Annotated in this window: 52 protein-coding genes, 1 tRNA gene, 2 pseudogenes and 1 riboswitch (1 of these 56 running past the window's edge); of the genes and pseudogenes, 23 read left to right on the top strand and 32 right to left on the bottom strand. The window is 62.9% G+C overall.

All coding sequences use genetic code 11. The features are described from left to right. Window positions 1–109: 109 nt before the first annotated feature. Window positions 110–295, top strand: coding sequence for a hypothetical protein (locus NKI66_RS07280; RefSeq protein WP_127258513.1), 186 nt, complete (start codon window positions 110–112; stop codon window positions 293–295). Between the two features lie 233 nt (window positions 296–528). Continuing rightward, entirely contained in the window at window positions 529–1476 is a 948-nt protein-coding gene (locus NKI66_RS07275) for an alpha/beta hydrolase (RefSeq protein WP_128304386.1), read from the top strand. 27 nt (window positions 1477–1503) lie between these two features. Here NKI66_RS07275 and NKI66_RS07270 read toward each other — a convergent pair whose 3' ends face one another. Then, window positions 1504–2403 carry a LysR substrate-binding domain-containing protein gene (locus tag NKI66_RS07270; RefSeq protein ID WP_127291815.1) on the bottom strand — a complete coding sequence of 300 codons (900 nt, stop codon included), beginning with the start codon at window positions 2401–2403 and terminating at the stop codon, window positions 1504–1506. Window positions 2404–2621: 218 nt separating this feature from the next. Between NKI66_RS07270 and NKI66_RS07265 the strand changes: the two genes are divergently transcribed. The 3 genes from NKI66_RS07265 to NKI66_RS07255 all read left to right on the top strand — a co-directional run bounded on the left by NKI66_RS07265 (window position 2622) and on the right by NKI66_RS07255 (window position 4564). After that, on the top strand, window positions 2622–2807 hold the full coding sequence (locus NKI66_RS07265; protein ID WP_013531162.1) for a hypothetical protein: 186 nt from the start codon (window positions 2622–2624) through the stop codon (window positions 2805–2807). 338 nt (window positions 2808–3145) lie between these two features. After that, window positions 3146–3280 (top strand): hypothetical protein, encoded by a 135-nt coding sequence (locus NKI66_RS07260; RefSeq protein ID WP_023812324.1) that lies wholly within the window; start codon window positions 3146–3148, stop codon window positions 3278–3280. Window positions 3281–3625: 345 nt separating this feature from the next. After that, the gene (locus tag NKI66_RS07255; RefSeq protein WP_348625597.1) at window positions 3626–4564 is read left to right on the top strand and encodes a GlxA family transcriptional regulator; all 939 of its coding nucleotides are present in this window, start codon (window positions 3626–3628) and stop codon (window positions 4562–4564) included. Between the two features lie 76 nt (window positions 4565–4640). On the opposite strand, the gene NKI66_RS07250 is transcribed toward NKI66_RS07255, so the two are convergent. The 12 genes from NKI66_RS07250 to NKI66_RS07195 all read right to left on the bottom strand — a co-directional run bounded on the left by NKI66_RS07250 (window position 4641) and on the right by NKI66_RS07195 (window position 19814). After that, the gene (locus NKI66_RS07250; protein ID WP_023812325.1) at window positions 4641–4982 is read right to left on the bottom strand and encodes a peptidase inhibitor family I36 protein; all 342 of its coding nucleotides are present in this window, start codon (window positions 4980–4982) and stop codon (window positions 4641–4643) included. A 166-nt stretch (window positions 4983–5148) separates the two neighbouring features. Then, window positions 5149–5997 (bottom strand): DUF1194 domain-containing protein, encoded by an 849-nt coding sequence (locus tag NKI66_RS07245; RefSeq protein WP_023812326.1) that lies wholly within the window; start codon window positions 5995–5997, stop codon window positions 5149–5151. An 84-nt stretch (window positions 5998–6081) separates the two neighbouring features. Beyond that, the gene (locus NKI66_RS07240) at window positions 6082–8643 is read right to left on the bottom strand and encodes a GcvT family protein (RefSeq protein WP_023812327.1); all 2562 of its coding nucleotides are present in this window, start codon (window positions 8641–8643) and stop codon (window positions 6082–6084) included. 154 nt (window positions 8644–8797) lie between these two features. Beyond that, entirely contained in the window at window positions 8798–9556 is a 759-nt protein-coding gene (locus NKI66_RS07235; protein WP_023812328.1) for an FkbM family methyltransferase, read from the bottom strand. Further along, window positions 9553–10785 (bottom strand): glycosyltransferase 87 family protein, encoded by a 1233-nt coding sequence (locus tag NKI66_RS07230; protein ID WP_023812329.1) that lies wholly within the window; start codon window positions 10783–10785, stop codon window positions 9553–9555. The genes NKI66_RS07235 and NKI66_RS07230 overlap by 4 nt, the downstream gene beginning before the upstream one ends. Before the next feature lie 21 nt (window positions 10786–10806). Next, window positions 10807–12237 carry an aspartate aminotransferase family protein gene (locus NKI66_RS07225; protein ID WP_245273256.1) on the bottom strand — a complete coding sequence of 477 codons (1431 nt, stop codon included), beginning with the start codon at window positions 12235–12237 and terminating at the stop codon, window positions 10807–10809. 104 nt (window positions 12238–12341) lie between these two features. Continuing rightward, the gene (locus NKI66_RS07220) at window positions 12342–13349 is read right to left on the bottom strand and encodes an NAD-dependent epimerase/dehydratase family protein (protein ID WP_128304388.1); all 1008 of its coding nucleotides are present in this window, start codon (window positions 13347–13349) and stop codon (window positions 12342–12344) included. Further along, on the bottom strand, window positions 13346–13795 hold the full coding sequence (locus NKI66_RS07215) for an EamA family transporter (protein ID WP_023812332.1): 450 nt from the start codon (window positions 13793–13795) through the stop codon (window positions 13346–13348). Before NKI66_RS07215 ends, NKI66_RS07220 begins: the two co-directional genes overlap by 4 nt. Window positions 13796–13918: 123 nt before the next feature. Beyond that, the gene (locus NKI66_RS07210) at window positions 13919–15271 is read right to left on the bottom strand and encodes an FAD-binding oxidoreductase (protein WP_352751326.1); all 1353 of its coding nucleotides are present in this window, start codon (window positions 15269–15271) and stop codon (window positions 13919–13921) included. 2 nt (window positions 15272–15273) lie between these two features. Beyond that, complete coding sequence (locus NKI66_RS07205; protein ID WP_023812334.1) at window positions 15274–16707, bottom strand: UbiA family prenyltransferase; 1434 nt, start codon at window positions 16705–16707, stop codon at window positions 15274–15276. Between the two features lie 202 nt (window positions 16708–16909). Continuing rightward, complete coding sequence (locus NKI66_RS07200; RefSeq protein WP_023812335.1) at window positions 16910–17173, bottom strand: hypothetical protein; 264 nt, start codon at window positions 17171–17173, stop codon at window positions 16910–16912. A gap of 154 nt (window positions 17174–17327) precedes the next feature. After that, on the bottom strand, window positions 17328–19814 hold the full coding sequence (locus NKI66_RS07195) for a mechanosensitive ion channel family protein (RefSeq protein WP_023812336.1): 2487 nt from the start codon (window positions 19812–19814) through the stop codon (window positions 17328–17330). A 256-nt stretch (window positions 19815–20070) separates the two neighbouring features. On the opposite strand from NKI66_RS07195, the gene NKI66_RS07190 reads away from it, so the two are divergent. From NKI66_RS07190 to NKI66_RS07170, 5 genes are all read left to right on the top strand, one after another. Further along, the gene (locus tag NKI66_RS07190; RefSeq protein WP_023812337.1) at window positions 20071–21330 is read left to right on the top strand and encodes a sarcosine oxidase subunit beta; all 1260 of its coding nucleotides are present in this window, start codon (window positions 20071–20073) and stop codon (window positions 21328–21330) included. A 17-nt stretch (window positions 21331–21347) separates the two neighbouring features. After that, window positions 21348–21662 carry a sarcosine oxidase subunit delta gene (locus NKI66_RS07185; protein WP_023812338.1) on the top strand — a complete coding sequence of 105 codons (315 nt, stop codon included), beginning with the start codon at window positions 21348–21350 and terminating at the stop codon, window positions 21660–21662. Further along, on the top strand, window positions 21659–24667 hold the full coding sequence (locus NKI66_RS07180) for a sarcosine oxidase subunit alpha (RefSeq protein ID WP_023812339.1): 3009 nt from the start codon (window positions 21659–21661) through the stop codon (window positions 24665–24667). The genes NKI66_RS07185 and NKI66_RS07180 overlap by 4 nt, the downstream gene beginning before the upstream one ends. After that, window positions 24660–25262 carry a sarcosine oxidase subunit gamma gene (locus NKI66_RS07175; protein ID WP_023812340.1) on the top strand — a complete coding sequence of 201 codons (603 nt, stop codon included), beginning with the start codon at window positions 24660–24662 and terminating at the stop codon, window positions 25260–25262. Before NKI66_RS07180 ends, NKI66_RS07175 begins: the two co-directional genes overlap by 8 nt. 168 nt (window positions 25263–25430) lie before the next feature. Further along, complete coding sequence (locus NKI66_RS07170; RefSeq protein WP_023812342.1) at window positions 25431–26873, top strand: MFS transporter; 1443 nt, start codon at window positions 25431–25433, stop codon at window positions 26871–26873. Between the two features lie 11 nt (window positions 26874–26884). Here the strand turns inward: NKI66_RS07170 and NKI66_RS07165 are convergent, their stop codons facing one another. Beyond that, complete coding sequence (locus NKI66_RS07165) at window positions 26885–27589, bottom strand: nitroreductase (RefSeq protein WP_023812343.1); 705 nt, start codon at window positions 27587–27589, stop codon at window positions 26885–26887. Between the two features lie 180 nt (window positions 27590–27769). Between NKI66_RS07165 and NKI66_RS07160 the strand changes: the two genes are divergently transcribed. The 5 genes from NKI66_RS07160 to NKI66_RS07140 are packed head-to-tail and all read left to right on the top strand — an operon-like array spanning window position 27770 to window position 35354. After that, a complete protein-coding gene (locus NKI66_RS07160) occupies window positions 27770–28357 on the top strand; it encodes a helix-turn-helix domain-containing protein (protein ID WP_502895354.1) in 588 nt (195 codons plus the stop codon). 20 nt (window positions 28358–28377) lie between these two features. Then, window positions 28378–30831, top strand: coding sequence for a GcvT family protein (locus NKI66_RS07155; protein ID WP_352751324.1), 2454 nt, complete (start codon window positions 28378–28380; stop codon window positions 30829–30831). After that, the gene (locus NKI66_RS07150; RefSeq protein WP_023812346.1) at window positions 30828–31733 is read left to right on the top strand and encodes a homocysteine S-methyltransferase family protein; all 906 of its coding nucleotides are present in this window, start codon (window positions 30828–30830) and stop codon (window positions 31731–31733) included. The genes NKI66_RS07155 and NKI66_RS07150 overlap by 4 nt, the downstream gene beginning before the upstream one ends. Next, window positions 31726–32907, top strand: coding sequence for a pyridoxal phosphate-dependent aminotransferase (locus NKI66_RS07145; protein WP_023812347.1), 1182 nt, complete (start codon window positions 31726–31728; stop codon window positions 32905–32907). The genes NKI66_RS07150 and NKI66_RS07145 overlap by 8 nt, the downstream gene beginning before the upstream one ends. After that, window positions 32904–35354 carry a GcvT family protein gene (locus NKI66_RS07140; RefSeq protein WP_023812348.1) on the top strand — a complete coding sequence of 817 codons (2451 nt, stop codon included), beginning with the start codon at window positions 32904–32906 and terminating at the stop codon, window positions 35352–35354. Before NKI66_RS07145 ends, NKI66_RS07140 begins: the two co-directional genes overlap by 4 nt. Before the next feature lie 101 nt (window positions 35355–35455). Here NKI66_RS07140 and NKI66_RS07135 read toward each other — a convergent pair whose 3' ends face one another. The 7 genes from NKI66_RS07135 to NKI66_RS07105 all read right to left on the bottom strand — a co-directional run bounded on the left by NKI66_RS07135 (window position 35456) and on the right by NKI66_RS07105 (window position 42218). Then, window positions 35456–36043 (bottom strand): NAD(P)H-dependent oxidoreductase, encoded by a 588-nt coding sequence (locus tag NKI66_RS07135; RefSeq protein WP_023812349.1) that lies wholly within the window; start codon window positions 36041–36043, stop codon window positions 35456–35458. Continuing rightward, window positions 36043–36624 carry an NAD(P)H-dependent oxidoreductase gene (locus NKI66_RS07130; RefSeq protein WP_023812350.1) on the bottom strand — a complete coding sequence of 194 codons (582 nt, stop codon included), beginning with the start codon at window positions 36622–36624 and terminating at the stop codon, window positions 36043–36045. The genes NKI66_RS07135 and NKI66_RS07130 overlap by 1 nt, the downstream gene beginning before the upstream one ends. Window positions 36625–36829: 205 nt before the next feature. Continuing rightward, window positions 36830–38233 (bottom strand): FAD-binding oxidoreductase, encoded by a 1404-nt coding sequence (locus tag NKI66_RS07125; RefSeq protein ID WP_031213523.1) that lies wholly within the window; start codon window positions 38231–38233, stop codon window positions 36830–36832. Then, on the bottom strand, window positions 38233–39531 hold the full coding sequence (locus NKI66_RS07120) for a cytosine deaminase (protein ID WP_023812352.1): 1299 nt from the start codon (window positions 39529–39531) through the stop codon (window positions 38233–38235). The genes NKI66_RS07125 and NKI66_RS07120 overlap by 1 nt, the downstream gene beginning before the upstream one ends. 4 nt (window positions 39532–39535) lie before the next feature. Beyond that, entirely contained in the window at window positions 39536–40387 is an 852-nt protein-coding gene (locus NKI66_RS07115) for an ABC transporter permease (protein WP_023812353.1), read from the bottom strand. Beyond that, on the bottom strand, window positions 40374–41201 hold the full coding sequence (locus NKI66_RS07110; protein WP_023812354.1) for an ABC transporter ATP-binding protein: 828 nt from the start codon (window positions 41199–41201) through the stop codon (window positions 40374–40376). Before NKI66_RS07110 ends, NKI66_RS07115 begins: the two co-directional genes overlap by 14 nt. A 12-nt stretch (window positions 41202–41213) precedes the next feature. Beyond that, window positions 41214–42218 carry an ABC transporter substrate-binding protein gene (locus tag NKI66_RS07105; protein WP_352720094.1) on the bottom strand — a complete coding sequence of 335 codons (1005 nt, stop codon included), beginning with the start codon at window positions 42216–42218 and terminating at the stop codon, window positions 41214–41216. A gap of 265 nt (window positions 42219–42483) precedes the next feature. Between NKI66_RS07105 and NKI66_RS07100 the strand changes: the two genes are divergently transcribed. The 4 genes and pseudogenes from NKI66_RS07100 to NKI66_RS07085 form a co-directional block, all read left to right on the top strand. Next, on the top strand, window positions 42484–42867 hold the full coding sequence (locus NKI66_RS07100; RefSeq protein WP_023812356.1) for a RidA family protein: 384 nt from the start codon (window positions 42484–42486) through the stop codon (window positions 42865–42867). A 54-nt stretch (window positions 42868–42921) separates the two neighbouring features. Further along, window positions 42922–43725 carry a creatininase family protein gene (locus NKI66_RS07095; protein ID WP_023812357.1) on the top strand — a complete coding sequence of 268 codons (804 nt, stop codon included), beginning with the start codon at window positions 42922–42924 and terminating at the stop codon, window positions 43723–43725. A 169-nt stretch (window positions 43726–43894) separates the two neighbouring features. Further along, on the top strand, window positions 43895–44149 hold the full coding sequence (locus tag NKI66_RS07090) for a type II toxin-antitoxin system ParD family antitoxin (RefSeq protein WP_023812358.1): 255 nt from the start codon (window positions 43895–43897) through the stop codon (window positions 44147–44149). After that, window positions 44149–44433, top strand: a pseudogene (locus NKI66_RS07085) (type II toxin-antitoxin system RelE/ParE family toxin); the annotation flags it as partial. The gene NKI66_RS07090 and the pseudogene NKI66_RS07085, both read left to right, overlap by 1 nt. Before the next feature lie 34 nt (window positions 44434–44467). On the opposite strand, the gene NKI66_RS07080 reads toward NKI66_RS07085, so the two are convergent. Further along, a complete protein-coding gene (locus NKI66_RS07080; protein ID WP_023812360.1) occupies window positions 44468–44977 on the bottom strand; it encodes a tyrosine phosphatase family protein in 510 nt (169 codons plus the stop codon). Further along, window positions 44974–46023 (bottom strand): threonine-phosphate decarboxylase CobD, encoded by a 1050-nt coding sequence (cobD, locus tag NKI66_RS07075; RefSeq protein WP_023812361.1) that lies wholly within the window; start codon window positions 46021–46023, stop codon window positions 44974–44976. The genes NKI66_RS07080 and cobD overlap by 4 nt, the downstream gene beginning before the upstream one ends. Here cobD and cbiB point away from each other — a divergent pair. Further along, complete coding sequence (gene cbiB, locus NKI66_RS07070) at window positions 46022–46990, top strand: adenosylcobinamide-phosphate synthase CbiB (RefSeq protein ID WP_023812362.1); 969 nt, start codon at window positions 46022–46024, stop codon at window positions 46988–46990. The genes cobD and cbiB overlap by 2 nt on opposite strands. 271 nt (window positions 46991–47261) lie before the next feature. Here cbiB and cobO read toward each other — a convergent pair whose 3' ends face one another. From cobO to NKI66_RS07045, 5 genes and pseudogenes are all read right to left on the bottom strand, one after another. After that, entirely contained in the window at window positions 47262–47876 is a 615-nt protein-coding gene (gene cobO, locus NKI66_RS07065) for a cob(I)yrinic acid a,c-diamide adenosyltransferase (RefSeq protein WP_023812363.1), read from the bottom strand. 1 nt (window position 47877) lies between these two features. Beyond that, the gene (gene cobU / locus NKI66_RS07060; RefSeq protein ID WP_023812364.1) at window positions 47878–48393 is read right to left on the bottom strand and encodes a bifunctional adenosylcobinamide kinase/adenosylcobinamide-phosphate guanylyltransferase; all 516 of its coding nucleotides are present in this window, start codon (window positions 48391–48393) and stop codon (window positions 47878–47880) included. Continuing rightward, a complete protein-coding gene (locus NKI66_RS07055) occupies window positions 48386–49180 on the bottom strand; it encodes a CbtA family protein (protein WP_023812365.1) in 795 nt (264 codons plus the stop codon). Before NKI66_RS07055 ends, cobU begins: the two co-directional genes overlap by 8 nt. A gap of 15 nt (window positions 49181–49195) precedes the next feature. After that, window positions 49196–49375 (bottom strand): CbtB domain-containing protein, encoded by a 180-nt coding sequence (locus NKI66_RS07050; protein ID WP_013531117.1) that lies wholly within the window; start codon window positions 49373–49375, stop codon window positions 49196–49198. A gap of 36 nt (window positions 49376–49411) precedes the next feature. Next, window positions 49412–49608, bottom strand: a riboswitch (cobalamin riboswitch). 65 nt (window positions 49609–49673) lie between these two features. Beyond that, window positions 49674–50871, bottom strand: a pseudogene (locus tag NKI66_RS07045) (MFS transporter). A 223-nt stretch (window positions 50872–51094) separates the two neighbouring features. Here NKI66_RS07045 and NKI66_RS07040 point away from each other — a divergent pair. Both NKI66_RS07040 and NKI66_RS07035 read left to right on the top strand, forming a co-directional pair. Beyond that, window positions 51095–52093 carry a heparan-alpha-glucosaminide N-acetyltransferase gene (locus NKI66_RS07040; protein ID WP_023812366.1) on the top strand — a complete coding sequence of 333 codons (999 nt, stop codon included), beginning with the start codon at window positions 51095–51097 and terminating at the stop codon, window positions 52091–52093. Continuing rightward, window positions 52090–52566: a methyltransferase family protein gene (locus tag NKI66_RS07035; RefSeq protein WP_023812367.1), complete on the top strand. Its 477-nt coding sequence runs from the start codon at window positions 52090–52092 to the stop codon at window positions 52564–52566. The genes NKI66_RS07040 and NKI66_RS07035 overlap by 4 nt, the downstream gene beginning before the upstream one ends. Window positions 52567–52818: 252 nt before the next feature. On the opposite strand, the gene NKI66_RS07030 is transcribed toward NKI66_RS07035, so the two are convergent. The 3 genes from NKI66_RS07030 to NKI66_RS07020 form a co-directional block, all read right to left on the bottom strand. Next, window positions 52819–53205, bottom strand: a complete 387-nt coding sequence (locus NKI66_RS07030; RefSeq protein WP_027034793.1) for a MerR family transcriptional regulator — start codon at window positions 53203–53205, stop codon at window positions 52819–52821. Window positions 53206–53362: 157 nt separating this feature from the next. Beyond that, complete coding sequence (gene mgtE / locus NKI66_RS07025) at window positions 53363–54781, bottom strand: magnesium transporter (protein ID WP_352439837.1); 1419 nt, start codon at window positions 54779–54781, stop codon at window positions 53363–53365. Between the two features lie 191 nt (window positions 54782–54972). Continuing rightward, a tRNA-Leu gene (locus NKI66_RS07020) sits at window positions 54973–55057 on the bottom strand. Between the two features lie 235 nt (window positions 55058–55292). Here NKI66_RS07020 and lipB point away from each other — a divergent pair. After that, entirely contained in the window at window positions 55293–56036 is a 744-nt protein-coding gene (gene lipB / locus NKI66_RS07015) for a lipoyl(octanoyl) transferase LipB (protein ID WP_352751321.1), read from the top strand. A gap of 72 nt (window positions 56037–56108) precedes the next feature. On the opposite strand, the gene NKI66_RS07010 is transcribed toward lipB, so the two are convergent. Next, a protein-coding gene (locus NKI66_RS07010; RefSeq protein WP_352439835.1) for a site-2 protease family protein crosses the window boundary here: on the bottom strand, window positions 56109–56639 show its 3' portion. It continues 720 nt past the right edge of the window; 531 of the gene's 1251 nt are visible here — the last part of the coding sequence; the start codon falls outside the window, past its right edge; the stop codon is at window positions 56109–56111.

The following is a 56639-nucleotide window of genomic DNA, read 5'->3' as shown; positions in this document are numbered from 1 at the left end:
ACGCTGTTTTCGTGAAATTCGCCAGATACATGGCAGGCGCATTCAACCGGCATCGAATGGCAGGCTGGAGATATCTTTCAGCCGTCGCAACGCTCCAGAGGAGACAACGATGTCAATGCTCGAAAGCCTCGGCCGCTATGGCACGGCCATCAAGAATGCTCACGACCGCAGCAAGGCGCGGCGCTTGTTGAACAGCCTGCCGCCTGAGATTCAGAAGGACATCGGCTGGCCGGTGTCGCCGCGATCCAGCGAAAAGGCAGCACTCATCAACACCATCTGGAGCGCCGCGCGCTGATGACCTTCGCCGACAAATGCAAATTGCTCGGCATGCGCCGGGGATCTCGCATGTCCCCGGCGACCACCAGCAACCGGCTGCGTGCCGCACTTTTGCCGCGCCGCTGAGCATCGCGGCGCGGATCACACCAGCGTGTAGATACGGCGCGAATCTTGACATTTTCGGCCACGGCACGATCTTCGAAGATAGTGGGGGTTCTCTTAGTCGGCTTTGGCCGAAGTTCGCGTATCCGCATGCCAAGTTTGAAAAGCCATGTCGTGTCTTTTGTCCTGCGGCACAGCCGCAAGCAGGCATTTGCCAGTCCGGAAAATCTGCAGCGCTGGATCGCGGCCGCGCGCAAGACCGAGAACCACCGGCCGCCCGCCTCGCTGCACCAGCGTCTCGACATCGAGATGCATACGGTCGATGGCTTCCCCGTCTACGAAATCGCACCCAGGACCGGCGAGCAGAAGCGGATTCTCTACTTGCACGGTGGTGCATATGTCTTTGAAATCACACCCTATCATTGGCACCTAATCGCCGAGATGGCGGATCGGCTGGGCTACGGGATCACGGTGCCGATCTATCCAATCGCTCCCGAACACGATTTCCATGCCATGTTCGGAATGGTTGGCGATGTCTACCGGCAGATGCTCGCCGAGACGGAAGCCGAAGACATCGTCTTCATGGGCGATTCCGCCGGCGGCAATATGGCTGTGGTGCTGACCATGATGGCCGCCGAAGAAGGACTGCCCCTGCCGTCGCGGCATGTGCTCATTTCGCCGGGTCTCGACGTGTCGCTCACCAATCCCGCAGTGTTCGAGGCGGAACGCAACGACCCTTGGCTGGGCATAGCTGGCGGACGAGAGGCAATTCGCCTGTACAGTGCCGGCATCGATCCCAGCGATTGGCACATCAGCCCGGTCTATGGAGATTTGTCCGTGCTGCCAAGAACGCTGCTTTTGACCGGCTCGCGCGATCTTTTGACTCCCGACAATCTGATCTTCGCCGAAAAAGCCCGCGCAGCCGGCGTTGAAATCGATCTTGTCTATGAGGAAGGCATGTTCCACGTCTGGCCGCTGATCGACATGCCGGAAGCCCGGCGCGCCCGCGAGCGCATCGTCGCCTTTCTCGGGGAGAGCCGGATCGTGCACGATACGAGAGTAAGGCATGAACAGCGCCCCGCCGAAGCGGCGGAGTAGCTCTATACTATCGTCCTTGCCAGCCGGTCAGAACTTGCCGGTTTCCCGGAAGACTTCGAAAGTCGCGCGGATGTGGTCGGCAACGGCCTTGACCGGGGCACTGGCATCCGGCGCCACCACCATTGCCAGATTGTAGGTCCCGATGTCGGGCATGCCGTCCTTCGGGCAGAGTTCGACCATGTCATTGCCGAGGAACGACTTCGGCAATGGCGCCACGGCGAGATCGGACATGATCGCGGCGCGCTGGCCGGCCGTGTGCGCGCTCATATAGGCGATGCGGTAGTTGCGGCCCTCGCGGCCAAGCGCGTCGAGCGCCCCGGCACGCCAGGCGCAGCCCTCTTCCCACAGCGATACCGGCAAGGGCTCGCGCAGATGCGCACAGCCGCCCTTGGCACCGGCCCAGACGATCGGCTCGGTCAGCAGCACCTCGGCGCCGAGCGCGCTGGTCTTGTAGGAATTGGTCAACAGCGTGATGTCGAGCGCCCGGTCGTCCATGCGCCGGCGCAGATTGCTGCTCTGGTCTATGGTGACGTCGACGGCGATCGACGGATGCGACTGCGCGAAACGCTTCAGCACATGCGGCAGCACGCGCTCACCGTAATCGTCCGGCGAGCCAAGCCGCACCACACCGACAATGTCGGGAATGATGAACTTCGACACCACCTCGCGATTAATGGACAGCAGCCGGCGGGCATAGCCGAGCAGCATCTCGCCGTCCGTGGTCAGCGACACCGAGCGAGCGTCGCGCGCGAACACGGAGCGGCCGAGAATGTCCTCGAGCTTCTTGATCTGCATGGAAACGGCCGACGGCGTGCGGAACACGGCATTGGCGGCGGTGGTGAAGCTGCCGGTCTCGGCAATCGCCACGAACGTGCGCAAAACATCGAGATCGAGCAGTGGCAGCGGATGATTGAGCGGGGCGTTCATGGCAACCGACCTTCAATTTTTCTGATACAAAACATCATTCCATTTCGTTTGATTGAACATCAGAATGGGTGGATAGTCAACTCCATCGAAGCAGTAGCTGCCCCAAGCAGCCATGAAACGACCTCGACACAGACCTGCATTCGACACGAAATGAAGTTGAAACAAACCCGCAGTAGCCAACTCGCTGTCTGGCACTAGCCAACCCAAAGGAGAAAGAGATGTCTATCCTGTCGTCCCTTGGTCGCATCGCGACCGAATTCAGCGCGGCACGCGCGCGCTATCAGACCGAGCGCGCTATCCGCTCCCTGCCGATCGAACTGCAGAAGGACATCGGCTGGCCTGAAGCTTCCGACACCAAGACCGGTACTCGCAATGGCATCGGATCCTGGGCTGGAGCAAAGTAGATCGTGTGTACCATGTGCTGAAGGCCTGCCGCGCAGCCCGCCCGGCAGGCCTTCTCTGTTTTACTTGTATTCAACTGAGCTTTGGAGCCATGTCGCCGGCGCATGACGCATATGAGAAAGCCGCATAGCGGCTCCTGTTTCCAATTAATGCCTTGTAAATAATCGTAAATTTTGGGCACCTTGCTCAAATCTGTCGCAATCGATGTCGCATTTCATATCAAGCGCTTCGCTTTTGCGATTTAGTTTCTACTTACACAAGCCTATATCAGCGCCAGCAAACGAGCTGCCCCACTCCATCAAGCGAAGGCGACCCGTCTAAGCAACAAATGGAGATGATTATGAAGCTTTTTGCACGCCTCTTTGCCCGCCGCGAAATGAACCTGACCACCGCTCTCGAGCGTCAGCGTCTTGCCAACACCATGCCCGGCCAGACCGGCGCCATGAATGCGGCGCGCCTCGGCTTCATCGCCTGAAGATTTCTAGAGGCAGCGCATCCCTGCCGCTGCTTTAAAATTGCAACGCCGCCTGGCTCCAGCCAGAGCGGCGTTTTGTTCTGTGCGCAGGCCGTACGTTGCCCGTCCCTTGAACAGTTCGTGCCACTTCCAGGGCTCGCTGCACGCCGATTGCCCATTTGCGACCCATGTCGCAAATTTAATCTTGTCGTAGCGGCGTAGCCGATTGACAGACATGGTTTTTCCTGATGTCGCTATGCTATTCGCGACATCCTGTTCGCGCCATGGCTGTGTGAGGTTCCCTTGAACGCGGTAAAGCATCCGATCAAGCGATCGTTTGTATTCTTCCTTATTCCCGATTTCACCATGATCGCTTTTGCGACCGCGCTCGACCCGCTGCGCTCGGCCAATCGCATGCTCGGCTACGAGGCCTATCGCTGGCGCCTCGCCAGCATCGACGGCAAGCCGGTGCGCGCCTCGAACGGGGTCGAATGCGCGGTCAACACCTCGCTCGAGGATGAGCGCAAGAAGATGGCAGGTCCCGACCGGCCGAACATGGCCATCGTCTGCAGCGGCATCAACGTCGAGCGCTACCAGAACAAGTCCGCCTTCGCCTGGCTGCGCGAGGAATACAATCGCGGCGTCGCCGTCGGCGGCCTGTGCACCGGCGCGCATATCCTCGCCGCCGCCGGCCTGTTGTCCAACAAGCGCTGCGCCATCCACTGGGAGAACCTGCCGGGCTTTTCAGAGGCGTTTCCGAAGGCCAATGTCTTTGCCGACCTCTTCGAGATCGACCAGAATATCTACACCTGCGCCGGCGGCACTGCCGCGCTCGACATGATGCTGAAGCTGATCGGCGACGACTTTGACGAGAACCTCGTCAACCGCGTCTGCGAGCAAGTGCTGACCGACCGCGTACGCAGCCCCACCGACCGCCAGCGCCTGCCGTTACGCGCCCGCCTCGGCGTCCAGAACTCAAAGGTGCTGACCATCATCGAACTGATGGAGGGCAATCTGTCGGAGCCGCTGTCACTGATCGAGATCGCCGACCATGTCGACCTGTCGCGCCGCCAGATCGAGCGGCTGTTCCGCACCGAGATGGGCCGCTCCCCCGCCCGCTATTATCTCGAAATCCGGCTCGACCGCGCCAGGCATCTCTTGATCCAGTCCTCGATGCCGGTGGTCGAGGTGGCGGTCGCCTGCGGCTTCGTCTCGGCATCGCATTTCTCCAAATGCTACCGAGAACTCTACGCCCGCTCGCCGCAGCAGGAGCGCGTCGACCGCAAGCAACTGCTGGCGGCCTGATCCGATACGCCCACGGACAAACAGGCTAGTGTCATGATATCGTCAGGCAGCGGCGCCCCGCTGCCTGGAACCAACCTCAGTAATCGTCGCAGGTGCATTCCGCCGAGGAGATACGGTCGTTCCAGTCGCTGCCGCCCAAATTGCGGATCCTGCGCGTGATCTCGATCGAGCGGCCGCCCATCCTAGAATCCTCATAGGCCACGAGCGTGCAGCCGCGGCGAACGATCACCGACGACACACGGTCATTCCAGAACTGGCCGCCACGAAAATTTACGGAATCCTCGGCACCCATGCCGATGGACCGCCCGCGAAAATTCCCGTTCTCGAACATGATACAGGCAGCCTGGTTGTATTGGGCGCTGGCGACGTCGGCATACAGCACGGACGCGACTGCGGTCAGGATGGCAAGACGTCTCATCGGTTTTTCCTCGGTTCGGCAGCGCTCCTGGCTGGGTCACGCGGCCTGCCCAGTTTGCCACTGCTTCGGTCGCGGAGGCAAGCCTGGAGCGTAAGCCCGAACAGGTAGGCAGCGGGGCAAGAGCGGGAGCCGGTTCGGCAAAGATCACGCTCAATGGGGAAGAGCTTTAGCGGCTGTCGAACATCCAGCTGCGGTTTCGCCACATTTTCTCGCCGACCAGACAATCGGTGGTGGATCTCTCCTGTGCCAATATCACCGGCGGATGCGCGGCTTCTTCCGCCGCCCATTGCGGCGAGGCCGGACCGGCGAGTTCCAACACCAGCTTGCGGCGAATGGCTTCGGGAAACTGCGTCCAGTCATTGACCGGGATCATGAAGGCTCCGGGACCACCAATGACGCAGTCGCTGTAGTAGCGATCGAGATTGCTGACGTCGTAGGCGCCGATGAAGCCGCCTCGCGTCATCAGCGGCAGGCCGTTGATGACGATGCCTTGCTTGATCAGCTCGTCGCGGGTCAGGTTGACCGGCGCGCCCTGATTGTTGGGGCCGTCGCCCGAAATGTCGATGACCCGCTTCGTGCCTCGGTAGCCGCTTTCGGCGAACAGGTCGTTGCCGAACTCCAGCGCTCCGGAGATCGAGGTGCGCCGCGCGCTGTTGGGCGGCTGCGCCGACAACTGCGCAACCACGCGCTCGGCGTCGGTGCGGCTGGCGATCACCGTCCACGGCACGATGACGCGCTGCCAGGTGGTACCGGCCCATTCGACATAGGTAACGGCGATCTTGCCATGGGCGCCGTCGGCAATGGCCTGCAGCACATTGTCGTGCGTCAGCGCCGCTGCGTAGCCGTGACGCTGGATCTCGAGTTCGTCCGGAGACATCGACAGCGAGACATCGACGGCCAGCACCAACTCGACATCGACGGGCTCGTCAGCTTGGGTCGCGGGCGTCAACCAGAGCGTCAGCGCGAACGCGGCGCAGCTTGAAAGGAAATGTCTTGCGCAGGCAAAAGCAGACATGCCGCAAGGGTAAGCGAAAACAGCCTGTTTAAAAAGGGAAAAGCCCGGCCAAGGCCGGGCTTTTCGTTCTCAAATTCTGCGGCTTCAACTGCGCGGCTTCAAATTCTCCGGATCATAAAGCGGCTTGTAACCGACAGCGGCGACTTCAACCGGATAGGTCTCGCCGAAATACTCGATAATGAGCTTGCGGCCTTCCTGGGCGTAGGCCCATGGCAGATAGGCGAGGCCGATGTTCTTGCCGATGGTCGGGCCATAGGCCATCGACGTGGTGAACGACCGGCGGCCGAGTTCGTCGACCAGCGTCTCGCCGGTCTTCGGGTCCATCACCGGCATCGTGCCGACAGGATAGCGGGCAACGCCTTTGGAATCGACATTACTGGTCATCACCAGCGTGCACAGCATGGCCGGTTGGCGCTCGCGGGCGCGGTATTCGACATGCTTGGCCTTGCCGCAAAAGTCGTTCTCCTTGACCTTCGGACGCGCAAGATCGGCTTCGAGCAGATTGTACTCGGTCAAAAGGTCGGCGTTCTGCAGGCGCAGGCTCTTTTCCATGCGGCGGGTGTTGGCATAGGTCTCGACGCCGAAGGGCATCACGCCGGTCGATCGCAGCGCGTCCCAGACAGCGAGACCGTCCTCGTAGCGCATATGCAGTTCCCAGCCCTGCTCGCCTACATAGGAGATGCGGAAAGCGGTGACATCCTTGCCGCCGATCCGGACCGGCTTGATCGCCGCGAATGGGAAGTTCTCAACAGAGAGCCCGTCCGGACTTTCGACCACCTTCTGCAAGGTCGCCCGGGCATTCGGCCCCCAGATGCCGATGGTGACATACTTCTCGGTCACGTCGGTGATGGTGACATCGAAACCTTTGTCCTGTGCCGTGCGGCGCATGTACTGGAAGTCGCGCGGACCGGCGTCGGCGCCATCGATCAAACGGCAGCGGTCGGCCATGCGGATGACGGTAAAGTCGGCGCGCACCATGCCTTCCTCGTCGAGGAAGTGGGTGTAGATACCCTTGCCGATGTTGTTGTCGCCGCCGATCTTGGCCGCGCAGAGCCATTCCAGCAGCGCGACATGGTCGGGACCCTCGATGTCGTACATGGCGAAATGCGACAGGTTGACGATGCCGCAATCCTCGCTCATGGCGAGGTGTTCGGCATTGGAGACGCGCCAGAAATGGCGGTTGTCCCACTCGTTCTCACGCACCGGCACCCGGTTGCCGTATTTCTCCAGCAGATGCTCGTTGGCGGCGTAGCCATGGGCGCGCTCCCAGCCGCCAAGCTCCATGAAATAGCCGCCGAGTTCCTTCTCGCGTTCCCAGAACGGCGAGCGCCTGATGTTGCGGGCCTTGGAGAACGGCTCGCGCGGATGCACTGCCGGATTGTAGACCTTCATCGCCGTCTCGGTGCAGCGATCCCAGATGAACTGCTCCTTTGTCTGGTGCGGATAGAAGCGCGCATAGTCGACGGCGTGGTGATCGATCGCGGTTCGGCCGTCGGTCATCCAATCGGCGATCAGCTTGCCCATGCCGGGGCCGTCCTTGACCCAGATGGCGACGGCATACCAAAGGCCCCGCACCTTCTGGCTTTCGCCCATCGACGGGCCGCCATCCGCGGTCACCTGCAAGAGACCGTTGAAGGAATGGCTTTCGTTATAGCCGAGTTCGCCGAGAATCGGCGTCAGCTCCATGGCGCGTTCGAGCGGCGCCAGGATCTGTTCCATGTCGAGATCGCGCTGCGAGGGTGAAAGCCGCGCCTGGTCCTTCTCCAGCAGGTCGCGCGGATGGCAAAGGCGCGGGTTGGTCTCTTCGTAATAACCCCATTCGACCTGCCCGCCCTCGGCGGTCCTGGGATCGCCTGTGTCACGCATATAGGCCGAGTTGCCCTGGTCGCGCAGCAGCGGCCAGCCGATCTCCTTGCCGGTGCCGGCAAACTCGTTGTAGGGGCCGAAAAAGGTCAGCGGATGGTCGATCGGCATGACAGGCAGATCCTCGCCGACCATTTCCGCGATCAGCCGGCCCCATATGCCGGCGCAGACGATGACATAGTCGGCCTCGATGGTGCCGCGATCGGTCACCACGCCTGAAATGCGGCCGTCCTTGACGACAAGCGACCGAGCCGGCGTGTTGGCGAAGGATTTGAGCTTGCCCGAGGCTTCCGCCTGGTCGACCAGCTTGCCGGCGACCGTCTGCGAGCGCGGGATGACCAGACCGGCATCGGGATCCCACAGGCCGCCCTGCACCATCGCTTCTTCGATCAGCGGAAATTTTTCCTTGATCTCGGCCGGTTCGATCAGACGGGCGCGCGTGCCAAACGCCTTGGCGGAGGCGATCTTGCGCTTGATCTCTTCCATGCGGCTGTCGTCGCCGACACGCGCAACCTCAAGGCCGCCGATACGCGCGTAATGACCCATCTTCTCGTAGAAATCGATGGAGTAGAGCGTCGTCCAGCACGACAGGAAATCGTGGCTGGTGGTGTAGCAGAAGTCGGAGGCGTGCGCGGTCGAGCCGATATCGGTCGGGATGCCTGATTTGTCGATGCCGACAATATCGTCCCAGCCGCGTTCGATCAGATGATGGGCGATCGATGCGCCGACAATACCGCCCAGGCCGACGATGACGACCTTCGCCTTTTTCGGAAACTCTGCCATTGCCCGCGACTCCAAAGTGATAAAGCGGGCGGACTATAGGGCGGAGCGGCAGGCCGATTGAAGCCTGTTTGCGACATTGGCAAAAAGCCGAGCGACCAGACGGCAGAATGCTTCACACCGGCGCCTGGGGCGGTTCGCTTTTCGGTGGGCTAACTCAGGCGAAGGCCCAGATGTCCTCGGCCTGAAAGCCGACCTGATAACCTGATGTCTTCAGCTTGACCACGACCTGGCCGATCTCCGGGGCGGGCAGCGCGCCGACCTCGACCTTGATCATGCCGGGGCGGTAGCGCTTGAGGTCCAGCTGTTCGAAGACGATCCAGTCGGCGCCCTCGCAATCGACGAGGAAAGCGTCGATATGGCTGATGCCGTTGCGATCGAGCAGCGTCTGCAAGGTCTCGGATGGCACCTCGATGTCCCTGAGATGCGGCGCGAACTTGTTGAAATTGGCGTCGGCCTCGCCCCAGGCATTCTTGCCCGACATCAGATTGGTGTCGGTGACCGACGAGCAGCCGATAAATTCGATGGGCAACGTGCCGGCCTCGAGGGCGGCGGCATCGAAGGTGTGGACGGTTATCGTGCCCTTTGTCTTCGTCACCGCCACCGGCTCGATGATGAAGCGGTCCGTGTCTGGATAATTGGCGCGCAGTCTCTTCTGGTTGTACGGGATCGGCTCGACCAGCATGGCCCGTGCACCGGGAATCCTGTGCAGCCAAGGCGTCACATCGTCGAACAGTGCGCCGTCGCAGGCGCCGACATTGACCATCTGGAACGGTCGCCCTGCACCACCAAAACGCGCCTTCAGCGCCGCCCTGGCCAGGAACTTGGTGCCGCGCAGCGACGGGCCGCGATCGAGAACGCCCTTGGGAAGAGCAAGCGACAGGGCAACGCGCGCCAGGCTGGATAGCGAACTCATGACTTGTCTCCGGGAATGATTTGCATGGCAGCGCGATTCTGGCCGCGAGCCACGGCTGCCCACAGCGCCATGAACGGCGTCGCCAGCAGCAGGAATGGCGGAATCAGATGGGGGAAATAGATGCGCGTGTCGTGGATCGGGAAGACGGTGAACTTCGCCAGCGCACCGAGCACCAGCGCCGCAAACAGGATGCCGGCGCGGCGATCGAGGCGGAAGCCGGCGCGGGCGGCAGCAAACCAGCCGGCCAGTGCCAGCACCGACACGCCGACCCAACTGTTCAGGCTGACGGCGCGCAGCAGCGAGGTGGCAAACGCCCTGAGATAGGTGGTGACCGAGAATGGCGGCTCGAATCCGTCCATATTGAAGTGCTGCTCGATGCTGGAGAACCACAGATGCGGCGCCCAGCCGGGATGATGCGCCCAGTGAGAGATGGCGAAGTAGGCCACGAAGGAAGCGGCAAAACCGGCCAGCGCACCCCATGCCCTCTGCCGGTACGCGACCAGCAGCACAGCGAAAATCGCCAGGAAAACAATGTTGTCCGGCCGTACCATGAAGGCGAGGAAGAGCAGGATCGCCGTTGCCACCTCGAGGCCGCGGACATAGGCATAGAGCCCGCCGAGCAGCAGCGCTGAAGTGAGCAGATCCGGTGTCGAAGCGCGTGCCGCATCGCCGAAATCGGCCATGATCAGCACCGCGCCGACGATAGGCGCCAACGCCAATGCCCCTGTGGAGCGTAGCCACATCAACGCGATCGCGCCAAACAGCAGCACGGAGAACACTGAGACCAGTCGCATTGCCTCGACCGGCGACATCACCGCGCTCAGTGTCGACAGGATCTCGGCATAGAGGAACTTGATCCGGTACATGCCGAGCAGTGAATGGAAGTCGGCGGCATTCTCCGTCATGTGACTGCGGAAGCCGCCTCCATCGTCGGTCAGCGCCTTATAGTCGCCTGCGGACACGCCCGATTTGACAGTGTTGTAGGCATAGTCATGCAGCGCCTGCGCATCGGGATAGGTGCCTTCCTCCGATATAGCGAGATAGGGCAGCATGTCCCAGTTGGCGTCGGGCATCACCCAGGCGGTGAACGCTGTAAAAAGAATGTAGAGCGCGAAGGCCGCCGCGCCGATCGGTGCTGCCAGCCGCGCATAAGTCCCCTCGCCCCACGCCAGACCGGCTCCGATGAGGCGGTCGAGCGGGTTTTGTGGATCGGGCGACTTGGTCAGCATCGTTGTACCCAGCGAACTCGCTTAACGAACCTGGCTTTTGACGAAATCCTTGACGATCGACACGATGCCGCGCGACAGCAGGCTGTCGAAGGCGTCGACGAAGCGGTCGACATGCTCGCGCTGGCAGATCAGCGGCGGCTCGAGCCGGATGACGTTGCGGTTGTATTCGGTGAAGGCGACCAGCACATCGTAGTCGCGCAACAGCAGCGCCCCGATGAAGCCCGACAGCGAACCCTTCAGCTTGTCGTCGAGCACGCTGACGATCGGCCGCAACACCATCGGCAAGGTCTGCGAGAAGTCGTGGAACTCCAGGCCGATCATAAAACCCCTGCCGCGCACCTCCTTGATGATCTTCGGGTACTTTTCCCTGAGCGTCTGCAGGCGCTGCAGCAAATAGTCGCCGGTGATGGCGGCATTGTCGATCAGCCCTTCATCATAGAGTACATTGAGCCCCTCGATCGAGGTGACGCAGGCCTCGCCCATGCCGCCGAAGGTCGCCATGGCATGGATCATCGCCGTTTTCGGCGTGCCATAGGCCTTCATGTAGACCTCGCGCCGCGCGATCATCGCGCCGACCGCCGCCTTGCCGGCGCCAAGCGATTTGGCCAGCGCCGTCACATCGGGAATGACGCCGTAATGCTCGAAGGCATAGAAGCGGCCTGACCGGCCATAGCCGCACTGCACTTCGTCGGCGACCCACAACACGCCATACTGGTCGCACAGCGCCCTTAGCTTCTGCCAATATTCAGCAGGCGCCTGGATGATGCCGCCGCCGCCCTGGATGGTTTCCAGCACGATGACGCCGACCTCCGGGTCGGAACGGAACAGGCGCTCGACCGCCTCGATGTCGGCAAACGGGATGCGGACCGTGTTTTCGGCCACCTTGAAGTCGGCGCGGTAGAGCTGGCCGTCGGTGATGCCCAGCACGCCCTTGGTCTTGCCGTGGAAGGAATTCTCGGCATAGACGATCTTCGGTCGCTTCGGACCGGCGGCGCGCTCGGCGAGCTTAACCGCCGCTTCCATCGCCTCCGAGCCGGACGAACCCAGAAACACCATGTCGAGATCGCCGGGCGAGCATTTGGCGATGTTGTGCGCAAGTGCCGCCGCATATTGCGACATGAAGGCGATGGCGATTTCCTGGCGCTTCTCCTCCTGGAATTTCTTGCGTGCTTCCAGGATGCGCGGATGATTGTGGCCGAAGGCCAGCGATCCGAAACCACCGAAGAAGTCGAGGATCTTGCGGCCGTTCTGGTCGATGTAGAACATGCCTTCGGCACGCTCGATCTTGATCTTGTGGAAGCCGAGCAGCTTCATGAAGTGCAGCTGGCCGGGGTTGAGATGCGCCTTGAACAGGTCGGTCATGCGGGCGACGTCCATCGCCTTGGCCTGCTCGACGCTGATCAAATCGGGCTTGGCGATGGTCGCTGGCGACAGCGACGGCGCGCTGACCATGGTGCGCAAATTGGTCTGTTCGGGCTTGGCCATGACGGTCATTTCAATCTCCTGTCTGCACGCACGACCAGGATCGGGCGCAACGAAAGCTGTTTTGCGAGCCGCTATTCGGCGGGCACATGTTTGGTGGCGACTGCGTGGCCGGCTTTCTTTGCGCGGTACTCGCTATAGGCGGCGATCAGCATGTCCTCGTCGCGATATTGCGGCACCCAGCCGAGCTGGCGCCCGGCCTTGGACACGTCGAGCACGCAGTCCTCGTCGGCGATCAGATACTGTTCCGGGTCCATGATCGGCATGTTGAAGAGGTCGAGCAGGTCGAGCGTGCGCTTGACCGCCCAGCCCGGTGTCGGGATCAGGATCGATTTCGAGCCGGCATGCCGGATCAAATCGCCGAGCAATTTCTTGACCGGCGGCGGGTTGAGCGAACCCAGATTATAGGCCTCATTAGGCACACCGGCCTTCCAGGCCGCGCGCGCGGCCTCGGCGCAGTCGAACACCGAGATGAACTGATAGGGGTTCCTGCCCGAACCGATCATCGGCACGGGAAGGTTCCAGTCGATCAGCTTGAACAGCTTTTCCAGGATGCCGAGCCGGCCTGGGCCGATGATCAGGCGCGGGCGAAACAGCGAGATCGACATGCCGCGCTTGCGCCATTCGGCCGCCAACTCCTCTGTCTTCTGCTTCGACCAGCCATATTCGCCCAGCGGCGCCACCGGGTGCTCCTCGGTCATCGGCTGCGTGACCGTGTGGCCGTAGATCATGTCGGTCGTGTAGTGGACGAGTTTTGTCGCACCGGCTCTGTCCATGGCCTGCATGATGTGCTCGGTGCCGTGGAAATTCACCGGGAAAAAGAAATCGTGCCGCTTGGCCCGCACCTGGATCGGCGACAGCATCTTGGCCGACAAATTGTAGACCATATCATCGGCCTTCAGCCCGACCGCCGCGACCGACGCCGGATCGGTGACGTCGCATTGGATAAAGCGGACGGTGCGGTACTGCGGCAGGTCGCTCTTGACGACGTCGGCGACGACAACCTCTTCACCATCGGCCACAAGCTTCGGAGCAAGGTGGCGGCCGACGAAACCGTCACCGCCGAAAATCACATGTCTCATCGAATGATCTCGTTTGCTTGGATCTTGTCGGGCATGATGGAAGCGGTCTGGTCCTCATGCCCTTGCTTACCCAAATCCCGGCCACTTTGCGCGATCAGCACCGTGCCGACGCAGATGAAGGCGATGCCGGCGATCCGCCAGCCATTGAGGTCCTCGCGGAAGACGAAATAAGCGAAGATGGCGACGGCAACATAGGCGAGGCTGAGGAACGGATAAGCGAAGGAGAGCTCGACCTTGGACAGCACATAGAGATGCGAGGCCATCGAGATGACGAAGGTGCAGAGGCCAAGGAACACCCAGGGGCTGAAAACGATCTGCAACAGCTTGACGAGCGGATTGACGCCCTCGAACGAGATCGGCCCGAGCGACATCATGCCTTGCTTCAGCATCAGCTGTGCGGCGGCATTGGTCATGACCGTAAAGAGAATGAAGACGATGTATTTCATGTGTTCCGAGCCACCCCTTCATGCTTCCTATTACAAACCAGCAAACATTTCGTGAAGCCACAAGAATGTTTTGAGTGAATCATGGATTTAACGATCGATAACCAAGAATTACTCAAGTTATATCTATTCCGCTGCCTCGGCTACGCAGCGCCGCGTGTCGAGCTTCCTTGCCGTCCGCGCCCAGAAACTCGATAGGAAGGCGGGATCGCGAAGCAACTCCAGCCGCGGCCATTCGGGAAAGGACGAAGCGAAGATGTCTGCGCCCATACGAGCATCCTTGTAGGGATTGACGGCGCCGCCTGCCTCGACGGTGATGCGATCGAGTTCCCGCAACAAGGCCAGCGTCGCAGCCCCCCTGTTGGGGAAATCCAGCGTCAGCGTGTAGCCGGGACGCGGGAACGACAGCAGCGCCGGCGAGCGGATGGAGCCGAAGCGTTTCAATACGGTGAGGAACGAGCCCTGCCCGGCTTGCCTTGCAGCCGCAAGCAATGCCGGCACGGCCTCGCGCGCCGCCGCTTCCGGCACCACGCTCTGGTGTTGGAAAAGCCCTTTCGGCCCATAAAGCCGGTTCCAGTCGCGCACGCCGTCGAGCGGGAAGAAGAAGCCCTGGTAGCCACCCTGGCGCGGCGCCGTCGACCGCCCCTTCTTCCACCTGTAGGCGGCGTTGAAGGCGGTCAGGAACGGCCGGTTGAGCACATTGAACGGCGGCTGGACCGGCACCGAGAGATTGCCACCGGCGCGCGAGGCGGCATGCGAGCCGTGCTCGGCATGATTGCCTGTAAACAGCAACCCGCGACCGCTATTGCGGCCGCCGGCAAGTTGGTCGATCCAGGCGACCGCATATTCATTGGCCTGATCGGCCGCCTCGGCCAAACCGAAGAACTCGTCGAGATCGCGAAACGGCGTCGCCTTTTCGACGATGTCGAGCGAATGAACCCGCATCAACCGGATCGAGGCAGACAGGATGAGACCGGTCAGCCCCATGCCGCCGATCGTCGCCGCAAACAGGCGCGCATTGTCTGCTGCCGAGCAGCGATAGGTCCTTCCGTCGGACCTGAGCAGCGTGAAGCTCTCGACATGGCAGCCGAAGGTGCCGCGCCGGTGATGGTTCTTGCCATGCACGTCATTGGCGATGGCGCCGCCGAGCGTGACGAATTGCGTGCCTGGCACAACCGCCGGAAAGAAGCCGTAAGGGGCGGCGTGGGCGATGATGTCGGACAACAGCACGCCGGCATCCGCCTCGAGAACACCGGTTTCGGCGTTGAAGGCGTGGATGCGGTTCAGCGATCGCATATCGACGACCGCTCCGGCCTCGTTCTGGCAGGAATCGCCGTAGGAGCGGCCATTGCCATAGGCAAGCAGCGACGCCGGCTTGGCCCGACCGCCCTTCAGCAGCGCGATCGCCTCATCGGCCCCGATGGCGCGCGGCGCCGGCGGTGTGGCAAGGCCAAAGCTTGGGAAACGTCCGGCGGCCATGCCTACCAGCCCCCGATGACCAGCATCACCGCACCGATCAGCACCACGATCTGGCTGCGCCAGTCGCGGATGATGAACACGACCGGATCGTCATGCATCTCGTTGCGGCGCGCCAGGATCCAGACGCGCATGGTGAGATAAAGCACGATCGGCGCCAGCGGCCAGATCAGCCATGGATGCGGATAGAGCTCCCGCACCGCGACACTGTCCATGTAGAGCGCCAGCACCAGCGCCGAGGAGAAGGCCGAGGCCATGCCGGCCTGGGCGACGATCTCCTGGTCTTCGGTGCGATAGCCGCGGCCGGCAATGCGCTCGCCAGGCGGAATGGCGGTGGTGCGCAATTCGACGAAGCGCTTCACCAGCGCCAGCGACAGGAAGAAGAAGATAGAGAAGGCCAGCAGCCAGAACGAGACGTCGACGCCGGTCGCCGCCGCACCGGCCAGGACGCGGATCGTGTAGAGGCCGGCGAGCGTCAGCACATCGACCAGCAGCATGCGCTTGAACGACAGCGAATAGGCCGTGGTGACGACCATGTAGCCGCCAAGCACAGCCAGAAATTCGTGCGACAAGAACAGCCCGGTGCCGAAGCCGATCGCCAAAAGCATCGCAATCGCGCCAAGTCCGAACGGGATGGACAGCGCACCGCTGGCGAACGGCCTGTTGCGCTTGGTGAGGTGTTTGCGGTCGAGCGCGAGGTCAAAGAAATCGTTGAGGATGTAGATGGCCGATGCCACCGCACTGAACGAGACGAATGCCAGCAGGCATTGCCAGATCATGTCGGTGTTGAAATATTCGTGCGAGAGCACCATCGGCACTGCGATCAGCGAATTCTTCAGCCACTGATGGACACGCAGCATCTTGACGATGGTCCGCAAAGTCGGCTTCGGCGCCGGCATCGTCTCGGCGCCATGTGCCGCCTGCCAGCGCGCGGCATGGCGGTCGGGCGCGACGACGATCGCGTTGCGCGCTGCATCAAAGACTTGGAGATCGTGACGGCTGTTGCCGGCATAGTCGAAACCGCCATCACCATAGGCTGCGATCAGCGAAGCGCGCTTCCTGCCCGAGGTGAGATTGGCGAGACCATCGGTGGCCAGCACCTGGTCGAAAATGCCGAGATGGACCGCGATGGCATCGGCGAACTTGCGCGGCGTGCCGGTCGCCAGCACGATCTTGCGGCCTTCGGCATGCTCGGTCCGGAGGCGGCAAAGCAGCACCTCGCGATAGGGCAGCGATGCCGGATCGATGTCGATGCGCTGCGCGATTGCCTGCTTCAGCCGCGCCGGTCCGCCGGCGGCCCAGAAAGGCACGAGGAAGATATAGAGCGGGTTCTTCTTGAGAAGGATGAACAGCCCTTCCCACAACAGGTCGGTCGCGATCAGCGTGCCGTCGAGATCGACCGCAAGCGGTATTGCGTTCCTGTCCGACCGCGCATCCATGTCCTACCCTGCCCGCGTAGAGTTGCGCGCCGCTTTTCGGCGTCTTGAGGCTGGTATAGCGGGCGATGACGTAGCGAACGTTAAAACGCACGGTTGCAGACGGCTGCCATGGGGGTATTTCCGGCGTCATTGTTAAACAACCGCTACCGGAAACGATAAAAGGCCGGGCAAATTCCCGGCCTCCGCAATCGTGACGCCAGGATTACTTGATGCGGGCGACACCGCCCGAAATCTCGACGGTTTCCGAACCGGTCAGGGCTTCGAGGTCGCCATTGGGCAAGGTGACGAAGCAGCCATTCGGGCAGAACTCAACCGTTTCGCCACCGGCCAACGCAAGGTCGGTCTTGCTGCCGCCCTCGGTGACGACCAGCGTTCGGGTCTCGGCGTCCTTGTTGACCGCGCTCGCGGCATGGACCGAGCCGATAGCGGCGACCAGGGCGACGGCAGCGACGAGAGACTTCCACATGGTGCAATATCGGTGTTCCCACCGCCTCTGTTGCATTTCGCAAGGCATTTTCGCCTTTGCATGGAGCTTATATGAGATGGAAGCTGAACCGCAACTGAATGCCCCATTCATGCCGCAATCGGCTTTCGATGGTTGAGACCCACCGATTCCCAGCCTAGTCCGGATCTGGCTTCCTGGTTTTGCGGGACTTGACTAGTCGCTTCTTCTCCGCCTCGGCTTCGGCCTTCACCTGCTCCTGTTCGGCGAAGTCGGCCTCGATCTTGTCGTCGTCTGTCGGCCAGGCCTTGGGCTTGTGGGCCTCGACCACGGCGCGTGGCGTCGAGGGCATCTCGATGTGTTCGCTGCTGAATTTTTCAAGCACGGCAAAACGGATGTCGTTCTGCGCGATGTTGCCGTTCATCACATCGGCCAGGAACACGCGGATCTCGAATTCCAGGGCGGCAGGGCCGAAATTGGAAAACAGCACGAAGGGTTCGGGGTTCTTCAGCACCATCGGGTGGCTGCGGGCGATCTCCAGCAGGACGGCATGAACCTGCTTGACGTCGCTGCCATAGGCGACGCCGACCTTGATGTCGATGCGGCCGAGCTTGTTGCGGTGCGTCCAGTTGCCGACGGCATTGTTGATCAGGTTCGAGTTGGGCAGGATCACCGATTGCCGCTGGAAGGTTTCGATCTCGGTGGCGCGCACGCTGATCTTCTTGACTGTGCCGCTGACATCGCCGGCAACGATCCAGTCGCCCACCTTGAACGGCCGTTCGGCCAACAGGATCAGGCCGGAAACGAAATTAGACACCACGTTCTGCAGGCCAAAGCCGATACCGAGGGAAAGAGCGCCGGCGACCAGCGCCAGGCTGGACAGGTCGATGCCCGCCGCCGAGATGCCGACCAGTGCCGCGAGCGCGACGCCGGCATAGCCGACCGCCAGCCGGATCGAGTTGCGCACGCCGGTATCGACCTTGCCACGCGCCATCACGGAACCGTCGAGCCAGCCCTGGAACCAGCGTGTCAGGAAATAGCCTATGACGAAGACGACGATGCCGGAGAGGATGCCGGTGACCGAGATCGTCACCGAGCCGATGTTGATCCCGGTTGCGAGCTTGTAGGCCCAGGCCTGGATATCGCCGGGCTGGAAACCCCACATCAGCAGGATCAACGGCAGGAACACCAGCACGATCATCACATTGATGGCAACGCTGACGACAAGGCCGAGCTGGTCGAGGGCTGTATCCTCGTAGCTGGATTTGGCCGACAGCCAGCGCCCGACGGTCGTGTTGGCGAAAGCACCCTCCTCGCCGATCGCCTGCGCCGACAGGAAGCCGATATAGGCGGTGATCAGCACGGTGCCGGTAACGACGACCTGCAACGAAACGAACAGAGCAAGGCCGATGTAACCGAGCAGCGCCGCGACGATGGTGAAAAGACCGAGCGCAAGCGCCGTATAGCGCAGCCATGCCGGCCAAGGCCGCCAGCTTCCGTCACGCGCCTTGAACGGCCTCAGCATCGCCATCAGGATCAGGATGACGCCGACGATGATGGTGGCGCCGAAACTGCGGGCGATGGTCAGCGACAGCGGCGAGCCCATTTTGTCGTTGATGACCGACAGGAAATAATTGACGCCGATGACCACGGCCATGGCGGTCGTCAGCCGCACCAGCCAGCGCGCCGGACCTGTCTCGACGGGGATAAGGCGCCAATTCGGCAGCCGCGGCTCGAGCGCCGCATTGGTCAATCGGTTGACGCAGAACACCACCCCGATGACGGCCGCGAGCGCATTCAGGAAGAGGCCGATGTCGCCACGCAACACATTGTAATAGTTGAAAAAGAACACCGTGGAGGCCAAGAACACGCCAACCGCCAGCGTCGGCAGCAAGGTCGACCAGAAGGCCACCGACAAGCGGCTGAGATAGGATGGATCCTCATTGGCAGGGTCGGCTTCGAACACGCGCCCGAACAGGCGCCGGCCACCGACCAGCAGCACCAGCGCCAGCCCGAGCGCCACGAAGGTTGCCGCCAGAATGGCCTGGAACTTGAACTTGAAAGCGAAGCTTAGCCATGACGACACCGCTTTGTAGAAATTGCCGAATTCGTCCCTGGCGTCCGAAAAGACCTGCGGGCTGAGCGCGTCGGACAGCACATAGCGCTTGGTGAGCACATTGCGGAACAGCTCGCTGCGCATGTTGCCGATCTTGTCGATCAGCCCGCTGATGCGGATCGAAAGCGATTGGGCTTGCGCAATGACGGCATTGATCTCCGCCTTTTCCGACACCAGCGCCTCGCGTTCGCCGCTGACGATGTCGGGCTCCGGCGGCTGACCCGCGGCAGGTGCCGCGCCAAGCTGCTCAAGACGGCTGTTGATCTCGCCAAGACGCGTACGGAAGGCCAGTGCGCTGTTCAGCGATTGCCGCGACAGCTCCTCGAGTTGCAAGCGGATATCGACAAGGCTGCTATCCTCCTCGCCGTCCTGCTGTATCTGCTTCTCGAAATTGTCGGTCTTGGTCGTCAGCGCCTGGATGATCTTCTGCTGGTCGGCGACCAGTCCGGCAGGCGCCTGGCCAAGCCCCTGTGCCACCGCATCGAACGACAGCGGCGCCGAGACGACAAGCGTGAGGATCAAAATGAGACGAAGCAATCGGAAAAGCATGATTTGTTGGCGACTCATCGGCGGCGAAGGCAATTTGAAAGCCTGTCCTTGATAAAGACGGCCCTATCATGGGGCAAGCCGTCGCATCGCGGACTCATCCGATCATTGACCTCACTGATCCTGACTCTCATTGAGCCCAGACCCCATTGATCCCCTGACCGATGCGTCGGCCAGTCGAAAGGCGATGGCGCAATATTGGCTTTGCCGGTGCGGCCTGCTCTATAGTCTGCCGCATCGCCCGAACCGGATGACATCAATGGCAGAGTACTCGGCCTTTTCGCTGCTCGCGAACGCGCTCAAGGGAAACAAGGATTGGAAGCCGGCATGGCGCAAGCCGGACCCGAAGGCGTCCTATGACGTCATCATCATCGGCGGCGGCGGTCATGGGCTGGCGACCGCCTATTATCTTGCCAAGGAACACGGCATCACCAATGTCGCCGTTGTGGAAAAGGGCTGGCTCGGCTCCGGCAATGTCGGCCGCAACACAACGGCGGTGCGCTCGAACTATCTGCTGCCGGCCAACACCCGCTTCTACGAACACTCGATGAAGCTGTGGGAAAACCTTTCGCACGAGCTCAACTACAATGTCATGTTCTCGCAGCGCGGCTGCCTGAACCTGGCGCACACGCCGGCCCAGTTCGACGACTATGCAAGACGCGGCAATGCCATGCGCCATCTCGGCGTCGATGCCGAACTGATGACGAAGGCTGAGATCAAACGTCTGATTCCGGCGCTCGACATCTCCGACAGCGCGCGCTTTCCGGTGGTTGGCGGCCTGATGCAGCGACGCGCCGGCACCGCCCGCCATGATGCGGTGGCCTGGGGCTATGCGCGCGGCGCCGACCGTCGCGGCGTCGACATCATCGAAAACTGCGAGGTCACCGGCTTCCTGCGCGACGGCGACCGCATTTCAGGCGTGACGACGTCCCGTGGCGACATCCGCGCCAGGAAGGTGGCCGTTGCGGTCGCCGGCAGCACCGGGCGTGTCATGCAGCTTGCCGGTATCGAGACAATGCCGATCGAGAGCCATGTGCTGCAGGCCTTCGTCACCGAATCGCTGAAACCCTTCATCGACACGGTCGTCACCTTCGGCATGGGCCATTTCTACATGTCGCAGTCGGACAAGGGCGGCCTCATCTATGGCGGCGACATCGACGGCTACAACAGCTACGCCCAGCGCGGCAATTTGCCCGTCGTCGACGAGGTGATGAGCGAAATGCTGGCGCTGTTTCCGGGCCTTGCGCGCGTGCGCATGCTGCGCTCCTGGGGCGGTGTTTGCGACATGTCGATGGACGGCTCGCCGATCATCACCACCGGCCCCCTGCCCGGCATGTATCTCAACTGCGGCTGGTGCTATGGCGGCTTCAAGGCGACGCCGGCTTCCGGCTGGTGCTTCGCCTGGACCATCGCCAAGGACCAGCCGCACGATCTCAACGCCCCCTTCACCCTCGACCGCTTCCACCGCGGCCTGGTGATCGACGACAAGGGCCAGGGTGCAAACCCGCGGCTGCATTAGGCATTAGGTAGAGTTCAATGTTGATCACTTGCCCCTATTGCGGCCCGCGCGACGTCATCGAGTTCACCTATCAGGGTGACGGCAACCGTGAGCGCCCCGACCCCGCCTCGCAGAATTTCGAGGCGTGGAACGCCTATGTCTATGACAGGCTGAACCCGGCCGGGGATCACAACGAGATCTGGCAGCATTCCGGCGGTTGCCGCACGCATCTGCGCGTCGTGCGCAACACGCTGACGCATGAGATTTCCAGCGTTGCTTTTGTGCGCGGTGATCATCAAGGGCGCGGCGATCATGGCTCCGCCGCGCGCCGCAAGGCGGAGGACAAGTCATGAGCCCGCGCCGCACCGACACCGGCGGCCGCATCGACCGGCTGAAAACCATCCGCTTCACCTTCGATGGCGCGGCCTACACCGGCCATGCCGGCGACACGCTGGCGTCAGCCCTGCTGGCCAAGGGCGTCACGCTTTACGGACGTTCGTTCAAATACCACCGCCCGCGCGGCCTGCTCACAGCCGGCGTCGAGGAACCCAACGCGCTGGTGACGGTGCTGAAGGGCGAGGTTCGTGAACCCAACATCCCAGCGACCATGGTCGAGATCCATGACGGCCTGGTTGCCATCAGCCAGAACCGCTTTCCCTCGCTTGCCTGGGACATCAACGCCGTCAACCAGCTCGGCGGCAAGATCCTGTCGGCCGGGTTCTACTACAAGACCTTCATGGGACCGGTGTTCGGTCCGCTCAAAGGCACGCGCTTCTGGATGTTCTGCGAACACTTCATCCGTCGCGCCGCCGGCCTCGGCAGCGCCGGATCGGCAAAGGACCCGGCCCGCTACGAACGCATGAACGCCTTTTGCGACGTGCTGGTGGTCGGCTCCGGCCCCGCCGGCCTGATGGCCGCCAAGGCTGCCGCCGATCAGGGCGCCCGCGTCATGCTGGCCGATCTCGAGCCGCGTTTCGGCGGTTCGGCCAACTGGTCCGATGAAACGATCGACGGCGCGCCTGCCGCCGATTGGGCCCGTCGCACGGTCGCCCAGCTCGAAGGCCGAGACAATGTCCGCCTTTTGCCGCGCACCACGGTCTGGGGTTACTACGACAACAACACGCTTGCCGCGCTCGAACGGGTCAGCGACCATAAGGATCAGCCAGGCAAGGGCGAGCCGCGCCATCGCTATTGGGCGATCCGCGCCAAATCCGTGGTCCTGGCCACTGGTGCGTTCGAGCGGCCGCTGGTCTTCCCCGGCAATGACAGGCCCGGTGTGATGCTGGCGCATGCCGCCGAGCGCTACGCCAACGAATTCGGCGTGCTGCCGGGCGAGCGGATCGCACTGTTCACCAACAATGACAGCGCCTATCGGGCGGCGGTCGCCTTGAAGAAGGCCGGTGCCGCGGTCGTCGCCATCGCCGATGTCAGGCCGGAACTTTCGCCGGAGATGCGCAAGCTGGCCGCGGAAGCCGAGGCCGAGATCTTCGCTGGCCATGCCGTCGTCGCCACCGAAGGCGGCAAGGCGCTGTCCGGCCTCAAACTGCAGCGCTTCGACATGACCAACGGCACGCTCATCGGTGATGCACGCAGCATCCATGCCGATTGCCTGCTGATGTCGGGCGGCTGGTCGCCGACCATCCATCTGGCCAGCCAGGCCGGTGCCAAGGCGGAATGGAACGCCGCCCGGCAAGCCTTTCTGCCGCCGAAGCCGACACAAAAGTGGCCCCCACAGCAATGGATCGGCGCCGGTGCCTTCACCGGCAGTTTTTCCACCACCGAAGCCATCGCCGAAGGCCGCGCCGCCGGCCTCGCCGCCGCCGGCGGGCAGAGCACACCGTCCATGCTGCCGACCGTCGAAGCAGTGCCCGGCGATCCCGATCCCGCCCCGGTGTTCGAGATCAGGGCCAAGGGCAAGAGCTTTGTCGATTTCCAGCACGACGTCACGGCTGAGGACGTGCGGCTGGCCCACCGCGAGGGCTTCGTCTCGGTCGAGCATCTGAAACGCTACACCACGCTCGGCATGGCGACCGACCAGGGCAAGAGTTCCAACGTGCCTGGCCTCGCAATCATGGCCGAAGCGCTGGGCAAGCCGATCCCCGAGGTCGGCACGACGCGCTTCCGGCCGCCCTTTGCACCGGTGTCGATCGGCTCGCTGGCGGCCGAGCGTTTTGGCGACCTGAAGCCCGAGCGGCTGACTCCGATGCATGACTGGCATCTGGCCAGTGGCGCGACGATGTATTCCGCCGGCCTCTGGTACCGGCCGATGATCTACGGTCATGCCGGCGAGACGGTCGAGCAGGCCTATGTGCGCGAAGCCAAGGCGACGCGCGAAAGCGCAGGGATCGTCGATGTCTCGACGCTGGGCAAGATTGCCGTGCAAGGCCCTGACGCCGCCGCATTCCTCGACCGCGTCTACACCAACATGTTTTCGACGCTCGCCGCCGGCAAGGCACGCTACGGGCTGATGCTGCGCGAGGACGGCCTAGCCTTCGACGACGGCACCACTTGGCGGCTCGGCGATCAGGATTTCCTGATGACCACCACCACGGCCAATGCCGGCAAGGTGATGCAGCATCTGGAGTATTTCCTCGACGTGATCTGGCCGGAGCTGAAAGTCCACGTGACCTCGGTGACCGACGAATGGGCGGGTGCCGCGATCGGCGGGCCGAAGGCCAGGCAGATCCTCGCCGCCTGTGTCACCGGCACGTCGGTCGACAACGCCGCCTTGCCCTTCATGGGCATCGTGCGTGGCGATATAGCAGGCGTGCCGGTGATGATTTGCCGGCTGTCCTTCTCCGGTGAAATGGCCTTCGAAGTCTATTCCGGCGCCGGCCACGGCACCCATGTCTGGGAAGCGCTTATTGAAGCCGGCAAGCCGTTCGGGCTGGCCACCTATGGGCTCGAGGCACTGGGCACCATGCGCATCGAAAAGGGCCATGTCACCGGCGCCGAGATCGACGGCCGCACCACGGCACGCGACCTGCATCTCGACTGGATGCTGTCGAAGAAGAAGCCTTTCATCGGCTCGGCGATGATGGACCGCGAAGGCTTGATCGCATCGGACCGCCTTGAACTGGTCGGCCTGATCGCCCTCGATAACCGGCCACTCAACGGTGGCGCCCACATCGTCGAGGAGGTTGACGAAGCCAATCCGCACGACTCCATCGGCCATATCACCGCCTGCTGCTATTCGCCGGCGCTCGGCAAGCATATCGCGCTGGCGCTGGTCAAGGGCGGCAAGGCACGGCAGGGCACGCGCGCCCATGTCTCCGATCCCTTGCGCAACCGCTTTGGACCGGTCGAGATCGTCTCCAACCACTTCTTCGATCCGGACGGGAGCCGCATGCATGGTTGAGCGCCAGTCACCCGAACCCTTGTCGCCACTCGAACCGGAATTTCACGTCGGCTCACACGGCAATTTCGAGCATGGCGTCGAGATCATCCTGACCGAGACGCGGCCTGGCTCGATCGTGCAGCTGGCAGCGTGGCCCGGCGAGGAGAAGAAGCTGATAGCAGCCATCCGCACCGTCACCGGGCTTGCTCTGCCCGATGGCGCAGGCGGCGGCTTGAGCGACGGCGTGAAATCGGTGTTCGGCTTCGCGCCGGGAAAGTTCACTATCGCCGACGAGGCCGAAGGGTTGGCCCCCGCCTTTGCCAAAGTGGTAACGCCGGCCATCGGCACCGTGACCGATCTTTCACATGGCCGCACCGCCATCCGCATTGCCGGGCCTAAGGCTGAATGGGTGCTGGCGAAATTCTTCGCCATCGACTTTTCGCTGCCGGCCTTTCCCATCGGCGCCGGCCGCTCGACCACCCATCACGACATCTTCGCCCAGATCCAGCGCACCGGCGCCGACCAGTTCGACATCTATGTCTTCCGCTCATTCGCACGCTCGTTCTGGAAGGCGCTCTGCCATGCCAGCGAGGAAGTCGGCTACGAGGTGCAGTAGGCGCCCTGTCGGCCAGGGCGCCGCGTCACTTCTGGCATCAACGCCAGCCGGTTCTGCCGCTAGAGAATCGCGCCTCGGGCGCTCATGGTTGGAAACATGACCGCCAGGCCGGTCCAAGGGGTAAATCCCGTCTCAGAGTCGGCACATTCGTTTGGTTCGAACATCTCCATGACCGCAGAACTATCCGCCGGCGCCACGGATTGCGCCGATGTGCCGGCCAGAGCCTTGCTCCTGCTGCCGCTAACGGTCGCCTGCGGCGTGTTCATGACCAGCCTCGACCAGAATGTCGTGGTGACCGCGCTGCCGGGCATCAGCGAAAGCCTCGGGCGTCCGCCCAGCCAGCTCGGCCTCTTGATTACCGTCTATGTCGCCAGCCTGATCATCTCGATGCCGCTTGGCGGCTGGGCCGCCGACCGCTTCGGACTGCGCAACGTCTACTGCTTTGCCTTGCTGGTGTTCGCCGCCTCGTCGGCGCTCTGCGGGCTGTCCGACAACATCTGGACGCTGGTCGGCGCCCGCGCGCTGCAAGGCTTTGGCGGCGCCTTGATGGGCACGCTCGGCCAGGTCGTCATCCTGTCGACCTTTCCGCGCAGCCGAACGCTGAAGATCAACATGTACATCTCGCTGGCCGGCCAGTCCGGACCGTTGGTCGGTCCGCTCGTCGGCGGCGCGCTGACCACCTACATTTCCTGGCGCTGGATCTTCTTCATCAACGTGCCGTTCGCGCTGGCTGCGGCAATTCTTGCCGCCTCGCTGTTTCCGACGATGACCAAGCCGGTGCGCACGCCGTTCGATTTTCCGGGCTTCCTGCTGGTCGGCAGCGGCATGGTCCTGCTGGTCTTCGGCATGGATTCGCTTGCCGCCAAGGATGCCGCGGGCGGCATCATCGCCGCCGAACTGGCGCTGGCGCTCGTTATCCTGACCATCGCCTCGTTCTACTGCCTGCGCGTGCGCAATCCGCTGCTCGATCTCAAGCTGTTGCGCATCCGTACCTTCCGCATTTCGTTCCTCACCGGTGGCGGGCTGGACACGATCGGCCTCAGCTCCGTCGTCTTCCTGCTGCCGCTGATGTTCCAGCTCGGCTTCGGCATGAGCGCGGTTCAGGCGGGATCGCTGACCTTCGTCGCCGCGGTCGGCTCCGTGGCCATGCGGTTCTTCATGCCGCGTGTCCTCAACCGTTTCGGCTTTCGCCGCGTGCTGGTCTACAACACGCCCATCGTCGCCGCCCTGGTTGCCGGCTTCGCGCTGATGCAGGCGACGACGCCGGTATGGATCGTGCTCACCTACATCTTCGTCTTCGGCGTCTTCCGCTCCGCGCAATGGGCCTCGACCGGCAACCTCGCCTATTCCGACATCGCGCCCGAGCAGCTCGCCCGTTTCAGCGCGCTCTATTACATATTATGGCAGCTGGCAGTGGCGATCAGCGTTGGCCTGGCCGCCGCGGCACTGTCGTTTCTGGCGGGCGGCGGCCCTGCCGTCGCCGACGACTTTCGCATCCTGTTCGTGATCGAGGGCGTCATCACGCTCTGCGCGCTGCTTGCCTACCTCAAGCTGACGCCGCAAGACGGCGTCCATGTCAGCGGCCACGGCGCACAGATGAACACGGAATGAAGCTGGCTGGCTTACTCGCTGAACGTCACCCACTCTTCCAGCGGCACGCGGTCGGTGCGGAAGGCGTTTTCAGGCTTTGACGTATCTTCGTAACCAACCGCCATGCCGCAGACGACGATCTCTTCGTCCGGAATGTCGAGCACCGGCCTGATCTGCCGGTGATAGGGCGCGAAGGCCGCCTGCGGACAGGTGTGCAGACCCCTGCCTCTAGCTGCGACCATGATGTTCTGCAGGAACATGCCGTAGTCGATCCACGAGCCCTGGTTGAGGCGGCGGTCGATGGTGAAGATCATGCCGACCGGAGCGTCGAAGAAGACGAAGTTGCGGTCGTGCTGGGCGCGCATCTTGTCGACCTCGCGGCGACCAATGCCGAGCGCGCCATAGAGGCCGAAACCGTTGGCGCGGCGGCGGGTCAGATACGGCTCGAAGAACTGGGTGGGATAATACCGGTACTCGTCCCAATCGGCTTTTTCGGCGCGAATGCCGGAATTGAGAATGGCGTCTGATATCCGCTGCTTGCTCTCGCCCTTGGTGACATAGACTTTCCATGGCTGCATGTTGGTGCCGGATGGGGCGCGCGCCGCAACCGCCAGAATGGCGCGGATGGTGTCGTCGTCGACCATGTCGGGCAGGAATGCGCGCACCGAACGGCGCGACAGGATCGCCTCGTCGACAATCTCGGCATCGCCCGCGATTCGGGGGTTATTTTCCAGCATGGGCCGTCCCTTACCCTTTGTCTCGATCGGACGTCCCCACTCGCCGCTCTCGGCGGAGCCTTTGCATGAACCGTCAAAATCGCGCAAGCAAATCTTGTGCATCCGTGAAAATCTACTTGATTTTTTCATGAGCTTGATTTCTCATGAAATTTGACGGTATTTTTTCATGAAGAGAGCGTTTTGCCTTCGACTACCGCAAGAACATTGCAGGGACCTGACGAACGCGTGCTGGCCGGCGATATCAGGGCCCTGCGCAAGGCGCGCGGGCTGACGCTCGCCGAGATCGGCCTGAAGCTTGGCCGTTCGGTCGGCTGGGTCAGCCAGGTCGAGCGCGGCCTGTCGATTCCATCGCTCGGTGACCTCCGAGCCTTCGCCGAACTGTTCGGCGTGCCGATCAGCCTGTTCTTCAGCCATGACGTGCCTGTCGAAAGCGAGCGCGGCGTGGTCGTGCGTGCCGGCAGGCGCCGCACGCTTGGCACAAGCGAATCCGGCCTGGTGGAGGAGCTTCTGTCGCCCGATCTCGGCGGTAGCTTCGAGATGGTGCGTTCGGTCTTCGCGCCGGGCGCGGAACTGAAGGCCGAGGCGCAGCGGCCGACCGAGGAAGCCGGATACGTCGCGTCCGGACTGTTCGACATCGAGATCGGAGGTGTCTGGCATCGGCTTGGCGAGGGCGACTCCTTTCGCTTCGAAGGCAAGCCCTACCGCTGGCGCAATCCGGGTGCCGAGCCGGCAATTGTCATCTGGGTGGTTTCACCACCCGTCTATTGAGTTCAAGTTTGGAGAAGAACATGGCGGGTTTGCCGAGCACGGCGCGCGTGGTGATCATCGGAGGCGGTGCCGTCGGCACCTCCTCGCTCTACCATCTCGCCAAGGCGGGCTGGACCGACTGCGTGCTCTTGGAAAAGAACGAGCTGACTTCGGGCTCGACCTGGCATGCCGCTGGCAACGTGCCGACTTTCTCCTCGTCCTGGTCGCTGATGAACATGCAGCGCTGTTCGACCGAGCTTTATCGCGGGCTGGCCGACGCGGTCGACTATCCCATGAACTATCACGTCACCGGCTCGCTGCGCCTTGCCCACACGAAAGAGCGCATGCAGGAATTTCAGCGCGCCAAGGGCATGGGCCTCTACCAGGGCATGGACATCGACATTGTCGGTGTCGACGAGATCCAGCGTCGCTATCCCTTCATCGAGACGCATGACCTGAAAGGCGCGCTCTACGACCCGAGCGACGGCGACATCGATCCGGCGCAGCTCACCCAGGCGCTGGCCAAGGGTGCGCGCGACATGGGCGCGAAGATCATCCGCTTCTGCCCGGTCACAGGCGTGCGCCGTGAGAACGACGAATGGGTGGTCGAGACGGCACAAGGTGAGATCCGCTGCGAGATCGTCGTCAATGCCGCCGGCTACCGCGCCGCCGAAGTCGGCCGGATGTTCGGCCGCGACGTGCCGATGATGGTGATGAGCCATCAGTACATTTTGTTCGAGGAGATTCCCGAACTGGCGGCATGGTCGAAGGAACAGGGGAAGAAACTGCCGCTGCTGCGCGACGTCGACACCTCCTACTATCTTCGCCAGGAGAAGAACGGCATGAATCTCGGCCCCTATGAGCGCAATTGCCGCGCGCATTGGGCCACCCACAACGACCCGATGCCGGAGGATTTTTCCTTCCAGCTGTTCCCCGACGATCTCGACCGGCTCGAACATTATCTGGCCGACGCCGTCGCCCGCGTGCCGATCCTGGGCACCGCCGGCCTGTCCAAGATCATCAATGGCCCGATCCCCTACACGCCGGACGGCAATCCGCTGATCGGCCCGATGCCCGGCGTTCCCAATGCCTTCGAGGCCTGCGTCTTCACCTTCGGCATCGCCCAGGGCGGCGGTGCCGGCAAGGTGCTGGCCGAATGGGTGACAGAGGGCCAGACCGAATGGGACATGTGGTCATGCGACCCGCGCCGCTTCACCTCCTTTGCCGCGGCGCCGGACTATTGCGTCGCCAAGGGCATGGAGATCTACGGCAACGAATACGCCATCCAGTTCCCGCGCCATGCCTGGCCGGAAGGCCGCGACCGCAAGCTGTCGCCGATCCACGATCGCATCAAGGCGCTCGGCGGCCGCTTCGACGCCTATAATGGCTGGGAGCGCGCCACCTGGTATGCGCAAGAGGGCGATGATATTTCAGAGGAAGCGACGCTGACCTTCCGCCGCGACGGACCGTGGCATCATCGCGTGCGCGATGAATGCCTGGCGGTGCGCGATGCCGCCGGCATTTTGGACCTGCCGGGTTTCTCGCGCTTCAACCTCGAGGGTCCGGGCGCTGCCGAATGGCTGAGCCTGCAGGTCACCGGGCTGGTGCCAAAACCCGGCCGCATCGGTCTCGTCTATTTTGCCGACGACAAGGGCCGCATCGTCACCGAAATGTCCGTCGTGCGCCACGACGAGAACGTGATGACGTTGATCACCGCGGCGGTCGCCCAATGGCATGATTTCGAATGGCTGAAATCGCGCCTGCCCAAGGACGCCCCGTTCAAGCTGATCGACCGGACCGAGGAATTTTCCACCCAGATCCTGGCCGGCCCCAACTCGCGAAAAATCCTCGCCGATGTCTGCGAAGCCGACCTCGCTTTGCCGTGGCTGACGCATCAGGAAACGAAGATCGCCGGCCGCTGGGCCAAGCTCGTGCGCGTCTCCTTCGCCGGCGAACTCGGCTGGGAAATCCACACCAGGATCGACGACACCGCCGCCATCTTCGATGCCATCTGCGCGGCGGGACAACAGCATGGGCTGAAGCCGTTCGGCATGTATGCGCTGGATTCGCTCAGGCTCGAAAAAGGCTACCGCACCTGGAAGGGCGACCTGTCGACCGACTATTCGATCCTGCAGGGCGGGTTGGAGCGCTTCGTCAAATGGGACAAGCCCGACTTCCGCGGCAAGGCGGCACTCCAGAACGAAAAGCAGCAAGGCGTGAAGAAGCGCTTCGTCACGCTGGTGGTGGAAAACCCCGGCGATTGCGACGCTCCGTCAGTTTCTACACTCTGGCATGACGGCAAGATCGTCGGCGAGACGACGTCGGGCGGCTGGGGTCATCGCATCGACAAGTCGATCGCACTCGGCATGCTGCGCGCCGACCTGGCCGAACCAGGTACATCAGTCGAGGTCGAAATCTTCGGTGACCGCTTTCAGGCGATCGTGCAGAAGGATGAACCGCTGTGGGATCCGAAGAACGAAAGGCTGCGCGCATGAAGAAAATCATCCTCACCGATGGCGGGATGGGCCAGGAACTGGTCCGCCGCAGCAAATCCGAGCCGACACCGCTTTGGTCGGCCAGGGTGCTGATCGACGAACCCGATTTGGTGCGCGACCTGCACGCGGAATTCATCCGTGCCGGCGCACGTGTCATCACCATCAACACCTATTCTGCGACACCCGAACGCCTGGCGCGCGAGGGCGCGGAAGACCTCTTCAAGCCATTGCAGAAGCGCGGCATCGAATTGGCCAGGCAGGCCCGCGACGAGGCCGGCGATGCAGCCATCGCCGGCTGCCTGTCGCCGCTTTTCGGCAGCTATGCACCGGCACTGACCATTTCCTTCGAGGACACGCTCGATATTTACCGCCGCATCGTTGCCGAGCAGGCCGATGGCGTCGACCTGTTCCTGTGTGAAACCATGGCGTCGGCGGACGAAGCCCGCGCGGCGGTCACCGCGGCATCGGAAAGCGGCAAGCCGGTATGGGTGTCGTGGACGCTGGCCGACCACGGCAAGCCACGGCTGCGCAGCGGCGAGACAATAGCCGCCGCGGCAGGCGCGCTCGATGGCCTGGCAGTCGCCGCGCGGCTGGTCAATTGCTGCCGGCCGGAAGCAATCGCCGCGGCTTTGCCTGAACTGATCGACCTCGGCGGCCCGGTCGGCGCCTACGCCAATGGCTTCACTTCAACCGAAGCACTCAAGCACGGCGGCACCGTCGATGTGCTGCACGCCCGTCACGACCTTGGCCCGGATGCCTATGCCGACCAGGCGATCGGCTGGGTCGAGGCTGGGGCAAGCATCGTTGGCGGCTGCTGCGAAGTCGGACCGCCGCACATCGCCGCCCTGCGCGACCGGCTCGAACAGGCCGGCTACGAAATTTCGGGAGTTTTGCATGCCTAGACCATCATCGCGTATTTCCGGCATCGTGCCTTCGGGCAAGGACGGCTGGGAAGTCCATTTCGCCGCCTGGACGCGCAAGGAGGCCGGCGAAGACATCATCATGCTGTCGGTTGGCGACCATGATTTCGACACGCCCTCGCAGACGATCGAAGCCTGTGTGACCGCGGTTCGCGGCAGCAATCATCACTACACCCCGCTTCCCGGCTTGCCGCGCCTGCGCAGGGCGATGGCGGCGGCCTCGACCGCCTGCACCGGCGTCGAGACGTCGCCGGATCAGGTGATCGCCACACCGGGTGGCCAGGCCGCACTCTACGCCGCCGTGCAGGGCGTGCTCGACCAGGGCGATCACGCCATCGTCGTGGCGCCCTATTATGCCACCTATCCCAACACGTTCAGCGCCGCAGGCGCTGATTTCACCGTCGTTGAGACACCGGCCGAGGATGGCTTCCAGCCGCGTGCCGACATGATCCGCGCGGCAATCCGGCCGAACACGCGCGCCATCCTGATCAACACGCCGAACAATCCGACAGGTGCTGTCTATTCGCGCGAGCGGCTGGAGCAGTTGGCAGAAGTCTGCCGGGAGCACGACCTCTGGCTGCTGTCGGACGAAGTCTACTGGACGCTCGGCGGCGGCGAGCACGTCTCGCCGCGCTCGCTGCCAGGTATGGCCGAGCGCACGCTGGTCATCAATTCGATGTCGAAGAGCCACGGCATGACCGGCTGGCGCATGGGCTGGCTGAATGGGCCGGAGGAGATGATCACACTCATGATCAATCTCAATCTGGTGACGACCTACGGCCTGCCGGCCTTCATCTCGATCGCTTGTTCCGAGGCGCTGGAGAACCGTTACGGCGTCAAGGAGATCGCCGAACGTTACGCGGCACGCCGCACCGTCTTGCTCGATGCCGTGCGCGGCATGAACGATGTCACCGTGCGCGGTTCGGAGGGCGGCATGTATGTCATGCTCGACATCTCGGCCGTCGAACCGGACGACGAGAAATTCGCCTGGGCCCTGCTCGACAACGAAAAGGTTGGCGTGATGCCCGGCTCCAGCTTCGGCGAGGCGGCCGCCGGCCACATTCGCATCAGCCTCTGCCAGCCCGAACCCGTGCTGCGGGAAGCTGCACGTCGTCTGCGCCGCTTTGCTTCCAGCTACCGTCGCGAGGCAGCATGACCGCCAAGGCAGTTCCCGCCAAAGCAAAAGCGGTCATCATCGGCGGCGGCGTTTCCGGCTGTTCGGTCGCCTATCACCTGGCCAAGCTCGGCTGGACCGATATCGTGCTTCTCGAACGCAAACAGCTGACGTCGGGCACGACATGGCACGCCGCCGGCCTGATCGGCCAGTTGCGCGGTTCGCAGAACATGACCCGGCTGGCGAAATATTCCGCCGACCTCTACGTCAAGCTGGAGGCCGAGACGGAGGTCGGCACCGGCATGCGCCAGGTCGGTTCGATCACCGTGGCGCTGACCGAGGAGCGCAAGCACGAGATCTACAGGCAAGCGTCGCTGGCGCGTGCCTTCGATGTCGACGTGCGCGAGATTTCGCCCAGGGAAGTCAGCGAGATGTACCCGCATCTCAATGTTTCCGATGTCGTCGGCGCCGTTCATCTGCCGCTCGACGGCCAGTGCGACCCCGCCAACATCGCCATGGCGCTGGCCAAGGGCGCGCGCCAGCGCGGCGCCACCATCGTCGAGAATGTGAAGGTCACCAAGGTCCATACCAAGGCCGGCCGCGTCAGCGGCGTGTCCTGGGCACAGGGCGAAGACCAAGGCACGATCGAAGCCGACATCGTCGTCAACTGCGCCGGCATGTGGGCGCGCGAACTGGGAGCGCAGAACGGCGTCACCATCCCGCTGCATGCCTGCGAGCATTTTTACCTCGTCACCGAACCGATCCCCGGCCTCACCCGTCTGCCGGTGCTGCGGGTGCCGGACGAGTGCGCCTACTACAAGGAGGACGCCGGCAAGATGATGCTGGGCGCCTTCGAGCCGGTGGCAAAACCCTGGGGCATGGACGGCATCCGCGAGGATTTCTGCTTCGACCAGTTGCCGGAGGACATGGAGCATTTCGAGCCGATCCTCGAAATGGGCGTCAACCGCATGCCGATGCTGGCAACCGCCGGCATCCACACCTTCTTCAACGGTCCTGAGAGTTTTACGCCCGACGACCGCTACTATCTCGGCGAGGCGCCGGAGCTGTCCGGCTACTGGATGGCGACCGGCTACAACTCGATCGGCATCGTCTCCTCCGGCGGCGCCGGCATGGCGCTGGCGCAGTGGATCAATGACGGCGAAGCCCCGTTCGACCTGTGGGAAGTCGACATCCGCCGCGCCCAGCCGTTCCAGAAGAACCGGCGCTATCTCAAGGAACGCGTCTCCGAAACGCTCGGCCTGCTCTATGCCGACCATTTCCCTTATCGGCAGATGGCGACCTCGAGGAATGTCAGGCGTTCGCCGCTGCACGAGCATCTGAAGGTGCGCGGCGCCGTGTTCGGCGAAGTCGCCGGCTGGGAGCGCGCCAACTGGTTCGCTCGCGAGGGCCAGGAGCGCGAATACCGCTATTCCTGGAAGCGCCAGAACTGGTTCGACAACCAGCGGGAAGAACACCTCGCGGTCAGGAATGGCGTCGGCCTGTTCGACATGACCTCCTTCGGCAAAATCCGTGTCGAGGGCCGCGACGCCAGCGCTTTCCTGCAAAGACTGTGCGCCAACGACATGGACGTCGCGCCGGGCAAGATCGTCTACACCCAGATGCTCAACCAGCGCGGCGGCATCGAGAGCGACCTGACGGTTTCGCGGCTGTCGGAAACGGCTTTCTTCCTCGTCGTCCCCGGCGCCACGCTGCAGCGCGACCTGGCTTGGCTGCGCAAGCACGTCGCCGACGAGTTCGTCGTCGTCACCGACGTGACGGCGGCCGAAAGCGTGCTCTGCCTGATGGGCCCGGACGCAAGAAAGCTGATCCAGAAGGTCAGCCCCAACGATTTTTCCAATGATAAAAATCCGTTCGGCACGTTCCAGGAAATCGAGATCGGCATGGGCCTGGCCCGCGCCCACCGCGTCACCTATGTCGGCGAACTCGGCTGGGAACTCTATGTCTCGACCGACCAGGCGGCTCATGTCTTCGAGGCGATCGATGAGGCCGGCGCCGAAGGCGGCCTGAAGCTCTGCGGCCTGCACACGCTGGATTCCTGCCGCATCGAAAAGGCCTTCAGGCATTTCGGCCACGACATCACCGATGAAGACAATGTGCTGGAAGCCGGCCTTGGCTTCGCGGTGAAGACCGCCAAGGGCGACTTCATCGGCCGCGATGCCGTGCTGCGCAAGAAGGAAGCCGGCCTGTCACGCCGGCTCGTCCAGTTCCGCCTGAAGGATCCAGAGCCCCTGCTCTTCCACAACGAAGCGATCCTGCGCGACGGCAAGATCGTCGGCCCGATCACTTCAGGCAATTACGGCCATCATCTCGGCGGCGCGGTCGGGCTAGGCTATGTGCCATCCGAGGGCGAGAGCGAAGCGGATGTGCTGGCTTCATCCTACGAAATCGAGATCGCCGGCGAGCGCTTTGCGGCGGAAGCCTCGCTGAAGCCGATGTATGATCCGAAGGCCGAGCGGGTGAAGATGTAGCGCCTCTTACCCTCCCCCTTGTGGGGAGGGTCGGCTCGCGGTCGGAGCAGAGCGGAGATTGCGGGACGGGGTGGGGATAGCGCCCTACGAGACCCCGCTTCTCAAAACCGCTCCAGCTTTGCCCGCACCTTCGCCAGAAACGCCGCCCTTGTTGCCGGCGTCGAGGCATCCATCAAATAGTGCGCCAGGAAAAACGTCCGGCAGCGCGTCGCGCACAGCGCCCGCATGCCGCGCAGCAGGGTCTTGCGTCCCGGCTGGCCGACGACGACGCTCCACCAGGTCGGGGCGCCGCAGGTGGTGATGACACCGACCTTGGTCACATGCGTCATCAGCGACTTGATCCGCCCCTTGCCGGCCGGCAGCTTGAAGGCGACGTCCGTCGCCCACACCCGGTCGAGCCAGCCCTTCAGCATCGCCGGCAGTCCGTACCACCAGGTCGGATATACAAACAGGATCGCTTCGGCCCAGTTGAGCAGCTCGAAATGCGGCTTCAGCGCCGGGTCCTGCGGCGCCTGGTCATTGTAGGAGCGTCGCTCGTCGCAACCCATCACCGGGTCGAATTTATCGGCGTAGAGGTCGAGCAGCCGCACCTCCCAGCCTCGTCGCATCAGCACCTCGACGGCGCTGTCGCGAATGGCCGCACAGAAGCTGTCGGGCACCGGATGGCAGTAGACCACCAGCGCACGCATCAGAAGGCATCCATGCTGGCCGCGACCTTGGCAATGAATTTCCGCCGTGTGTCATCGGTCGAGAGATTCATCGCGTAGTGCGCGAGGTAGGTCACCGGCGCGCCCGGTTTGACGGTGGCGCGCAGCATGCGCTTGATCAGTTTGCGCGGCGGATCGCCCATCAGCATGGCGCGGAACCGGCTGCCGCCATAAGTGGTCACCGCCGCAACCTTGCGTATGTTGTGCAGCGACGGCTGCGCCATGCCGTCGACCAGCTTGAACGACACGCCGGGAAGGAAGACGCGATCGAAAAAGCCTTTCAGTATCGCTGGAAAGCCATAGTTCCAGACTGGATAGGAAAGCACCAGCGCATCGGCTCGCAGCAGGCGTTCGACATAAGGTGCGGCAGCGTCAGCGGCGCCGCGCGGATTGTGGTAGTCCAGCCTTTCCTGCCGCGTCATCCGCGGATCGAAATCCTCCGCGTAGAGGTCGCAGTCATCGACCGTATGGCCCGCCGCCGTCAACCGCTCTACGATCATGCGGTGCAGGCCGGCATTGAAGCTGGTCTCGACCGGATGGGCGTAAAGGACGAGGATGTTCACAGGGGAATATCCCCTAGGTCAGTGCGAGGCACCCCCCTCTGCCCTGCCGGGCATCTCCCCCGCAAGGGGGGAGATCGGACTGCCGTATCGCTTTCGCTAACTGTCGACGCCGCAGAATGGTCGCGACTCAAAGGCTGCCAATCTCCCCCCTTGCGGGGGAGATGTCCGGCAGGACAGAGGGGGGTACTCAAGCGCAAACCTCTCCTCATCCCACTCTCTGCAGCCCCTTGAACAAAAAAGTCCGACCCGAACGGTAGTCGTAGTCCGGGTTCTCCCAGGCGATCATCTTGCCGGGGTTGAGCAGGCCTTGCGGATCGGTCTCGCGCTTGAAGGCGAGCTGCACCGCGTCGGTCTGCTTCATGCCGCCCTCTTCCAGCGTGTAGCGATGCGGGTTGAAGATCGGGCAGCCATTCTCCTCATGCAGGCGCACGATCTCGTCGAGCCGAGCCTCGCTGGTGAACTTGACCAGCGGCAGGCCGAAGCAGGTGATGTTGCCGTCCAGCCGCACGAATTCCAGATGCGAGAAAACCTCGCCCGGAAACATCTTGTCCATCTTTTCGACCAACGCGAGCTGGTTGGGAAAGGGATAGAGCGACTGCAGATAGGTAATCGAAGGATCGACGCGCAGCGCCCTCAGCGTCGTGTGGTTCCAGGCCAGCTCATAGGCCGGCGGCAGCCCCTTCTTTTCGTCCAGCGTTGCGGTTGCGGCATTGTAGATCACCTCGCCACCGGCCCGGCCGGTGAAGGCCAGTAAAGCGTCCAGCCCATGCCGCGCCACCATGACGACGCAGATGCTCTGCCCCTGCTGCAGGAATTTCTGGTGCCGCTTGAAATAAAGCTGTGGCACGGGTGCCGCTATCGGCGTGATCAGCTTGGTCAGGATACCGTCCTGGCACGCCAGTGCATTTCCATAGCGGGCCGCATCCATGAAAGCGTCGAAGCCGACGATGACGTCGATCCATTCATAAGCCGCGGTCAGCGGCATCTCGACCTCCGATATGATGCCGTTGGTGCCGTAGGCATGGGTCACCTTGTGCAGATCCTCGCCGGTGAGTTCGAGCGCTTTCGGCTCGGCCTCCATGGTCACCACGCGCAGCCGGAGCACATTGCCGAAATCACGCAGGCCACCGAAATTGATCGAGCCGACGCCGCCCGAACCGCCGGCGATGAAGCCGCCGATCGAAGCGGTGTTGTAGGTAGAGGGCGATAGCCGGAGTTCCTGCCCGGAATGCGCTCGCGTTGCCTTGTCGATATCGGCCAGAATGGCCCCCGGTCCGGTCACGACGCGACCCGGGGCGATCGACTTGATCTCGTTCATCTCGGCAAGGTTGAGCACGACGCCGCCGGAGAGCGGCATCGCCTGGCCGTAATTGCCGGTGCCGCTGCCGCGCGGTGTCACCGGCACGCCATGGCGATGACAGGCGGCAAGCACGCGGATCAGTTCGGCCTCGTTCTTCGGCGTCACGATCAGATCGCCGGTGACATGGTCCAGTTGCTGCTTCAGCACCGGGCTGTACCAGTAGAAGTCACGGCTCTTCTGCTGGACGATGGCCGGATTGTCGTCGACCTTGAGCCCGTCAAGATCGCGTTTGAGCGCCGAAACGTCCATCATTCCACCATCAGTTCGTCGAGTTCGGCATAGTCGGGCAATTGCCGGTCGATCGCCTTGCCGCCGCGCACCACGATGCGATCCGATTCGGGCCGCGAGAGCAATTCCGTCCAGCTTCGGCCTTTGAACAGGACAAAATCGGCATCGCCGCCGGCGGCAAGCGTGCCGAAGCCATCAAGCCGCATCACCTTGGCCGGCGTCGCGGTGACCGCTTGCGGCCAGTCGGCGACCGGATGGTCCAAATGCAGGATGCGCGTCGCCATGCGGTAAACCTCCAGCATGTCGAGATCGCCATAGGCATAAAATGGGTCACGCGTATTGTCGGATGCGACGGCAACCGCAATGCCCCTCGCCTTCATTTCGTGCAGCAGCGTCACACCACGCCAGCGCGGCGTGGTGCCGTCGCCGCGCCGATCCTGCAAATAGAGATTGCACATCGGCAATGAAACGACGGCTAGCCCTGCCTTCGCCACCTTGTCCAGCGTGTCGAGCACGTCGAGGTCCGGCTGGCGCGCAAGCGAGCAGCAATGGCCGACGAGGATCTTTCCTTCGAAACCGTTCCAAAGAGCGGCCTCGGCGATCTTCTTCAGCGATATGGCGGAGATGTCATCGGTCTCGTCGGCATGGAAATCGAGATCGAGGCCATGCTTGATCGCTTGCGCGAAGACATGGTCGAGCAGTTCTTCGAGGTCCGGCACCATATAGGTGACGACACCGAGCACGCCCTTTGCCGCGGCAACCCTCTTTGCCAGCCTGTCGAACCACTTTTTGTCGCGTACGCCTTCGATGCCGAGCAAACAGGCGCCCTGCAACTCGATGCGGCCGCGCCATGCCTCGCGCATCGTCTCGAACACCGGCCAGGAGATTTCTTCCTGCGGCGCGACACTGTCGAGATGCGTGCGCATTGCCCTGGTGCCATGGGCGTAGGCTGAGCGCAGCGAGAAATCCATCCGTTTCGCAACGTCCTCGGCGCTCCAGCGTGCCACACGATCGGCGCCGGCGGCATTCAGCGCGCCCAAGAACGTGCCGTCGGGATTGGGCTTTCGCGGCCAGATATGGCCCTTGTCGATATGCGTGTGGCAGTCGACGAAGCATGGCAGCACGATGCGGCCGCCAAGATCGACGGCATCAGCAGGCGCTGCACGACCGTGGGCGGCAATGCCTGCGATTTTGCCGTCCGCGATAGTGACGTCGGCAAGCGCAAAGCCATCCCTGTCGAGAGCAGCGCCAAGGCCTGGGGTCAGGGATGCGTGAAGCCTGACATTGGCGAGCCGGTATGAACCTGTGTTCGGAATCAAGGGCCTAGCGCTCCTGCTTCAGTGCGCTTTCGTGCCAGCGCCGCAAAATGAGATGCGAAATCAGCGACAGCACGAGGAAGATCAAAATGCCGGTCAGCGAGATCAGGAACAGCGCCGCGAACAGCCGCGGCGCGTTGAGCCGGTAACCGGCCTCGATGATGCGCGAGGCAAGGCCAGAGGACTGGCCGGTGGTGCCGGCGACGAATTCGGCCACCACGGCGCCGATCAGCGACAGGCCGCCGGCGATCTTCAATCCGCCGAGGAAATAGGGCATCGCCGCCGGCAGCCTGAGATAGCGCAACTGCTGCCAACGCGTCGCGCCGTTGAGCTTGAACATATCGCGCAGATTGCGGTCGACGGAGTTGAGGCCAAGCGTGGTATTGGACAGGATCGGAAAGAAGGCGACGATCCAGGCGCACAGCAGAAGCTTGGTCGTCTGGTCGTTCACATAGATGTTGATCAGCGGGAAAATCGCCACGATCGGCGTCACCTGCAACACGATGGCGAAGGGGAAGAATGACATCTCGACCCATTTCGACTGCGCGAACAGCACCGCCAGCCCGACCCCGCCGATGACGGCCAGAGCCAGGCTGAGGAAGGTGATGCGCAAGGTGACCAGCAGCGAGGAAAACAGCAGGCCGGCATCGTTGTAGAGTGTCCACAGCACCACGCCGGGACGCGGCAGGATGTATTGCGGGATCGCGTTCCACACGCAGATGCGATCCCACAGCCAGATCGCCAGGATCATGATCGCCAGCGGCAGCACCCAGCGGCCGATCCGTTCGAACCGCTCCTGGCGCACGCGGCGTGCTTCCTCGGGGTCGAGTTTGAGCACACGCTCGTCAATGGCCGTCATGATGCGCGCCTGCTGTTGAATTGATGGCCTTGACCAGCACATCGGAGGCCTGACGGCACAGTGCCGCGTAGTCGGGCGAGGTGCGAAACGCCTCGTCGCGCGGATAGGTGGCCTCGATGGCGAGTTCGTCGAACACCCTGCCCGGCCGCGCCGCCATGACGACGACGCGGTTGGAGAGGAACACGCTTTCAAAGACGCTGTGGGTGACGAAAACGACGGTGAAGCGTTCGTCCTGCCACAGTTCCAGGAGATCGTTGTTGAGCTTGAAGCGGGTGATCTCGTCGAGTGCCGCGAACGGTTCGTCCATCAGCAGCACGCGCGGTTTGGTCACCATGGCCCGCGCGATCGAGACGCGCATCTTCATGCCGCCGGACAGTTCGCGCGGCACCGCGTCTTCGAAACCGGTCAGGTGCACCCGCGCCAGCATCTCCGTGATCGCCGGTGTCGCCTTGGCGCGCGAAATGCCTTTCAGCCGAAGCGGCAGCCAGACATTGTCGAAAACATTGGCCCAGGGCAGCAGCGTCGGCTCCTGGAAGACGAAGCCGATGTTCGAACGGTCAAGCGAGCCGCCGCCGCGCCAGTCGAGCACGCCGGAGGTCGGCGTCGACAGGCCGGCGATCAGCCGCAGCGCCGTCGACTTGCCGCACCCCGACGGCCCAAGCAGGCTGAGGAAATCGCCTTCCCGGATGGTCAGGTCGACGTCGCTGAGCGCCGTCACGCCGTTGGAAAATACCTTGCCGACGCCGCGCAGCGCCAGAAGCGTCGGGGCCGTACCCGACACAGCCGGCGCTGGCGCCACTTTTTCCCTTATCATGCCGGGACCGGCCTATTTCTTCAGCTCGAGCCCGACGCCCTTGTTGATGAAGGTCAGCGTGTAGGCCTTCTTGATGTCGATGCCGGCTGGCGTGACCTTGGCCTTGACCATCTTGTCGTAGAAACTCTTGATCCGCTCGTCGGTCATGGCGCCGATGCCGAGCTTTTCGGTGTCGCCGGAATCGGCCAGGCCGAACTTCTTCATCTGCTCGATCGAGAACGCGATCTGCTCGTCGCTCATGTCGGGATTGTCTTTCTTGATCAAGTCGTTGGCGGCCTTGTTGTCGCCGTAGAGATATTTGTACCAGCCCTTGGCGGAGCCATCGACGAAGCACTGGACCACCTCCGGCTTCTTGTCGATCGTGTCCTGCATCACCTCGATCGTCGTCGAGTAGGTATCCCAGCCATAGTCGGCGAGCAGGAACTGGTTCGGCACGAAGCCGCCTTCCTTCTTGACCGCGAACGGCTCGGAGGTGACGTAGCCCTGCTGGATCGACTTCTTGTTGGCGAGGAAGGGAGCGGTGTTGTAGGTGTAGGGCGCGCGCTTGGAGGCATCGAAGCCGAGTTCGATGACCATCCACTGGAAGAAGGTCTGCACGCCCTCGTCACCCAATATGTACTGGTCGGCGTTCTTCAGGTCCTCCCATTTGTCGAGCCCTTCGCCGGGATGGGACATCATGACCTGCGGGTCCTTCTGGAAATCCGCCGCCACCACCCGCATCGGAATGCCTTGCTGCACGGCATCGAAAGCCGACAGCAGATTGCCGCCCATGTAGAAATCGATCTTGCCGGCCAGCAGCATCGGCCGGCCGCTGACCTGCGGACCGCCCTGCATAATGGTGACGTCGAGGCCGCAGGCGGCATAGGTGCCGTCCGCCACGGACTGGTAATATCCGCCATGCTCCGGCTCGGCCAACCAGTTGGTGCCGAAGGTGACTTTCTCATTCGCAGCAGCACCCAGCGTGCTGGCTGCAAGCAGGGCCACAATCGCCACCGAGATCTTCTGTTTTCCGTACATCGACACCACCCTCTGTTTGCTCCGGCGCGCCACGCGCCAGGCTCGACACCAAAGATTCAAGAAGCAAGACACATGCCACCGGCGTCTGGCGCCGGGGCCGCCCGCTTGAAAGACGTTGCCATGCCAAGCGCGGACGGGTCATGCTGTACGGAAGGCATCGTGCCTATTTTTTGAACGGCTGTCCATAATCGCCCGGGCAACATGCACCGCCATCTTGAAGGTGTAGTGGGTCCGGCTTTAGGCTGACGGCATCCAGGAGATTGCCATGTTCAGATTCCTCACCCCGAAGTCGATCAAGCCGCCCTTTGCCCGCTACAGCCACGGCGTCGAGGTGCCGGCTGGCAAGCGGCTGGTGCTGTGCTCGGGTCAGGTCGCCATCACCGCGGACGACCAGATTCCCGAAGACGCCGGCGCGCAGGCCGAACTCTGCTTTCAAAACATCGCGGCGATTCTCGGCGAAGCCGGCCTGGGTCTGAGGGATATCGTGCGCATCAACACCTATGTCACCGATCGCGCGCATCTGCGGCCCTATATGGATGTCCGCGACCGGCTGTTTTCCAGCCCCGCGCCGGCCTCGACGCTGATGATCGTTTCCGGCTTTGCCCGCCCCGAATTCAAGGTCGAGGTCGAGGCCATCGCGGCCGGGTGATCGACAGACCGCGCTTGCCGCGCTAGGTCTGCCGGACCATTGAAGAGGCATGACATGACCGTACCCAAAAGACGTGTGTGGTGGGGCGACTACCGGACCACCGAATACGCCTCGATCGATCCGGAGGCGACGATCGCCGTGCTGCCGGTGGCGGCGATCGAGCAGCATGGGCCACATCTGCCGGTCTCTACCGACACTTCGATCATGAACGGCATGCTCGACACGGTTATTTCGCGCCTGCCCGACGATCTCGACATCCGCATCCTGCCGGTCCAGGCAGTGGGCAAGTCGAACGAACATCTGCACGCGCCGGGCACCCTCACTCTGCCGGCAACCACGCTGATAGAAGCCTGGACCGAGCTTGGCCTGTCGATCGCGCGCGCCGGGGTGCGCAAGCTGATCGTGGTCAATTCGCATGGCGGCAACGAAGAGATCATGGGCATTGTCACGCGCGAACTGCGCGTGCGTGAAAAGATGCTGGCGGTAAAGACCAGCTGGCAACGCTTCGGCCGCCCGTCCGGCATGTACACCGAGCTCGAGGACCGCCACGGCATCCATGGCGGCGATGTCGAGACCTCGCTGATGCTGCATTTCCGGCCGGACCTCGTCGACATGGCCAAGGCCGACAATTTCGTTTCCAATGTCGCCAAGGCCGAGAAGGAATTCTCGCTGCTGCGCCACACCGGCACCCACGCCTTCGCCTGGATAGCTGGCGATCTCAACCCGAACGGCGTCGTCGGCGATGCCAGCATCGCGACGGCGGAGAAAGGCCGGCTGACGGCAGAATATCAGGCCGACGGCTTCATCAGCCTGCTGCGGGATGTCCGCAAGGCGAAGCTCGCGGACTGGTTGACGTAGCCTCCAAACCAGTGGTCTGGCATCGAAAGGCAAACGCTGTCCTCTTGAACAAACCAGGCGACGGAGGGCGGATCAGACGATCACGCTTTTGCACAGAGAGATTTCCGCACAAGAGATTTTGACAAACTTTGCCAAAATGGGCCATACTGGACGGGATATGGAGGCCAGTATGGCAACGATGAACGTATCATTGCCCGATCCGATGAAAGATTGGGTTGAGGCGCAAACCGAAACGGGCCGCTACGCCAACGCGAGCGATTATGTGCGCGATTTGATCCGTCGGGATCAGGAGCGCAACGACAAGATTGCCGCCATGCAGCGCTTTGTCGATGATGGCTTGAAGAGTGGCATCGGCAATCGATCCAGGGACGCGCTTTTCACGGAGGCGGTTAAACGCGCTGAAAAGCCATCCGGCAATAGGTAGTGGGATTTCGCCTTTCTTTAGCCGCGGAAGAGGACATCGTCGGTATTGCCGAGCAAGGGGTGCGCCTGTTCGGCGCTGTGCAGGCCAGACAGTATCATGACGAGTTGTTCACGATCTTTGACCTGATCGCTGCCAGTCCCCGAATAGCGCGAGAGCGGCTTGAATTGAGGCCACCGATGCGTATCCATCCCTTCAAAGCCCATCTTGTCGTCTACCGGATCGAAGCCGACGACGACGTGTTCATTGTCCGGGTACGCCACGGGCATGAAGATTGGGCGAATGAAGGCCACTCGATAATCGAACAACGACATGGGGCAGCTAGCTGTCGATCCTCAGCGCAAAGGGCGTGCCTTCAAAGGCATCCGCACCGCGCCCGATCGATTCGATTGCCTCGATCATGCGGCCGTTGCGATCAAGCAGCGCATCGGCCACCGCAATCAGCCGCGGATTGGGTGTCGCCGATGGCGACAGCGTCCGCAATGTCTGAGCCAGTTCGGCCTCATCGCGTTTCGGCGCCAATGCCGCCGCAATGATGTAGGCGGAGGCGGTCGAGCGGCTGATGCCGGCATAGCAATGCACGAGCATCGGCCTTGCCCGGTCCCAGCGGCGCGCGAAATCGAGCAGGTTACGGACATGCTCCTCGCCCGGCATGGTCATGCCGTCCTGCGCCGCCGCGATGTCATGCATGACCAGATGCAGATGGTTTTCTCGGGCGATCGACGCAGGACGGACCACCTCCGTTCCGGCGGCAAGCAGCGACAGCATGCGGTCGGCGCCGGTCCTGGCCACCGTTTCCTCGATCTTTGCCAGCGAACAGACATGGATCATTGTTCCGAACCCTTCGATTGATCCTCGCGCCGCGACGCCCATTCGGCAAGAGCGGTCTCGAGCCGCTGCCATTCCTCCTCACTTCCCGGCAGGCCGGCGCGCAGAACGTCAGGCCGATCGGCAAAATGGCGAAGCAGGATGCCGCGCTCGCCGAGCGCGGCAAACAAATCGGCGGCATTGGTCAAACTGAGGAAACGATACAATGTGGTGCCGCCCGCTACGGGTACGCCGAAGCGGGCCAACAGCGCGTCGAGCCGCGCCGATGCGCCGGCAAGAGATGATCGCATCGCGTCCTGCCAGTCGATGTCGGCAAGCGCGCGGATGCCGTATTCCAGCGCCGGGCCGGCGACGGCCCATGGCCCGAATTGCGTCTCAAGCCGTTCGACCGTCGCTACATCGGAAAGTGCAAACCCGAGCCGCAGCCCGGCCAGGCCGAAGAACTTGCCGAACGAACGCAGGACGACGATACCGCCCTGGCCGACATCGCCGCAGAGGCTATGCTCGCGCGGCCCAACATCCATGAACGCCTCGTCGACAACCAGCAGCCCGCCCTTGGCGCGCAATCCGGCAGCCAGAGCCAGCAACCGGTCGCGCTCGATGACACGTCCATCCGGATTGTTCGGATTGACGATGATGGCAAGGTCGGCGTCCGCCAGGTCAGCGAAATCGCCGACCTCGGTCACCGCGTGCCCGGCGATCACTGCTGCGCGGGCATGTTCGGCGTAGGTCGGACCCAGCACCAGCGCCCTTCCGGGGGTAATCAGCGAGGCGACGCGCGGCAACAGGATCTGCGTGCCCGGTGCCGCCACGATGTTGGCTGGCGACGGCGCCCCATAGGCACTGGCAGCAATCTCTGTCAGCTCACGCGTGCGCGCGGCTTCCGGCAACCGCGACAGCGAGGTGGCGGGCAGGTCGAAAAGCGGGTAGGAGTGCGGATTGATACCGGTCGAGAGGTCGACGAATGGCAGCAGGGCGTTGGGAAAAAGCCCCCTCGCGCGGCCAAGACTTCCACCATGGTCCACAACCGCCCCATTAAGAAGCTTCATGTCAGTCCTGATCGCTTTCCTGTCATTGGCCGTCGAATTCGCCCTCGGTTACCCCGATTGGCTGTTTCGCGCCATCGGCCATCCGGTGACGTGGTTCGGCAGGCTGATATCCTTTCTCGACCACAGGCTCAACCGCGCCACTGATCCCGACGCGCTGCGTCGCAAGCGTGGTGTCCAGGCGCTGCTGGTCATCGTGCTGGTGCCGGCGATAATTGGCCTGGGCGTGCAGATCCTGTTCTGGTTTGTTCCCATGGGCCTCGTCATCACGGCCCTTCTGGCAACGTCGCTTCTGTCGCAAAAGAGCCTCTATGAGCATGTCGAGGCGGTGGCTGACGCGCTCGACACCGGCGGCCTGGCTTTGGGCCGCGTTGCCGTTTCGCGGATCGTCGGCCGCGACCCTGAAACGCTCGACAGGGCCGGCGTCTGCCGCGCGGCGATCGAGAGCCTGGCCGAGAATTTCTCTGACGGCATCGTCGCCCCCGCCTTCTGGACCGGCGTCGGCGGCCTGGCCGGCGGCGCCGCCTACAAGGCCGCCAACACCGCCGATTCGATGATCGGCCACCGCACCCCGCGCCACGAGGCGTTCGGCTGGGCAGCGGCGCGCTTCGACGACTGGATCAATCTGCCGGCGTCGCGGCTGACGGCGCTGCTGATCGTGCTGGCGGCGTTCCTCGTCAAAGGCGCTGATGCGAAAAATGCCTGGCATGCGGTATTGCGCGACGCGAAAAAACATCGCTCACCCAATGCCGGCTGGCCGGAAGCGGCGATGGCCGGCGCGCTCGGCCTGTCGCTCGCCGGGCCGCGCAGCTACGGCGGCGTACTGGTCGACGACGTCTTCATGGGCGAAGGTGGGCGGCGCGAAGCCGACAGCCTCGACATCAGGCAGGCGCTGAAACTCTATCGCGTTGCCGACTATCTGCTGATCGCCCTGTTCGGGTTGGTTTCGGTCGTTGTCATCGTGACGTGATCTCACGCTCCCCCTTGTGGGCAGGGCTATCGCATATGGAATTCCTGAGATGTCTGCCCGGCACGGACCCCCACCCCTAGCCCCTCCCCACAAGGGCGAGGGAGACTTCCGCTGGCGCCGACCCAAGCGAATCGCCTGTCTTTTCGGCGCCAAAGAAGAATTAAAGGCACGCGGCAGCGTTCCCTCCCCCTTGTGGGGAGGGTTAGGGTGGGGGTCCCTCTTCGCAAGAATCCATATGCGATAGCCCTGCCTTCAAAGGGGGTAAGAAGCCTCAGAACTCGATCCCCTGCTGGGCCTTCACGCCCGCGGAAAAATGGTGCTTGGTCACGCCCATTTCGGTGACGAGGTCGGCCGCCTCGATCAGCGCCGGCTTGGCATTGCGGCCGGTGACGACGACATGCAGGTCCTCGCGTCGCGCCTTCAGCGCCGCAACCACTTTGTCGAGGTCGAGATAGTCGTAGCGCAGCGCAATGTTCAGTTCGTCGAGCACCAGCAGGCTGATCGACGGATCGGCCATCAGTTCGAGCACCTTGACCCACGCGGCTTCGGCGGCTGCGATGTCGCGCTTCAGGTCCTGCGTCTCCCAGGTGAACCCCTCGCCCATCGCGTGCCAGACGACGCGGTCGCCGAAGGCGGCGAAAGCATCCTTCTCGCCGGTGTGCCACTTGCCCTTGATGAACTGGACGACGCCGACGCGCTTGCCGTAGCCGAGCATGCGCAGCGCCAGGCCGAAGGCAGCTGTGGTCTTTCCCTTGCCCGGTCCGGTGTTGACGATGAGCAAGCCCTTCTCGACCGTCTTGCTCGCCACCTCGGCATCCTGCACCGCCTTGCGCTTGGCCATCTTGGCGCGGTGGCGTTCTTCGCCCTTATCGTCGATGTCGGTCATGTCATTTCACCTTGAGCGGCAGCCCCGCCACCATCAGCAGCACCGTATTGGCGACAGCGGCGACCTGCTGGTTGAGCCGGCCGGCGGCATCGCGAAAGCGGCGCGCCAGTGCATTGTCCGGCACGATACCCTGGCCGACTTCATTAGACACCACGAACCATGGCCCGCGCGGCCGCGACAGCACGTCCGCCAACCGACGGCATTCAAGCTCGAGATCGTGATCGGCCAGCATATGATTGGTCAGCCACAGCGTCAGGCAGTCGACAAGCACAGGCTGGCTGTCGGGCAAGGCCCCGAGCGCGCCGGCGAGATCGAGCGGTGCGTCGATGGTCGTCCAGCCTTCGCCACGCCGCGATCGGTGCAACGCGATGCGTTCATGCATCTCGTCATCCCAGGCTTGCGCCGTGGCGACATAGGTCCAGGGCGGCGGCAAGGCGGTCGCCAAAATTTCGGCGTGCGCGCTCTTGCCGGAGCGCGCGCCGCCGATGAGGAAGGTCAGTGTCTTGCGATCAGGCAAAGCTGTCGCGCAGGCTGGTCGCGGTGCCGGTGAAGCGGCCACGCACCACACCGACGACCGCGCCGAGCACCAGCCAGAACACCAGATTGGTCACGGTCACCGCCACCACGAACTGGTGATGCAGCCCTTCCGGAATCGCCGTCCCGTAACTGTCGGGCTGCGGTGCACCGACAACATGCGGTGCGACGATCAAAAGGACGGCAAGGATCGCCAGCGGCAGCGACTTGCGGAACGCGATCAGGCCGAGACCGGCAGTGGTTGCCGCCACCGTTGCCCACCACCAAATCTGCCGCTGGGTGAGATCGGCGGCCGGCATGGCCGGCAGTTCCGGCGGCAGGCCGAGGCCCGGCGCCAGCGTGAACACGGCAAAGCCGGCAAGGCCCCAGAACACGCCCTGGCGCCAGCCACCGATGCCGCCGGCGAATTCGGAGACCGCGACCAGGATCAAGGCGAAGCCGATGCCGGTGACGATATTGGCAAGCACGCTGAAGGCGAAACGCTCGAAACCCTCTGCCGGCGCCCAACCTTCGTCTGCCGGAGCGGCTTCCGCCGCAGCCGGGGCAGCAGAGCTCATCGCATCTCCCGCCGGAGCAGTTGTGCTCATGGCATTGCTATCCGTTGCGGCCGGAGCGCCATGGTCATGGTGATGCCCGCCGCCCGCCTGTTCGTAAACTTCCGCCTTCAGGATCAGCGGCACGGTGGCATAGGCCTGCAGGCAGGCGAGGACGACGCCGGCCACGAGCCCTGCGATCGCCGCGATGAACACGACGTTGCGAAACAGATTCATGATGTCAGCCCCTCGTCAGTGGCAGGGAAACGCCATCGAATGGCGATAGTCGTGAGCCGCATTATGGACGGCATCGATATGCGAGAAGCCGACAAAGCCCATCACGAAAATGCCGAGCAGCGCGGCAAGCGCGAGCTGCATGAAGCGCGACTGCGAGGAGACGGAGGCGCCGAGGGAGACGGAAGCGGTAGTCATGTCTTGTCCTTTCGCCCTCCACCCGAGGGCATCGAAGTCAGTTTCCTGTCGCCGGCAGGTCTCCTGGCTCACGGATCAGCGTCCTTCCCCACCTTCCCGAAGAAAAAATCCTCAGTGGTTTATGGAGAGGACTACCGCACACAGTTGCGGGGGCAGCCACGGCATTGGGCGAAATTCGCCCTCACCGCATTCCCTCTTGGCTCCAAAATGGAACCGGCGACACCGGTGACTATAGGCAGAATCCTCGCTTCCGGCAAACCAAATTCCGCCGGTGACCATTGCGAATGCGCCATGAAGGTCAAAGTGATTTCGGCAGATAGCGCCACGTCACAAAGCCGCAGACCGCCGCCAGCAGGCCGAGCGTGACGAACACCGAGCCCAGGCCGAAGAAGGCCAGCGCCACCGAATAGACCAGCGGCGGCGTCAACTCGGAAAAGTCGATAGGTGCGGTAGACCGCTGCCATCTGAGATCTTTCATAGGAGCGCACCGAGCGCATGAAGGCGGTCGAGCCGAGGGCGTCGAGCGCAATGGTGAAGAAGGCACCACAGAGCAGGAAGGCGCCGGTAAGCAACGGCACGGTTTCGCCGACGAAGCCCGCCGCCAGCAGCGCGGCTGACATGGCGAAATAGGCAAATGTCATGGTTCCGCGGCCACCAAAGCGCTTTCCTGCCTTGCCCCAGAAAATCGCCATGAACAACAGCGCGTTGCCGGCCGAAACCAGCAGGCCACCGGCCAGCTTGCCCTCGCCCGTGATGACCATGAACAGCGGCCCATAGACGAAGAACGTCGTCCAGAAGCAGGAGCGGCCGAAGGCAATCAGCCAGGCCAGTCTGAGCCTGGGCTGCGCGACGAAACGGCCGATATTGGCGAGCGGATTGACAGGGCGCGTCTTGCCCGGACGGATGGACTGGTTGTCGCCGAGGCGGTAGGTCCAGAACAGCGCCAGCAGGGCAAACGCGAACACCGCGACCGCACCATGCGCGGCATAGATGCCGAAGCGCGTGTAGAGGAAGATGCCGAGCGTCGGCCCACCGGTCCAGGCCAGCATCGACCACGCCATGCGCAGCGATTCGGCCTGCATGAAGTCGGTCTTGCGGATGTGGTCCATGATGTAGAGGTTGAGCGTGATCGACAGCGCGCTGGCGCCCATCACCCGGCACAGCATGCCGGCCAGTTGCCCGGCGAGCGTGTCGGTGATGAAGAACAGCGAGCCGACGGCCAGCAGGCAGGCGCCTGATGTGTAGACCCAGCGGCGGGCAAAACGGCGGATCAGCATCGGCATGAACAATGTCACCGACAGGCCGAGCATCGCCACGACTGTGTAGAGCATCGACACGATCTGCTCGTTGTGCAGTATCTCGTAGGCCTGGATCGGGATGACGCTCGACACCGTGGCGCGGGCGAAGGATTCAACCGCATAGAGCGACGCGAAGGTGCGCGCGTCCGCGGCCTTGAGAGCCGGCAGCCAGATCGGATGGCGCACATGGGTGGACATTGCTTTCCCCGAAGCAGATTCACCGGGTGAAATCTGACGTGGCGACCCCAGTGCCAATAAGAGGAAACCGACGTGCATCCGGCAAAAGCGAAGCCGGCCAAAGGCTTCCCGGCACTGGCCCAATGCCGCGGCCGATCCGGCGTTATCGGCAGGATTGCCGGTCTTCTTTTGTGCGGGGCAACCGTGATAGTCCTCCAGCGGGGCTGAATCAGAATGCGAGACCATGAGCATCCAAACGCCGACCGCACCCGTTCAGGATCGACCAAAGCGCATCGTCGCCATCGACATCGTGCGCGGCACCGCGCTGATCGCCATGGCAAGCTACCATTTCACCTGGGACCTGGAGTTCTTCGGCTATACCGATCCCGGCCTGACCGCCTTCGGCTGGTGGAAGATCTACGCGCGCGGCATCGCTTCGACCTTCCTGTTCCTGGTCGGCGTCAGCCTGTATCTCGCCCATGGCCGACAAATCCGCTGGAACGGCTTCTGGAAGCGGTTCGCCATGGTCGCCGGAGCCGCGATCGCGATATCGGTCGTCACCCGTATCGCCACGCCGGATGGATTCATCTTCTTCGGCATTTTGCACGAGATCGCGCTGGCCAGCCTGCTCGGCCTCGCCTTTCTGCGGCTGCCGGCACTGCTGACGCTTGTCGTCGCCGCGCTCGTCATTGCGGCGCCTGTCTATCTGCGCCTCGAGGCGTTCGATCACCCATGGCTGTGGTGGGTAGGCCTGTCGGCGAACAATCCACGCTCCAACGACTACGTTCCGTTGTTTCCATGGTTCGGCGCCGTGCTTGCGGGCATCGCGGTGACGAAACTCGCCGCCGGTTCAGGCGTGCTTACCCGGCTTGCCGAATTGGCGCCCGGTCGCTGGGCCAACCCGCTGGTCTTTATCGGCCGGCACAGCCTGGCGTTCTACCTGATCCACCAGCCATTGCTGATCGGCTGCGTCTGGCTGTTCTCGCAGATCATGCCGGCGCAGGTCGAAACCCCGCAGGTGAATTTCCTCAAAACCTGCCAGCTGTCCTGCGAGCAGTCGCGCGACACCGAGTTCTGTACGAGCTACTGTGTCTGCATGCTCGATACGCTCGAGGGCGAGGCGACGCTTGATCGGCTCTACAACAACGACCAGACTGCGGAATGGAAGACGCATCTGTCCGATCTCGCCGGCATGTGTACCGCCAAGACGGACAGCAAGTTGATGGAGGAAGGGGTCAAATGACCGAGAACCAGCCGAAGCCGGGGCTCATACCGTGGCCGCCGCTGATCTACACCGCCGCCATCGCCATCAGCATCGCGCTGGGCCTGCTCTATCCCCTGCCCTGGATCGGTGACCTCCTGGGCGACATTCTTTTCGCCGCCGGCTGGGTGGTGCTGCTTGCCGTTGCAGCGCTCTGGGTCACCGCGATCCGCACCATGGTCCGCGCCAAGACCACGCTGAACCCGAACGCTGTGCCCGATCACCTGGTCACCACGGGTCCCTTCGGCATCACCCGCAATCCGATGTATCTGGCCAACACCCTGCTGTTGATCGGCGTCGCCTTTGTCTCGGGCATCGTGTGGTTCCTGCCGCTCGCCTTCATCGCCGCCTATGCCACGCAAAAAATGGCGATCGAAGGCGAGGAAAAGATGCTGGCGGCAAAATTCGGCAAGAAATACCGCGACTACGCGAAACGCGTGCGCCGCTGGATTTGAGCTGGCGCTCCGGTTTCCATCGCGGAGAGGTTTTGACAGGTGCACACTTCGGCGATTAGCCTAAGTCTTGCGAACTTCGTCATCCTAGGGCGAAGCAGGAGCGCAGCTCCGTCGCGGAGACCCTAGGATCCATGCCGTGACCTCGGTCTAGGAGTGCAGCGGAGCAAAGTTCTGCGCCGTCGCGGTGCATTGCAGAAGGAATAGACGTTTCCGCTCATTCCGAACGCTAACGCGCGATAGAATCCAGTCCGCTCAGGTATTCACGCCAAGCTCGACCAGCCGCTCCACACAAGACTCCTCGGCCTGGTCGAGTTCAGCCAGCGTCTCCTCGAGGTCGCGGCGCTTCTGCCGGAGATCCTCGCGCTTTTCCTCGATGCGCTTGATCATCAGGTTGAGCTGGCCGACTTCGCCGGGCGGCTCCCTGTACATCTGGATGATTTCGCGGATTTCGTTGATCGAGAAACCAAGCCTCTTGCCGCGCATGATCTGACGGATGAGGTGGCGGTCGGAGGGGCGAAACAGCCGCGTGCGGCCACGCCGCACCGGCTGCACCAGCCCTTCGTCCTCGTAAAAGCGCAGCGTCCGCGTCGACACATCGAACTCACGGGTCAACTCGGTGATCGAATAATATTCTCGCATTGCCACTCCCGCACGCCGAAACCAAGGGGCGATCGCCATGCCGGCGTCACCCTTATGTCCCGAACCAAAACCCATGCCATGCCGGAATCGACATGGCGCCCCGCGCAAGCCTCGCACGGCATTTACGTAAAAGTCAATTAAGCCAAAAGGCGTGCCTTCAGGGCACACCGAACCACCACGTGGCAATGCCGAGAAATGCAAAGAAACCGACGACGTCGGTAACCGTGGTGACGAAGACCGCCGAAGCGACCGCCGGATCGATCTTGAAACGATCGAGCAGCAGCGGAATCAAGATGCCGGCCAGGGCGGCCACGAACATGTTGATGATCATCGCCGCCGCGATGATGCCGCCCAGATTGGGGTCACGGAACCAGGCTGCCGCAACGATGCCGATCAGGATGGCGAAGACGATGCCGTTGATGAAGCCGACACCCATCTCGCGGCGAATGATGCGGCCGGCATTGTAGATGTCGAGATCCCTGGTCGCCAACGCCCGCACGGTGACGGTCATGGTTTGCGAGCCGGCATTGCCGCCCATGCCTGCGACGATCGGCATCAGCACCGCCAGTGCGACGATATGTTCGATCGTGCGGTCGAACAGGCTGATCACCGACGCCGCCAGGAACGCGGTCAGAAGGTTGATAAGCAACCACGGAACGCGTGATCGCGAGGTCGAAAAGATGCTGTCGGAAAGCTCTTCGTCGCCGACGCCGCCCATGCGCATCAAATCTTCCTCGGCCTCCTGCTGGATGACGTCGACGACATCGTCGATGGTCAGAACGCCAACCAGCCGTTCGTTCTCGTCGACGACTGCGGCCGACAAAAGATCGTACTGCTCGAATTCCCGCGCAGCCTCTTCCTGGTCCATGGTGGCCGGAATGGCGTGCCGCGTCTCGTGCATCACTTCCTCGACCTTGACCGAACGCTTGGTCCTCAGGATCTGGTCGAGGTCGATGGCGCCGAGCAGCTTGAAGGTCGGATCGATGACGAAGATCTGGCTGAAGCGCTCGGGAAGGTTGTTGTCCTCGCGCATGTAGTCGATGGTCTGGCCGATCGTCCAGAACGGCGGAACCGCGACGAACTCGGTCTGCATGCGGCGGCCGGCCGTCTCTTCGGGATAATCAAGCGAGCGGCGCAGCCTGATCCGCTCGGTGAACGGCAGTTGCGACAGGATCTCGTCCTGGTCTTCCTGGTCGAGATCCTCGAGAATGTAGACGGCGTCGTCTGAATCGAGCTCCTGCACCGCCTGCGCGATCTGCGCATTGGGCAGATTGTCGACGATCTCCATACGGATCGCCTCGTCGACCTCCGTCAGCGAGGAGAAGTCGAAATCGGCGCCCAGGAGTTCGACCAGCGCGCGGCGCTGTTCGGGATGCAGCGCCTCGAGCAGGTCGCCGAGTTCCGACTGGTGCAGGTCGTCGACTTCATGCTTGAGGGTCAGCGTGTCGCGGTCGGCGATCGCCGCGCCAATCCGCGCAAGGAAGGACGAAAGCACGGCGCCGTCCTCGCCATAGATATCGGCGTGGTTGTCCTCGGCGGCCCTGGCGCCGGTCGTCCGTTCGTGCTCGCCTTCCACCAGCGCCTCCCGCCACAAGAATCCCGGAAAAGGTGCAAATCAGGTCTAGAGCATCGGACCCAAAAGGGGAAACCGGTTTTGGGAGAATCCGACGCTCAGAAAGAAAGTGGCGTAAAGTGCGGGAATATCAAACGAAATGCGCCCGGCCCGCAGCGGGCGAGACCGGTACAAATCGGACTCTGGGAAGAGAATGGTGCGGTCGAGAAGACTCGAACTTCCACGGGTTGCCCCACAGCGACCTCAACGCTGCGCGTCTACCAATTCCGCCACGACCGCACGTGGTAGAGCCGGAACCGACCGGCTCGCGGCGTGTAGCAAATCGTTTCCGGCGAAACAAGTGCACGGCAAGCAATAATGTCAGGCGATTGGCATAATGCTCCACAGGGCTCGAATGCAGCCCCGGAACTGGACGTTTGCGCCTAATGTCGCCATATGGAAGGCAGGTTGATGTCACCCAAAGGTGCGGCGCGGTTTTGGGACGCGACATGCATAAGCGAAAAGACGATACGCCATGCCCGAACGCAGCCAGATCGCCACGTCGTTCCTGCCGCTCCCCGGTTCAGCACCGGTCGAATGGCTGATCGAGCCCGGCCTTACCGCCTATCCCGAAGCACTTGCCTTCATGGAGGCGCGCGCCGATGCGATCCGCAGCGGGGCCGCCGGCGAGATGGTCTGGCTGGTCGAACACCCGCCGCTCTACACGGCCGGCACCAGCGCCCGCGGCGAGGATCTGATCGACGCCGACCGCTTCCCGGTGTTCGCGGCCGGCCGCGGCGGCGAATACACCTATCATGGGCCGGGCCAGCGGGTCGCCTATGTCATGCTTGATCTGAAGCGGCGGCGCGAGGACGTCCGCGCCTTCGTCGCGGCGCTCGAACAGTGGATCATCGGCACGCTGGCCGTCTTCAATGTGCGGGGCGAGCGCCGCGAGGACCGGGTCGGCGTCTGGGTCGTGCGGCCGAACCGCCCTGCCCTGCCGGACGGCTCGCCGGCCGAGGACAAGATCGCGGCCATAGGCATTCGGCTGCGGCGTTGGGTGAGCTTCCACGGCATCGCCATCAATGTCGAGCCCGATCTCGACCATTTCAGCGGCATCGTGCCTTGCGGCGTGCAGGACCACGGCGTCACCAGCCTCGTCGACCTCGGCCTTCCCCTGACCATGGCCGATCTTGACCTGGCGCTGAAATCCGCCTTCGAGGATGTGTTCGGTCCCGCCACGGTCTTGCCTGTCGAAGCCGAGCGCAAGGCCGGCTGATTCTTCCTGATCCGGTACGGCTCAAGCTATGTGTGATTCACAGGCCGGCATCCATCTGAATATCAACACACCTCAGATGAGCTGGGCGGAGGCCCACAGGACGCCATAGCCATGGATGGCGAACACCGCCAGCAACGCCGCGGCCATGGCGAGGCGGTCGATGGTGCGGATCGGCTTCAGCTCGTAACGCGGCTTGACCCCGCTGCTCATCGTCAACAGGCTGAGGATCGAAAACACCGCTCCCGTCGCGAGCAGGAAATTGGAGGAAAAGCCGGCCTGCCAACCCACGGCCAGGAAAGCCGAGAGCAGGAAGAAGGAAGCCAGCGCCAGCGCGACCGGCCCCGGACAGATCTGGCGCAGCACCTGACCGCCGTCGAACTTCCACACCGGCACCAGATTGGCGATGTTGAACAGGGCGGCGAAGCCCGCCAGTGTCGCCAGCAGCGCCGCCGCCAGCCGATGTCCTTCAGCGCCGGCAAAGGTGCTGGCGGCGATAGCGATCGGCACCAGGAATGCGGAGAAGCCGGCGCCCATCAGCGCCACGAAGGCGACTTCGAAACGGCTGTCATAGGGCCGCCCGCCAATGGCGATGCCGCCGAGCAG

It is taken from the genome of Mesorhizobium sp. M0518 (genome assembly GCF_040321125.1).
Taxonomy (GTDB): domain Bacteria; phylum Pseudomonadota; class Alphaproteobacteria; order Rhizobiales; family Rhizobiaceae; genus Mesorhizobium.
The sequence above is the reverse complement of the archived record's forward strand: the minus strand, read 5'-3'. Positions and strand labels throughout refer to the sequence as shown.

Excerpts from the sequence above, each read along its gene's own strand:
- NKI66_RS07225 (WP_245273256.1), bottom strand. The coding sequence starts at position 12,237 with ATGGTCAGCGCGCCGTCGCTGTCGCCAGCGACCATCGCCAAGCCCGAT.
- NKI66_RS07190 (WP_023812337.1), top strand. The coding sequence starts at position 20,071 with ATGGCAGAGTACTCGGCCTTTTCGCTGCTCGCGAACGCGCTCAAGGGA.
- NKI66_RS07125 (WP_031213523.1), bottom strand. The coding sequence starts at position 38,233 with ATGGACGTTTCGGCGCTCAAACGCGATCTTGACGGGCTCAAGGTCGAC.
- cobD (WP_023812361.1), bottom strand. The coding sequence starts at position 46,023 with ATGAAGCTTCTTAATGGGGCGGTTGTGGACCATGGTGGAAGTCTTGGC.
- NKI66_RS07270 (WP_127291815.1), bottom strand. The coding sequence starts at position 2,403 with ATGAACGCCCCGCTCAATCATCCGCTGCCACTGCTCGATCTCGATGTT.
- cobO (WP_023812363.1), bottom strand. The coding sequence starts at position 47,876 with ATGACCGACATCGACGATAAGGGCGAAGAACGCCACCGCGCCAAGATG.
- NKI66_RS07095 (WP_023812357.1), top strand. The coding sequence starts at position 42,922 with ATGACCGTACCCAAAAGACGTGTGTGGTGGGGCGACTACCGGACCACC.
- NKI66_RS07105 (WP_352720094.1), bottom strand. The coding sequence starts at position 42,218 with ATGTACGGAAAACAGAAGATCTCGGTGGCGATTGTGGCCCTGCTTGCA.
- NKI66_RS07255 (WP_348625597.1), top strand. The coding sequence starts at position 3,626 with ATGATCGCTTTTGCGACCGCGCTCGACCCGCTGCGCTCGGCCAATCGC.
- NKI66_RS07215 (WP_023812332.1), bottom strand. The coding sequence starts at position 13,795 with ATGAAATACATCGTCTTCATTCTCTTTACGGTCATGACCAATGCCGCC.
- NKI66_RS07165 (WP_023812343.1), bottom strand. The coding sequence starts at position 27,589 with ATGCTGGAAAATAACCCCCGAATCGCGGGCGATGCCGAGATTGTCGAC.
- NKI66_RS07205 (WP_023812334.1), bottom strand. The coding sequence starts at position 16,707 with ATGGATGCGCGGTCGGACAGGAACGCAATACCGCTTGCGGTCGATCTC.
- NKI66_RS07245 (WP_023812326.1), bottom strand. The coding sequence starts at position 5,997 with ATGTCTGCTTTTGCCTGCGCAAGACATTTCCTTTCAAGCTGCGCCGCG.
- NKI66_RS07090 (WP_023812358.1), top strand. The coding sequence starts at position 43,895 with ATGGCAACGATGAACGTATCATTGCCCGATCCGATGAAAGATTGGGTT.
- NKI66_RS07080 (WP_023812360.1), bottom strand. The coding sequence starts at position 44,977 with ATGATCCATGTCTGTTCGCTGGCAAAGATCGAGGAAACGGTGGCCAGG.
- NKI66_RS07175 (WP_023812340.1), top strand. The coding sequence starts at position 24,660 with ATGGTTGAGCGCCAGTCACCCGAACCCTTGTCGCCACTCGAACCGGAA.
- NKI66_RS07170 (WP_023812342.1), top strand. The coding sequence starts at position 25,431 with ATGACCGCAGAACTATCCGCCGGCGCCACGGATTGCGCCGATGTGCCG.
- NKI66_RS07145 (WP_023812347.1), top strand. The coding sequence starts at position 31,726 with ATGCCTAGACCATCATCGCGTATTTCCGGCATCGTGCCTTCGGGCAAG.
- NKI66_RS07030 (WP_027034793.1), bottom strand. The coding sequence starts at position 53,205 with ATGCGAGAATATTATTCGATCACCGAGTTGACCCGTGAGTTCGATGTG.
- NKI66_RS07235 (WP_023812328.1), bottom strand. The coding sequence starts at position 9,556 with ATGAGTTCGCTATCCAGCCTGGCGCGCGTTGCCCTGTCGCTTGCTCTT.
- NKI66_RS07155 (WP_352751324.1), top strand. The coding sequence starts at position 28,378 with ATGGCGGGTTTGCCGAGCACGGCGCGCGTGGTGATCATCGGAGGCGGT.
- NKI66_RS07220 (WP_128304388.1), bottom strand. The coding sequence starts at position 13,349 with ATGAGACATGTGATTTTCGGCGGTGACGGTTTCGTCGGCCGCCACCTT.
- NKI66_RS07140 (WP_023812348.1), top strand. The coding sequence starts at position 32,904 with ATGACCGCCAAGGCAGTTCCCGCCAAAGCAAAAGCGGTCATCATCGGC.
- NKI66_RS07035 (WP_023812367.1), top strand. The coding sequence starts at position 52,090 with ATGACCGAGAACCAGCCGAAGCCGGGGCTCATACCGTGGCCGCCGCTG.
- NKI66_RS07055 (WP_023812365.1), bottom strand. The coding sequence starts at position 49,180 with ATGAATCTGTTTCGCAACGTCGTGTTCATCGCGGCGATCGCAGGGCTC.
- NKI66_RS07180 (WP_023812339.1), top strand. The coding sequence starts at position 21,659 with ATGAGCCCGCGCCGCACCGACACCGGCGGCCGCATCGACCGGCTGAAA.
- NKI66_RS07210 (WP_352751326.1), bottom strand. The coding sequence starts at position 15,271 with ATGGCCGCCGGACGTTTCCCAAGCTTTGGCCTTGCCACACCGCCGGCG.
- NKI66_RS07050 (WP_013531117.1), bottom strand. The coding sequence starts at position 49,375 with ATGACTACCGCTTCCGTCTCCCTCGGCGCCTCCGTCTCCTCGCAGTCG.
- NKI66_RS07195 (WP_023812336.1), bottom strand. The coding sequence starts at position 19,814 with ATGCTTTTCCGATTGCTTCGTCTCATTTTGATCCTCACGCTTGTCGTC.
- NKI66_RS07115 (WP_023812353.1), bottom strand. The coding sequence starts at position 40,387 with ATGACGGCCATTGACGAGCGTGTGCTCAAACTCGACCCCGAGGAAGCA.
- NKI66_RS07230 (WP_023812329.1), bottom strand. The coding sequence starts at position 10,785 with ATGCTGACCAAGTCGCCCGATCCACAAAACCCGCTCGACCGCCTCATC.
- NKI66_RS07150 (WP_023812346.1), top strand. The coding sequence starts at position 30,828 with ATGAAGAAAATCATCCTCACCGATGGCGGGATGGGCCAGGAACTGGTC.
- NKI66_RS07240 (WP_023812327.1), bottom strand. The coding sequence starts at position 8,643 with ATGGCAGAGTTTCCGAAAAAGGCGAAGGTCGTCATCGTCGGCCTGGGC.
- NKI66_RS07250 (WP_023812325.1), bottom strand. The coding sequence starts at position 4,982 with ATGAGACGTCTTGCCATCCTGACCGCAGTCGCGTCCGTGCTGTATGCC.
- NKI66_RS07265 (WP_013531162.1), top strand. The coding sequence starts at position 2,622 with ATGTCTATCCTGTCGTCCCTTGGTCGCATCGCGACCGAATTCAGCGCG.
- NKI66_RS07110 (WP_023812354.1), bottom strand. The coding sequence starts at position 41,201 with ATGATAAGGGAAAAAGTGGCGCCAGCGCCGGCTGTGTCGGGTACGGCC.
- NKI66_RS07100 (WP_023812356.1), top strand. The coding sequence starts at position 42,484 with ATGTTCAGATTCCTCACCCCGAAGTCGATCAAGCCGCCCTTTGCCCGC.
- NKI66_RS07040 (WP_023812366.1), top strand. The coding sequence starts at position 51,095 with ATGAGCATCCAAACGCCGACCGCACCCGTTCAGGATCGACCAAAGCGC.
- NKI66_RS07135 (WP_023812349.1), bottom strand. The coding sequence starts at position 36,043 with ATGCGTGCGCTGGTGGTCTACTGCCATCCGGTGCCCGACAGCTTCTGT.
- NKI66_RS07275 (WP_128304386.1), top strand. The coding sequence starts at position 529 with ATGCCAAGTTTGAAAAGCCATGTCGTGTCTTTTGTCCTGCGGCACAGC.
- NKI66_RS07200 (WP_023812335.1), bottom strand. The coding sequence starts at position 17,173 with ATGTGGAAGTCTCTCGTCGCTGCCGTCGCCCTGGTCGCCGCTATCGGC.
- NKI66_RS07260 (WP_023812324.1), top strand. The coding sequence starts at position 3,146 with ATGAAGCTTTTTGCACGCCTCTTTGCCCGCCGCGAAATGAACCTGACC.
- cbiB (WP_023812362.1), top strand. The coding sequence starts at position 46,022 with ATGTCAGTCCTGATCGCTTTCCTGTCATTGGCCGTCGAATTCGCCCTC.
- lipB (WP_352751321.1), top strand. The coding sequence starts at position 55,293 with ATGCCCGAACGCAGCCAGATCGCCACGTCGTTCCTGCCGCTCCCCGGT.
- NKI66_RS07185 (WP_023812338.1), top strand. The coding sequence starts at position 21,348 with ATGTTGATCACTTGCCCCTATTGCGGCCCGCGCGACGTCATCGAGTTC.
- NKI66_RS07280 (WP_127258513.1), top strand. The coding sequence starts at position 110 with ATGTCAATGCTCGAAAGCCTCGGCCGCTATGGCACGGCCATCAAGAAT.